Here is a 57,671-nt window from a genome sequence, read left to right on the forward strand (position 1 = left end):
CTCATCGGCACCCTGCCAGGCGTGCGCGCGTTCGCGCCAGGCACGCAGGCGCAGCGCCAGCGACTCGGGCAGTTCCATCTGCCGGCATTGCTGCCATAGCGGTTCGTCGCGCTGGGTGGCGTGATAGTGCAAGGTGACGAAGTCGCGCACGTGCTCCATTTCAGCGCGGCTGACGTCGTTGAACAGCTGCACCTGCGAGGGTGCAATACCTTCGGCCGGAAACAGCGCCAGCAGCCGCACCACTGCAGAGATGGTGAGATGGATGCTGGTGGATTCCAGTGGCTCGATAAAACCGCTGGCCAGACCGAGCGAGACCACATTCTTGTTCCAGGCCTTGAGTCGGCGGCCGGTGCGGAACGGCACCATCCAGGGATCCTTCACCGCAGGCGCGGCCACATCGCGCAGCAGCTTCGCATGTGCCTCGTCATCGGACAGGTGCTTGCTCGAAAACACCAGGCCGTTGCCGACGCGATGCTGCAACGGAATATGCCAGCGCCAGCCGGCTTCGTGCGCGATGGCGCGGGTATAGGGCACCGGTGGGCCGAGGGCTTGGGTCTGCACCGCCACCGCACGGTCGCACGGCAGCCAATGGCTCCAGTCTTCGTAGCCGGTGTGCAGGGTCTGCTCGATCAGCAGCCCGCGGAAGCCGCTGCAATCGATGAACAAATCGCCTTCGATCACTTGCCCGTCTTCCAGCACCAGGCTGGCGACATCGCCGCTGTGCGGCTGCACGGTCACCTGCTGAATCCTGCCTTCGATACGCGTGACGCCGCAGGCCTCGCTGCGCGCGCGCAGGAACTTGGCATACAGCGCCGCATCCAGGTGATAGGCGTAATTGACAGCCGGCTCGCCGTGCAGCGCAAAGCGGTCCACGCGCGAGGCCACCGTTTCCAGGCAGTAATCGCCGAAGTTGCCCGGCATGCCGCGGCGCTGGCTTTCCAGCCACAGGTGATGAAACGCGCACACCAGGGTGCTCTGCCCGGTGATGCCGAACGGATGGATGTAGCGCTCGCCCTGGCGGCGCCAATGCTCGAAGGAGATCGACAGCTTGAAGGTGCCTGCCACCGCACGCAGGAATTCCTGCTCGTCGATCTGCAGGAACCGGTGGAAGGTGCGGATGGGCGGCACCGTGGATTCGCCCACACCAACGGTGCCGATCTGCTCGGACTCGACCAGGGTGATGTCCAGCAAATTGCGGAATTGATGCGAAAGCGCACAGGCAGCGATCCAGCCGGCCGTTCCACCACCGGCGATCACCACCTTGCGAATCTGAGCCTGAGTCACTGCGCACTCCTGTGGAATGGGTTGAGGGCGGCGCTGCACATCAGCGGTTCAACTTGCCGATCAGCATGGCGCGCAGCTGCCGCGACAGCATGGGGTCGATCGGGCCGAGCGCATGCCGTGCCGGTTCGGGAAGATGTTCGCCGGCCTGCTCGGCAGGGCCGAACACGTAGTAATCGAACAATGCGCGCCAGGCCTGTTTTTCCGCTGCCGGACGGTCGCGAATGGCCCACAGCGCGTGATACAGCGCCGGCATCGCGGCAGGCAGATGCGCTGGCGCACTGCTCCACCAGTAATTGATCAGCACGTTGAACGGCTGCAGCGATTGGACGTGGTGCCACCACATGCTCGGAATGAACAACGCATCGCCCGGCTCCAGCACCACGCTGCGCGCATGCGGCAAGGCATCGGCAAAACGCGGAAAGCGTTGCAGGTCCGGATGGGCGAAATCGACCATGCTCACCACCTGCCCGCCCGGCGTGGGATCGAGCGGACCCGGATACAGATTGGCGACCTGCTCTGGCGGAAACAGCGTAAAGCGCCGTTGCCCGACCGCACAGCACGCCAGGTTATCCAGCGCATCGTAGTGGCATGAAGCGATCACCCGGTTGCCGATCCAGATGCTGGGCTGCACGTGGCCACCGTTGGCGGCGACATCCAGATCGTTGTGCGCGCGCAGCCCCGGCAGATTGGCGTCCACCGGCAACGAGGCCAGGTAATAAGTGGGCGGCTGCGGGTCGTCACGATGCGCCGCGATGGCATCCAGCAAGGTGCTTACGCTGCCGCGCTGCACCTGGAAGTTGAGCACGCTGCAATCGTCGCGATAGAACGGGCGGCTGCCGATCTCCGGGGCGCCATACGAATACTGCAGGGGGCGGCCGGTATCGTGCGCACGCAACAGCGCCATGGCTTCATCGGCGCTGCGCAGCCCGGCCTGCACCAGCGACCAGCTGCGCGCAACGCCGCGCAGCACCACCGGTTCGGCGGCCTCGCAAAGTGCGGACAGCGGCAATGCCTCAGGATCGCAGTCGCTGCGCTCGACGATGGCGACGCCCGCGGCGACGGACAGATCGGTGGCGCGTGCGGCCATACGCTCAGGCGTACGCAGCAACGGGGTCGCTGTGCGACTGCTGCAGGCGGCGCTGCTTTTCGGCCATCAGCCGGCGCACATTGTGCAGCGATGCCAGCATCAGGAAGGCACCTTCCAGATAGCCGGCCTGATGCAACTGCTGCAGCGCGTGCGCATCCAGGGCGGCAAGCCGCTCGCGGTCGATGGCGAACAAGCCCTGCAACTGCGTGGCATGGCTGGCATCCAGCGCAACCTCCAGGCGCACCGGTTGAATCAGCCCAAGCGCGTCGAAGGCGGCCGCCATCGCCTGCCCTGCGTCCACGCCATCGCGGATGCCGCGCAACACGCCGATGATATGTTCCAGATACGGGCTGTGCCCGCCCTGCGGCAGGAACACCGCTTCGCCCTCGCTGCGGCTGATGCGCGGATGTTCCAGGTCGACATGGATCACCGGCTCCTGTACCAAGGCCCCATCGACGTGTTGCTCCTGGAAACCGATCAGGAACGGTCCCTTGGCAACGATGCCCGGCAGGTAGCTGGCATTCCAGCGCCCGTCCTGCAGAAACAGGTTTTCATCCTGCGCAAAGCCCAGCAGCGCCACCGGCTGGTAACCACTTCCGGCCGGATCCTTGCGGAAGAACAGCGGATACTCGCGCTGCAGCTCGGCATATTCGGTGACGAAGGCCGGCACCACGCCGATTGCATCGCCAAATTCCGCACCAAAGCGCAGGATCACGCGCAGGTCGTGATGGGCCACGTTGTTGAGCACTGCGTATCGGGTCATCTAAAACTCCAGCAGCCGTCCGTCGCGGAGGGCTGCAGTCATGAAGAAACTCGGTCGCACGCATTCCCCGCGCGCTTATCGATGCTGAGCATTGCCAAAAATGCGTGCGCCGGCAAGCCGCAGGGCAGCAACACGCTGCGCCGCGACGAAGGCCAGCGCATGACGCATGCGTTCGCACTGCAAGCCGACGGCCTCTCCATAGACGGAGCGGGCACGGCGGCACTACACGGCTGTAGAACGCACGCGAGCAACGGCGCAACAACCGGTTGCGGCCGCCATCACACGATGGCGGCCGCAGGATTTACGACGAACAACGCGTGGTAATTCAGAACGCGTACCGCACGCCCAGCGTGTAACGCGGCTGCTGGTCGATCAGGCGGATGATCTGTTTGTCCGAGCGGCCGTGCCAACGCACGTCCTCACCGGTCAGGTTGATCGCCTCGAAGCCCACCGACAGCTGCTTGTTGAAGGCGTAGCTGACGCTCAGGTCGAACTGCTGATACGGCTCGACGTAGTACGGGTTGCGGTTGGCATTGTCCTGGTTGGCAGCGATCAGGTATTCGTCACGCCAGTTCCAGGCCAGGCGTGCGCTCCAGCCATACTTTTCGTACATCAGCATGACGTTGGCGGTGTCGCTCAGGCCGAGCAATGCAAACTGATCGCGATCGATGACGGTGTTATCGAACGCCACATCTCCTTCCACGATGGTGTAGTTGGCGTAGATGCCGAAACCGGTGCTGCCGAAGAAGTACTGGCCGCCGAGTTCCCAGCCGTGGATGTTGGCCTTGTTCTGGTTGATCGGCCGCGACACATCGAACTGATACAGCGGGTCGGAGGCGTTGCCGGCGATATCGTAGGCATTCTCCAGCGCAAGGCTCTGCGCCGAACTGCCGTTGTAGGCGCTCAGCCCGCCGGTGGCAGCCGCATTGCGCAGCAGCGCCATGGCCGCAAACAGCGAGGTGTCGTTGGCCGAACATGCGCCTGCGACATCGTTGCCGGCCGCACCCACCTGGGCGGCGCAGGCCCCGCTTTGCAGGAACGCCAGCGCAGCCTGAGCATCCGGCCCGGAGGTGGGGTCGGTCAGTCCGTACAGCGATTCACGCGTAACGGTATTGCCGATGAAATTGCTCACGCGCTTGTTCCAGAACGTCGCTGACACATAGCTGGCATCGGCGAAATACCACTCCAGTGCCAGATCGAGGTTGTCCGATTCCAACGGATCGAGCGTGGGCGTCTGCGAGTCGCCGCCGGCGCGGTTGGACGGGTTGATCAGGATCGAGCCGTTGGGCGTGTTGGGCGTGGGCCCGGCGATGAGATTGTTGTACGGTGCGCGTGCGATGGTCTGGCCAAACGAGGCGCGGCCTTTCAGCGAATCGGTGAAATCGATGCTGAAGTCCATGTTGGGCAGGATGTAGTTATAGCTGGTCTTCTCGCTGAAAGGCTGCTGGTCGGTGGAACGGATCAACTGGAAGTCGTTGTTGGACAGCCACAGCAGCGCGGTGGGCGTGGCCACCTGCGAGGTGGACTCCACATCGGTGCGCTCGTAGCGCAGCCCCAGGCGCGTATTGGTGGTCATCCCGGCGATGGCGCCGGCAATTTCCAACTGTACGTAGGCCGCGCGGGTCTTTTCCTCCACCCGGTTGTCGGCGGTGTATTGCGGGTTGTAGCGCGTGGTTGCGCCGTACTGGCTTCCGCCCCACAGCGCCAGCTGATCTGCATCGCCACGCCATGCACTGGAGGCCGCGCCGCTGGGATTGAAATCCTTGAACATGCCGGTGATGCTCACCGGCTGCAGCAATGCGACCATGCCCGGCTCGTTGCCCGCATTGGCCACGCCCCAATCGCCCAGCGTCGAATTGGTCTCGCTGACGAGCCGAGCTCGGCAGGGGTGAAAGCGGGATTGACCACGCCATTGGTGTTTGCCAGCGAATCGGCCGCAGTGGGGTACCAGGTGCGTGCGCCGATCGGCAAGGAATTGTTGAACCACAATTCCTGCCCCCATTGGCCACCGCAGTACGGCCCGTTGGTGCAGTTGTTGGTGCCGGCGAAACTGAAATAGGTCGCGCTGCCGCCGGTGGTCGGGTCGTTGGGCAAGCTCTGCGTCTTGGAATTGTGCGCATCGAAGCTCAACTGGAAGCGGTCGCTCACTTGCCAATCGGCATTGAAGCCCAGCGAGCCGAGCGTGTACTTCTGCTCGTTGCGCTGTTGTTCCATGCCGAAGTCCTTCGCGCCATTGGGAACATCGCGCAGATAGACCGGCGTGGCCACGGCCTGGCCGGTGTCGAAGGTCAGATCGGTAAAGCTGTTGGCGCGCTGCAGCCAGATGCCCTGTTCACCGCGCTCTTCGCGGATCTCGTTGGCCGAGTAGGTGTAATCCAGGGTCAGGCTGTCGGTCGGTGCGAACTGCATCACCGCCTGGCCATTCATGCGTTCGCGCTGGAAATCGGCGAACGCATAGCGCAGGTCGTTGGGCATGCCGTACAACTGGCCGATCGCCGGCGCGTTGGTCACCACCGCGTCCGGGCGCAGCGCCGGGTCGGTGCCGGTCCAGCGCTGGATATTCCAGGTATTTTCGGTGGCTTGGACAGAACCGCCATGGCGCTTCTGGTAGCTGGCACTCAGGCCGATACCGAAGGTCTTGTCCGGGTTGGTATAGCTGAAGATGCCCGACACTTCCGGGGTGAGCGAATCGCCGAAGGGCTCAGAGCGGTCGGACACCATCTTGGCGCCGGCATTGGCCACCACGCCATCGTGGTTGAACGGCTTGTCGGTCTGGATATTGATCGTCGCACCGATCCCGCCGCTGGGCGCCGTTGCGCGGCTGGTCTTGAACACTTCGATGCCGGTGATGGCTTCGGAAGCGAGCTGGGCGAAGTTGAACGCGCGCGTGCCGACATCCACGCCGCCGATCGGTGTCTGGCCGGGCGCGCCGAAGGCATCGGCACCGGGGATCAGGCGGCCGTTGAGGGTGACGGTGTTGAACTGCGGGCCGAAGCCGCGTGCGGTGACCTGCGCGCCTTCGCCATCGCGGCGTTCGATGGAAATACCGGTGATGCGTTGCAGTGATTCGGCCAGGTTGGTGTCCGGAAACTTGCCGATGTCTTCGGCGCTGATCGCATCCACCACGCCTGCGGCATCGCGCTTGATGCCCATCGATTGGTTGAGGCTGTTGCGGATACCGGTCACGTTGACGGCGTCCAAGGTGGTGGCGGAATCGCTGCTGGATTGCGGCGCCGGTGCAGGCGGCGGAGCGACATCCTGTGCAAAGGCGGGATTGATGACCAACAGGCCACCAACGAAGGTGAACATGGCCTTCGACTTGAAGCTGTTCAACGTACGACGCATCGATGTGTCCTCGGGAGTGGAGTCCAACCGCCAACGGCCGATATCGCGGCATGCGATACGGCGGAATCGTGGCCACTGCCCGACAGGTCGTGGCCAACGCTGCTGCAACTGCTGGAGCCACCAATCCAACGCCATGCATGGGTCTTGCAAGCGCAGCCGGCGCCTGGATCGGACATGCCCTGATGGCATTCCCCTCCTTTCACCGCGCCGCACGCGCCACGCAACAACCGCTTGACGTTGTGTCAGTTGCCCTCGATCTGTCCCCTAGCACGCAGGCTGACGATCGCCCCTTCGATCGTCGACCTGCGGTGTGCGCATGCACGTCTACCCGCCGCAGCAACGGCGCTGCTCTGCCAATGCTGCGTGTGTTGCAGGTTCTTTGCACGACGTGTCAGCCGGTGATAGCGCTAACATGCCGCGCAGCCTAGTCAGGGCATAAAGGGCTTGTCACCGTGCGTTGCAGCATAGTGATGGCTGTGCACTGTTACAGCCGATACCGCAGTCGCTTGAGCCCGCATACGGTTTTCAATGCCGGCGGGGCTGTAAGCGTTATCACGGCATTACGCAAAAACCGTCGGGTCGAATGGTGAAATTTGCATAATGAACGTGTCGCACTGGAGTCGGATGCGGCGACTGCGCAAACTTTGAATGACGACCAGCGCCGCGCGTCTAGATTGCGCATGTCGACGTCGGCGCTGCACCGGACACGGCAGCACGCTGCAGGCGCCTGCCGATTACACGTCGCCTGTGTATCAATGCAGCAACAAGCATCGCGCATGAACAAGACAATGCGCGCTTCGCAATCGATTGCGCTGATCTGGGCGACTGATATACGCCGTCAGTCGTCGTCGGGCGAACCATCGTCATCGCACGGGAAACGCGGCGTCTGTGTGCTACCGAACGATGCCACGCAACTGCTGCGCTCGTCGGGTTGTCAACGCAGGCGATTATGTCCGTTCCCGTCGGCGGTTGCCGCACGCAGCCACCGACGCGACCGCGCTGCGGCCACGTCGGCACCCACGCCTCGCGCAATGCTCAGCCGGTCACGTCCACGCGCGCGTCGCTGCGGTCGGCATCTGGCAGCACATGGTCGGGGTCCAAGGTGACGTGCAGCACCTTCTGGGTGGTCGGCAGCGTCAGCGTGGGCGTGGTGGTCTGCAGCCAGGTTTCCACCGGCACGCGCCGGTCCAGGTGGCTGCCATCGGCCAGGTCCGCTCGCACGGTTACCGGCATCACCAGCTTCTGCCGGCTGCGCAATGTGACGTGCACGCCCTTGGCAGGATCGTGGTCGACGTAATGCGCTTCGGTGATGCCCATGTCCAGCTGCCAGTTGTTGAGATACCAGCCGCGCCACCACCAGGACAGATCTTCGCCACTTTCGCTTTCCATCAGCCGAAAAAAGTCCGACGGCGTGGGATGCTTGTAAGCCCAGGTGGCGATGTATTTGCGAAACGCAGGATCGAAGCGTGCCGGACCCAGGATCTGCTCGCGCAACAGCACCAGCCCCAACGCGCCCTTGAAGTAGGTCAGCGGATGGCGATAGGTCTCGCTGGTGGAATCGGCGTTGTCCATCAGCGTGGGCGCATGGGTGTCGGCCAGTAGCGGCAGGATTTCGTCGACCGGGTTGCCGCCTTTGGGCGCGTATTCCGAATCGCGCTTGGGCGCATATTCCCCCTTGTTGAACGCATCCGATGCATACACGTCGATGAAGGTGTTGAAGCCTTCATCCATGAACGCATGCCGGCGCTCGTTGGAGCCGACAATCATCGGGAACCAGGTGTGGCCGATTTCGTGTGCGGTGATCCAGAACAAGTCCTTGCCGCCGTCTTCGAAACCATCGAAGACGATGCCGGGATATTCCATGCCGGCTCCATAACCACCCAGGTTGATCGCGGCTGGCCACGGGTACGGATACCACTGCGAAAAATGCTCGATGGCGCCTTTGACGTATTCGGTCGAGCGGTTCCACTTGTCTGCGCCCACACCTTCCACCGGGTACACCGACATCGCAAGCGCGTGCTTGCCGCCCGGCAGACTGATGCGCGCCGCGTCCCAGACGAACGCCGGCGATGCGGCAAATGCGACATCGCGGGTGTGGTCCATGTGGAAGCGCCAGGTCTGCGTGCCCTTGCCCGCCGGCTTGGCCGCACGTGCGGTTACCTCGGCAGGCGTGCGGATCAACACGGTGCGGTCGCTTCCGCTGGCTTGCTCCAGGCGTTGCTGTTCGGTGCGGCTGAGTACGTCCTGGGGATTGGTCAGCGCACCGGAGCCGGCGACCAGAAAGCCCTCCGGCACGGTCACTGCGTAGTCGAAATTGCCGTACTCCAGGTAGAACTCCGATCCCAGGTAGGGTTGCGTGTCCCAGCCACGCAGATCGTCGTACACCGCCATGCGCGGGTACCACTGCGCAATCTCGTAGATCTCGCCTTGCTTGCTGGCACTCACTGCGGTGCGCCCGCCCCAGGTGCCGGGGATCGTGTAGCGATAGCGAATATGCACGGTGAGCGCCTTGCCCTGCCCGGCCAGCGGTTGCGGCAGATCCACCCGCATGCGGGTGTCGTCGACGATGAAGTGCGCTGACTGGCGGCGCCCGCCTTGATCGATCTCGACGCTGGCGATCTGCATGCCATCGGTGAACTCTTTGCGCCTGAGCGGCCGGCTGGCGGCAGCGCGCGCGTCGGCGCGGTAGATGTTCTGGTCCAGTTGCAGCCACAGCACGTCCAGCGTGTCGGGGCTGTGGTTGGTGTAGGTGATGGCGGCCTCGCCGCTGAGGGAATGCGTTGCCGGGTCGATGCTGGCGCTGAGGTCGTAGTCGGCGCGGTTTTGCCAGAACGCCGGGCCAGGTACACCGCTGCCGCTGCGATAGGCATTGGGAGCGTCGGGCAATTGCAGGGGCGCGAACAAGGCCAGCGGATCGAACACGCTGGCCGGAGCAGGCGTGGCGGCCGTGGCGGCGCTGGCGGGCGCGGCAGCGGCAAGCGCCGGCGCAGTGACGCAGGCCAGAGACAATGCAACGGTGAGTGATCGGCGCACGGTGGGGGTCATGCGAAATCCTGCGGCGGAGGGGATTCCCATCCTACGGCGCAGAGTGTCGCGCGCGGCAATGCCATTGGTCCCGGTTGCGGCTGCCTGAGGTTTCGGAGGTGGCCGCCACTGGCTGCCTTGATGGAGCCGGCCACGCACCGCACGCGCAGATCGTCCGCGCTCCGCCGGCCCTCCCCTGCACGGCCCGGTGCGACGGGACGGCTGGCCAGGCGGACTTACTCCGCCCTCAGACCACCTAACCGCAACGCCCCCTCGCCACCGTGGCCCAGGGCATCGTCCGGATTGCTCAGGCGGCAGCGGCGCAGCGACAGGCAGCCGCAGCCGATGCAATCGGTGAGCTGATCGCGCAAGGCCTGTAGTTCGTCGATGCGCGCGTCCAGCTGGCCCCGCCAGCGCGCCGACATGCGCGCCCACTCCGCACGCGTGGGCGTGCGTTGATCCGGCAACACCGAGAAGGCATCGAGCACCTGCTGCAGCGGCACGCCCAGTCGCTGCGCCACGCGAATCACCGCGATGCGCCGCAATACATCGCGCGCATAACGACGCTGGTTGCCGGCGGTGCGCAGGCTGCTGATCAACCCCTTGCGCTCGTAGAAGTGCAGCGCCGACACCGCAACACCACTGCGCTTGGCGACCTCGCCCACGGACAACTCACGTTGCATTGCCTTGACCTCAACCTAGGTTGAGGCAGGATGCTGCGCGGCCTTCACCGGTGCAAGTACCGGTCACGCCTCTACACACGTTTCGTTCCTGGATGTTCGATGCCGACCGAAAGACCGATCACTGCCGCAGCGCTGTCCACCCAAACGCAGCCCATCTCCATCCTGGCCGCGCCCTACCGCGCGGCGACGCTGGGCATGGTGGCGCTGGTGTCGCTCAACGCGTTCGAGTCGTTGGCGGTTGCCGCCGCCATGCCGACGGTGGCGCGCGAGTTGAACGGCCTGCCGCTGTACGCGTTGGCATTCGGCGGCACGCTGGCCACCAGCGTGATCGGGATGACGGCGGCCGGGCGCTGGAGCGACCGCGCCGGCCCTGGCGGTGCATTGGCGGCCGGCCTGCTGTGCTTTGTGGTCGGCCTGCTGGTCGCCGGCCTGGCACCGAGCATGCCGATGTTGATCGCCGGTCGCTTGCTGCAGGGCTTGGGGGCCGGCGCCTATTCGGTGGCCTTGTACGTCATCGTGGGGCGGCTGTATCCGGAGGTCTTGCGCCCGCGCGTGTTTGCCGCGTTTTCGGCCGGCTGGGTGGTGCCGTCGTTGATCGGCCCGGGCATCAGCGGACTGATCGTGCAGCAGCTGGGCTGGCGCTGGGTATTTTTGTCGGTGCCGCTCCTGGCGATTCCGGCTGGGTCGATGCTGTGGCCGGCGCTGCGCGGGCAGAGCTGGACACGCGGCAGTTCCGACGCGCCCACCGCCTCGATGGGGTGGGCGATCGGCGCGGCGGTGGGCGTGCTTGGCGTGTATCTGGGCGGGCAACTGCACGGCAGGCTGGCGCCGGGCGCCATGCTGCCGGCCGTGTTGCTCACCGCGTATTGTGCGTGGCGCCTGCTGCCGGCTGGCACGCTGCGGCTGGCGCGCGGGTTGCCGAGCGTGATCGCGCTGCGCGGCATTGCGGCGGCCGCCTTCTTTGGCTTTGAGGCGTTTTTGCCGCTGCTGCTGTCGCGCGAACGCGGGCTTTCGCCGCTGCTGGCCGGCGTGGCACTGAGCGTGGGTGCGTTGGGCTGGTTTGGTGGTTCGTGGTACCAGGGCCACAGCCGCGTCGGTTGGTCGCGTGCCCGCCTGCTCAAGAGCGGCGCGCTATTGATGACGCTGGGCATTGCGATCAGCGCGGGCGCGGTGTGGCCGGCGATTCCCGTGCCGTTGGCCATTGCCGGGTGGGCGCTGACCGGCCTGGGCATGGGCCTGCTGTATCCCAGCCTGTCGGTGGTGCTGTTGTCGCTATCGCCACCGGCGCAGCAAGGCGCCAACAGCTCTGCCTTGCAACTGAGTGAAGCCATCGCGGTGGCGGCCATGCTGGCGCTCGCGGGTGCCTTGTTCGCTGCGCTGCTGACATCGGCCACGCGTGCCGCCTACCTGAGCGTGTTCGCGTTGGCGTGGTTGCTGGCGGTGGCGAGCTTTTTTGTAGCGCGACGGGTGTGATGCGTCCGCGGCAGCGACGCGGCATCGGCGTGAGGCCGCACCGCGATTGCCCGGGCAACGTGGCCGGTCGATGGCAGCACGCCAATGAGCTCTAAGGCTCAGCTGGTCGGAACGACCGACGTGATCACCAGGTTCACCACATGTCGAGGCGTCGCTCGATGCCGGCCTGGTACCACGGCGATGCCAGCGCGACCACTTTGCCGATCCTGCCGGGATCGCATGGACCCACACACGAAAAAAGTTCTCCGCAAACGGGTGGTCATTTTTTCGCCACCCATCTTGACAGCATTGCGGGCCGGGGCCTGCGCGCACTTGTCCACAGCCTTGTGCAACTTCCATCCACGGGGGGTGTGGAAAAGATGCGTCGCTTTGCATGCGCCTGAGGCCTTGCGCGGCGCTGGCGCATATGTCATGCGCGACCCGCGAGGCCAGCGTACTGCCGCTGTCGCCGCCGGCACCACCTGGGCATCGCTCCCCACACCCGTCTGCAGGTGCGCCGCAAAGGACGCCAGACGCCGATCGGCGGCACCGCCACTTCGCAATGGCGATGCACTCCTCCTACACCTCAATCAGTGATGACGTGCGGCACGAAGCGCGAGGTGTCGCGGGTGATCGGGCCATCGTCGTCGCGCATGCCCAGTCCGGCAGGGCGATCGGCGACGACCCAGCTGCCCACCAACGCATGCCGCCCGTCGAACACCGGCAGCGGGTGATGCGCCTGCAAAATCGCCGGGCCGTCCACGTACGGGCCATCGGTCTGCGCGGCCTCGCCTTGCGCCGTCACCAGCGCGATATTGGCGCCCTCGCGCGAGAGCAGCGGCTTGCGTACCCAGCCTACGGTTGGCGCCTCGCCGGCTTGCGCAAAGCGGGCAGGCAGCAGATTTGGGTGCCCCTGATGGCGGTCCCACAGCAACGGCAGGATGCCCTTGTTGCTCAACACCGATTTCCATGCCGGCTCGATCAGGCGCACCCGGTCGGCAATCAATGCCGGTCCGAAGCGCTCTTCCATCATGAATTCCAGCGGATAGAGCTTGAACAGCGTGTGGATCACCCGATCGTGTTCGTCGGTGAACCAGCCTTCGGCGCTCAGGCCGATATCTTCGATGGCCACTTCCTCGGTGCTGATGCCCACCTGATGCGCACAGTCGCGCAGGTAACGCACCGTAGCGCGATCTTCCAGCGAATCGCGCACCGCCGCAAAATGCATCTGCGCGCCGATCGCGCCATCCACCGCCAACGCGCCCAGGGTTTCGCACAGCAGGTCCTGGATCAGGTTGTACTGATCGGTGCCCTTGGGCAGTGCACCGCTGGCGATCTGCTGTTCCAGCCATAGCCATTGGAAATACGCCGATTCGTAGAGCGAGGTCGGCGTGTCGTAATTGAGTTCGTACAACTTGGCCGGGCCATCGCCCGAATACGCCAGGTCCATGCGCCCATACAGATGCGGGTCGCGCTCTTTCCAGGAGTTGGCGATCCAGTCCCAATAGAACGGCGGGATGGCCAGCCGGGTCAGCAGCGCTTCCGAGTTCACCACCTCGTCCACCAATTGCATCGCCATGTCGTGCAACGCTTGCGTCGGCGCTTCGATGTCGTCTTCGATCTGACGCAGCGAAAACGCGTAGTAGGCGCTTTCGTCCCAATACGGCTCGCCGTCGATGGTGTGGAAGTGGAAGCCCAGCGATTCGGCCTGCGCGCGCCAGTCCGCGCGTTCGGGGATCAGAATGCGTTGCATGTCAGCCGCCGAAGCCCGAGCTGCGCCCGCCGCTGCCGAACGAACTGCGCGCCGCCGCGCTGGAACCGAAGCCCGAACGCGACACGGTGATGGCGCGCGTGGGCATGTCGATGGCGCCGCTGCGCCCACGCACGGTGCCGATGCGGTTGCTGGCCAGATCGCCGTTGGGCTTGTAGTAACCGCCACTGCGGTAATCGCGGTACAGCGGAATCGAGCCGCCATAGCGATACCCGCCGCCGCTTATGTTGCCCAGCGCATACCCCAACAGAAACCCGCCCATCGGCGGGATCCAGCTCTGCTGCCCCTGCGGGTTGGTGATCGCCGTACAGCTGCCGAACTGTTCATCGCACTCGTAGCGCGTGGTGAAGCGCGGCGCGGCCTGCTGATGCTTGGCCACCGCCTCGTCGTAGGCCTTGAGGCATTGCTGGATATCGGACTGTTCCTGCTTGATCTGGTAACAGTCCGAAGCCGACTGCAGCACCACGCCGGTCTCCGGCTCCGAGCCGCAGCCGGTGACGAAGGCGGCCGGCAGCGCAGCCATCAAGGTGAGTTTGAGATTGCGTGATCGCTTCATGCCTGCGCTCCGTTACGGCGTGATCGCGGCGGCATTGATCAGCCCCACCGCGATCGACACGCCGGCCGAAAAAATACCGGCGGCGGTGATGTTGTCGGTGATCTGCCGCGAGATGCGCCCGGCCACCAGATTGGCCAGCAGATAGGCCACCACCTGGATGCCGCAGGCCACCAGGCCCCAGATCAGCGCGTCGACCAGGCTCACCGAATGGGTAATGGCCGAATGCAGCGGCAGCGCCACGCCGATCAGGTTGCCGGCCAGCGCGGTGGCCGCTGCCACATTGCCTTGCCGCAGCAAGGTGAAATCCTTGTGCGGAGTGACCAGGGTCACCAGCACCACCGAGACGACCAACACACCCAGGCCGGTACCGAAATAGGAAAGAAACGCGAGAAAACTCTGCAGGTTGATCGGATTCATGACAGGACCAAGGTGGGTGGAAGACGCGTGCGCGCTCAGGTGATATCCAGGTCGGCAACGGTGACATCGATACCGACCGCATAGGTGACGCAGAATTCGTTGGGGCCGGAATCTTCGCCGGTCACCAGCAGGAATTCTTCGCGCTGCAGCTCCGGCACATCGCGGCTGTAGAGCATGGCGTAATGGGTCAGATCGCCATCGCGGCGTGGCGGCTGGTAGCGGTACAACACTTCGTCGTAGGCGATCGGCGGAATCCGCGACGCGTCATCGGTGGACTGGGTGGCGCGCTGCCATTGTTTGCCGGCGTACTCGATCTGCGCCGCGCCCAGGTGCGGGTGCTGCATCACGAACTCCTGAAACGCCTGCTTGCTGGGCGGGTTCACCGTCTCGCAATACACGAAGGCCTTCATCGCTTCCAGATCGCCGCCCACGGTGGTGACCTGCAGGAACGCATCGTCGTCCAGGTAGAACCGGTGCAGCGCATAGCCATCGCCCAGATTGACATGACCGTAGCAGGGAATGCCCTGATGCCCGCCCGGCAACTCGGCGGTCATGGCCTCCGGTGCCATGCGGTACAGGGTGGTGTCGATCTCCACCTGGCCACCGACACGCAGCCCCAGGGGCAGCGTGTGACCGATCGCGCCACTTCCGGAAGCGGGCAGCGGCGGCGGTTGCGGTTGACCGAACAACTTGCTGAAAAAACTCATCGTCAGACACCTTGTGGCGATGGGGAAATGGGAGCCTCGCTGCGCATGGCCTGCCAGGCGATGGCGTGCGCCGGCACGCGCTGCTCGGCCAGGTAATACAGCATGGCACCGGCGGCGACAGCGGTGCGTGCTGGCGGGTTCAAGCGCAACGCGCCATCGGGCGCACGCAGGCCCAGCAGCAATGCGCCGCGCTCACCGAAATCGGCCGCAAGCCGGCTGTATTCCAGCGGTTGCACATTCGCAGGTACTGCAAGACTGAATTGGGTGGGGCCATCGTCGACCGACAGCAGCTCGGCGGTGATCGCCGCGCTGCCCGGATCCTGCGCCGCACGTGCCAGGATCTCGGCCGTCATCGGACGCGTGCACTCGATGGCGGGGTAATGGCAGTTGACCAAGCGCGCCGCGCTGGCCGAATCGAAGTGCGCCACGATATGCGCGGCCGGCGCATTCGCCATCAACGCGAACACCGCCGCCAGGGTCTGGTCGTCGGAGGGCGGGTTGACGATCACCCGCGCCGCGCCGGCAATGCCGGCACGCAGGTACACCTCGGTATGCGTGTACGACTCGGCAGCAATGAAGCGCATGTGGTCGGGCATCGGATTTTCCGCCACGCCCTCGGCGATCAGCACCACGCCTTCGTCATCGGTGGCGGTGTCGGACAGCAGCAATTCCAGCAGGCGCGTGGAGGCCGCGCCCTGCCAGCCGATCAGAATGGTGTGCCCGCGCAGGTCTGCATAGGCCATCTTGCCCATGTGGTGGCGCCTCCAGAAAGTGATGAGCACGCCGCTGGTCTTGGCCAGCACCGTGGCGAACAACGCCACCGCACCCGGCATCAACACGAACGCGGCGATATAGCGCCCGGCCACCGAACCCGGCGACAGGTCGCCGTAGCCGATGGTGGTGGCCGTGGTCATGTAGTAGTACGGAAATGCGTCCAGGCCGACGAGCTTGTGCTCGCCAGCCCACAGCAGCAGCAACCAGCTCAGCCCCATGTGCGCCAGCAGTGCCAGCGCCACTGTGCCCCAGCTGACGCGGCGCACGTGGCGCCGCAATACCTGCAACAGCCGTCCAACGATGATCATGGCGCATCCTGTGCCGTGCGATGGATCAGCTGTCGCTGCGCGGAACCTGCTGCACGTCGCGTACCTGGCCAATCAGCGGCGCGCTGCCGCCGGCATTCTCGTGACCCAGCTGCGCAGCTGGCTTCTTGAAGCGTGCCAGCACCGCAGCGGCGTTGGATTCGCCTTCCATCAGGCCAGCGGCAGCCAGGCGCCGATTGAGATCGCCATCGCCGCTGGACGCTTCGAGTTCTTCGGCCGATTCGATGCGCGCGGAGGTTTCGGCCTGGCGCGCCTTGATGCGCTCCAGCGATTCCAGCGCCGAGCCCATCTTGCTGCTGGCACCGGAATGACGCGCGGCGATGGCGGCCTGCGCCTTCTGCACCGCGTCGGTGGCCTTGACCGTATCGATCTGCTGGCGCATGCCACGCAGCTGGTTCTCGGTCTTCTGGATGGTGGCCTTGAGCGTCACCACCGACTGGTCCAGCGCAGCCTTGGAGGCCTTGTCGCCGGCATCCTCGCTTTCCAGCGCGGCCAGCTTGACCGCCACGTCGTGTGCCAGCGCTTCGTCGTTCTTGGCCAGCGCGCCTTCGATGTAGCGCGTGTATTCGGCCATCTTGCCGGCGCGTGCGTCGATCTTCTGCTGGGCCAGCTTGCTCTGCGCCATCAGCTTGGTGAGCTCTTCGCGCGAGCGCGTGAGCTGGGCGCCGGCATCGCGCATTTCCTGGTCCAGGATGCGCAGCGCATTGGCGTCGACGGCCTTCTGGCCGGTTTCGTGTGCGGTACCACGCAGCAGCGTGATCAGCTTGGAAAAGATACTCATGACAACACGCCTTTAGGAAAAGAACGGCTTGAGAGATTCGGCGGCATCCAACGTATTGGCCGCCAGGGTCTGGATTTCTTCGTCGATCTGGTCGAGCGTCGAGGAGGCCGACAGTTCGCCAAACACCACGTAACGGTCCTTGCCGTCGACCTGGACCAGGCCCAGGTTGGACAAGGGGTTGAGCGGATTCAGGCGCAGGCAGGCGTCGTTGAATGCGGCACGGTCGTTGACGTGCTCGGCATGGGCCAGCAGCGTGGACACGAAAACCTGCGAGCCGGAAGCGGCAACCTGGATCTGCATGTCGCCGTGGTCGGCCAGGGTGAGATTGATGGCCGGCTCCAGGCCGTCGATCAGTTCGACCTGGATTGGCTGGCCACGGTAGCGCTCGGCCAGCAGGCCGTGCAATTCGACGGTGGTATACTGCGTCATACGATGTCCTGTCCTTTGGTCATGCCGTGGTGGTGATGCAGCGAACGTCCTGCAGCGACCGGACATACTACAGACTGCCCATGACCGGCAGAAAGGGCCGAAAGTCAGCTGGTCAGGCGCGCGGCAGGCGCGCAAACCGCCCGTTCAGCTGGCTTGTCGCCCACGCCGGCCAGCTGCCTCACGGATACAGCATCCGCTTGCTCCAATGGCTGGCCGCGTCGGCCTCGTAGCGCCAGCGCTCGTGCAGGCGGAACTTGGCGCCGTACCAGAACTCGAACGCCTGCGGCACCACCCGGAATCCGCCCCAGCCATCCGGGCGCGGCACCTGGCGCCCTTCGAACGTCGCTTCGACCTTGGCAATGGCCGCATCGAACTCTTCGCGCGAACCCAGCGTCTGCGACTGCCGCGAGGCCCATGCGCCGATCTGGCTCATACGCGGGCGCGAGGCGAAGTAGGCATCGGATTCGTCCGCGCTCACCAGCTGCACGCCGCCTTCGATGCGCACCTGGATGCCGGCTTCGCGCAGGCTGCGCCACAGGAACAGCAGCGCCGCCTGCGGGTGGGTCTGCAGGTCGCGGCCCTTTGCGCTGTCCAGATGGGTGTAGAACACGAACCCGCGCGCATCGAAGGCCTTGAGCAACACGGTACGCGCGCTCGGCCGGCCATCCACGTTGGCGGTGGCCACGGTCATCGCGCTGGCTTCGGGTTCGGCGCTGTTCTGCGCCTCGGCATACAGCGCTGCGAAGGTGGCAAGGGCTTCTGCGTACAGATCGGTCATGACGGTGCGTGGCAGCCAGATGGACGCCTATTGTGGGCGCATCGCCCGCGCTTCGCCTATGCACCGCGATCGAATTGCCGAAACGGCGCGGAGTTGGTGTGGCTGTAGACAGCCAGTACACCGTGCCATCGGCCCGGCCCGATGGCGTGAATGCTAGGATCCCTGCGCATGAACCCCGCACCCAATCTCGTGATGGTCGGCCCGATGGGCGCCGGAAAAAGCTGCATCGGCCGCCGCCTGGCCGAGCGCTTCGGGCTGGAATTCGTCGATGTGGACCAGGCCATCGTCGAACAGGTGGGCAGCAGCATCCCGGCCATCTTCGAGCAGCATGGCGAAGCCAGGTTTCGACAGCACGAGACCGAGACCCTGCAGGCGCTGCTGGAACAGGACAACAAACTGATCTCCACCGGCGGCGGTGCGGTGCTGGATCCGCGTAACCGCGAGCGCATCTGCGCGCGTGGGTTCGTGGTGTACCTGCATGTCAGCGTGCCGGCGCAGCTGACGCGGCTGGCGCGCGACCGCAATCGCCCGCTGCTGCAACGCGCCGACCGCGAGCAGGTGCTGCACGCGATGGCCGCGCACCGCACGCCGCTCTACCGCCAGGTCGCCGATCTCAGCCTGGAAACCGATCATCTTTCCCCCGCCGAGGCCACCGCGCAGCTGGTGCTGCGCCTGGCCGCGCAATGGCGCATGTCGAGTGCCCCCGCATGACACTTCCCCGTTCCTCGCGCAGCGTCGATGTCGACGGCGCGCAGCCTTACACCATCACCATCGCCCCGGGCCTGCTGGCCGACGGTGCGCGCCTGGCCAGCCACGTGCGCGGCCGCCACGCGCTGCTGCTCAGCGACTCGCAGGTGGCTCCGCATTACGCGGCCGGCGTACGCGCCGCCTTGTTGAACGCGCGGCCGGACCTGCAGGTCGGCGAATTGGTCATTGCCGCCGGCGAAGCCTCCAAAACCTTGGAGACCTTTGGCTCTGCGATCACCGCACTGGCCGAACTCGGTGCCACCCGCGACGCCTGCGTGTTCGCGCTGGGCGGCGGCGTGGTCGGCGACCTGGCCGGCTTTGCGGCGGCGTGCTGGATGCGCGGCGTGGACTGCGTGCAGCTTCCTACCAGCCTGCTGGCGATGGTGGATTCGTCGGTCGGCGGCAAGACCGCGGTGGACATCCCGCAGGGCAAGAACCTGGTCGGCGCCTTCCATCCGCCGCGCGCGGTGATCGCCGACCTCGACACCTTGCGCACCCTGCCCGCACGCGAACTGCGCGCCGGCCTGGCCGAGGTGATCAAGTACGGCGCCATCCGAGACCCGCTGTTCTTCCAGTGGCTGCATGCCGAGCGTCACGCACTGCTGGACAGCGACCCGGCGGCATTGGCGCAGGCCATTGCCCGCAGTTGCGAGCACAAGGCCGAGATCGTGGCGCGCGACCCGCTGGAAAAAGGCGAGCGCGCGCTGCTCAATCTGGGCCACACCTTCGGTCACGCGATCGAAACCGAGCAAGGCTACGGTGCGCCCGGCAACGACAACCTCAACCATGGCGAGGCCGTCGCGGTGGGCATGGTGCTGGCGGCGCGCCTGTCGGCCGCGCTGGGCATGAGCGATCCACAGGACACCGAAGCCTTGCGCGCGCTGCTGCACGACTTCGATCTGCCCACCGAGATCCCGCAGGGCCTGTCCCCCCAGGCCCTGCTCGCGCGCATGCGCCTGGACAAGAAAAACATCGCCGGCCGCCTGCGCCTGGTGTTGTGGCGCGGCATCGGCAAGGCCGAGGTCGTTCCGGACGTGGAAGAGGCCGCAGTACTGGAGATCCTGGCGGGATAAGGCCAGCCGGCCGAAGGCACGGAACGCCGGACGCCCGCAACCAGCTGCCGTCGATCGCCACGACGCTCACTATTTGTAGGAGCGCCCCCCCGGGCGCGATGGGGCCTTGCCGATAATCCCTATCGCGCCCAGGTGCGCTCCTACGCACTGCCTGCCCCCGTCTGCACCGGCGGTCTGAACCTCGCTCGGGAGCGCTCCGGCAAGCGCGGACGCCCAACCAAGCGCCTTATCGCAACCAGAACCCCCGGACGCGCGACTGCTCTCAGCCTTCAGCAGCGCCCGGCTACAATCGGCCGCATGCGCATCCTTCTACAACACGATCCCGGCGGTAACGCGCCGCTCCGCTACGTCCAGCTGACCCTGCAACCGGATCTGTTCGGTGGCTGGGAACTGCTGCGCGAAACCGGCGAGATCGGCGGACGCACGCAGCTGCGACGCGGCCAGTACCTGCAACAGGATGAAGCGGACCGCGCCTTCGACAAGGCGCGCGACACCCAACTCAAACGCGGTTTCCAACTCATCACCGGCGGCGCCGACGACGCGCCGCGCTGAGGACACACTTTCCCATGCTCAAGAACGATCGCCTGCTGCGCGCGCTCAACCGTCAGCCCGTGGACCGCACCCCTGTGTGGTTGATGCGCCAGGCCGGCCGCTATTTGCCGGAATACCGCGCCACCCGCGCACGCGCCGGCAGCTTCCTCGGCATGGCCAAGAATCCGGACATCGCCTGCGAAGTGACCCTGCAGCCGCTGCAGCGCTTTCCGCTGGATGCGGCCATCCTGTTCTCCGACATCCTGACCATTCCCGATGCGATGGGCCTGGAGCTGTATTTCGTCGAAGGCGAAGGCCCCAAGTTCCGCCACCCGGTGCGCGATGCCGCGGCAATCCACCGCCTGGGCGTGCCGGACATGGAGACCGAGCTGCGCTACGTGATGGATGCGGTGCGGGTGATTCGCCGCGAACTGGATGGTTCCGTGCCCTTGATCGGCTTCTCCGGCAGCCCGTGGACGCTGGCCTGCTACATGATCGAAGGCGGCGGCAGCAAGGAATACGCGCGCATCAAGGCCATGGCCTTCAATGCGCCAGAGCTGCTGCATCACCTGCTCGGCACCGTCACCGACGCGGTGATCGCCTACTTGGCGGCACAACGCGCTGCAGGCGCACAGGCGCTGCAGGTGTTCGATACCTGGGGCGGTGTGCTCTCGCCGGCGATGTACCGCGAATTCTCGCTGCCCTACCTCACCCGCATCGCGCGTGAACTGGAACGCGGCACCGGGGCCGAGCGCACCCCGCTGGTGCTGTTCGGCAAGGGCAATGGCGCCTACGTGGCGGATCTGGCCGCCAGCGGCGCCGAAGCCGTGGGCGTGGACTGGACCATCTCGCTGGCTGACGCCGCCCAACGGGCGGGCGGCCGCGTTGCCCTGCAGGGCAATCTCGACCCGGCCACCCTGTACGGCTCGCCCGAAGCGATCCGGAGCGAAGTTGCCAAGACCCTGGACAGCTACGCGCAAGGCAACGGCGGCTCACGCGAAGGCCACGTCTTCAACCTCGGCCATGGCATGTCGCCGGATATGAATCCAGAGCATGTGGGCGTGTTGGTGGACGCGGTGCAGAGCCTGAGCAAGCGCTAAGCCGCCGCGTCGAGCGAGCCGGGTTACACAGACCCGGCCTGTGCTCGCGCCTGTGCCTGTGCCTGTGCGCACCTTGGCATTGCTGCGTCCTGTCCTGCGCCACTGAATCGATCCGCCGGATCTGCAGATTCACTTCGCCTCCCGGATTACCGGTGCTGGAGGCGCTGGGCCATGAAGCGCGTCGCGCGCTTCACACCTGCGCCCAACCAGCCAGTGCGATAACGCGACCTCGTTGAGCGCGCGCGGCGGGCCTGGCTTCATCACAGCGCTCGCCGGCAACACACGCATGCAGGGCGTCGCACACAGCGTTCCGCGCCGTGCACAGCAGGGAAGCGATAATGCAGCGTTCCCCCGGCCAAGCCCCCATGTCTCAGCCCGTCCCCGCCTTGCGCGCCTACGCCAGCATCAAGCCGCTGCTGTGGCTGGTGTCGCTGGCAATCTTCATGCAGATGCTGGATGCGACCATCGTCAACACGGCGTTGCCGTCGATGGCGCGCAGCCTGCGCGAAAGCCCGCTGCAGATGCAGTCGGTGGTCTTCAGTTATGCGCTGGCGGTGGCGATGTTCATCCCCGCCTCGGGCTGGATCGCGGACCGCTTCGGTACGCGGCGCACCTTCCTCGCCGCGATCATCGTGTTCACCTTGGGCTCGCTGCTGTGCGCAGCCGCGCAGCACCTGCCGCAGTTGGTGGCCGCACGCGTGGTGCAAGGCATCGGCGGCGCGATGCTGCTGCCGGTCGGGCGTCTGGCGGTGCTCAAGACGGTGGCGCGCGCAGACTTCCTGCGCGCGATGAGCTTCATCGCGATTCCTGCCTTGATCGGCCCGCTGATCGGCCCGACCCTGGGCGGCTGGCTGGTCGAAGTCGCCTCGTGGCACTGGGTGTTCCTGATCAACCTGCCGATCGGGGTACTCGGATTTATTGCCGCGCTGAAGATCATGCCCGACCACTATGGCGATGCACGCAAGCGCTTCGACCTGGTCGGCTACCTGATGCTGGCGTTCGGCATGGTGGCCTTGTCGCTGGCGCTGGATGGCATCTCGGAACTCGGCCTGCGCCATGCGTTCGTTATGTTGCTGGCCATCGGCGGACTGGCTGCACTGGCCGGCTACTGGCTGCATGCGGGCAACACCCCCAACGCGCTGTTTCCGCTGGCGCTGTTCAAGGTAGCGAGCTACCGCATCGGCATTCTGGGCAACCTGTTCGCACGCGTGGGCAGCGGCTCGATGCCGTTCTTGATTCCGTTGCTGTTGCAGGTGGGCCTGGGCATGAGCCCGATGAATGCCGGGCTGATGATGGTGCCGGTGGCACTGGCCGGCATGGCCGCCAAACGCGCGGCGGTCAAGCTGGTGGGACGCTTCGGCTATCGGCGCGTGCTGATGCTCAACACCGTGCTGGTCGGCGTGGCCATGGCCAGCTTTGCGCTCATCGATATCGGCCAGCCGCTGTGGCTGCGCCTGGTGCAACTGGCCTGCTTCGGCGCGGTGAACTCACTGCAGTTTACGGTCATGAACACCGTGACCCTGCGCGACCTGGACCGCGACCAGGCCAGCCCCGGCAACAGTCTGCTGTCGATGGTGATGATGCTGGCCACCGGTTTCGGCGCTGCGGCAGCGGGCAGTCTGTTGGCGGCATTCAATACCCATCTGGGCGATACGCATGGCGCTACCGCCGCCTTGCATGCCACCTTCCTGTGCGTGGGCGGCATCACCTTGTCGTCGACGTTGATCTTCTGGCAGCTAGCCGAGACGCGGCCGCACCCCAAGGAAGTGGAAGCGGTTGCCGAATAGGTGCTGCGCTGGCGCACGGTCGCTTCCGCCGCGGCTACGCCCCATCGCGCGCGCGAGCATGCCGCAACGCCTCGGCAATGGTGGTGGCCAACATCTCGCCGGTGAGCGGCTTGCGCAGGAAACGGTCGAAGCCCGCTTCCTGCGCGCTTGGTTCGGCGGCTTCATCGGAGCGTGCGGTCACCGCGATCAACGGCATCTCGTAGCCGAAGACGCGCAGTTGCCGCGCCAGCGCAAAACCATCCAGCCCGGGCAGGTCCAGATCCAGCAATGCCAGATCGAACGTGTTGTCGGCCGCTTCGGTCAGCGCCGCCAGGCCGTGCGGCGCATGCACCACCGAGTGCCCCTGTGCGCGCAACAGGCCGATGATGACCTCGGCGATGGTCGGGTCGTCTTCCACCAGCAGGATGCGCTGGGGTTCGACAGGGCTGGCGGCATGCGCGACCTCGCCGTCCAGCGTCGCGTTCGACGCCACCCAGCGCAGCGGCAGATCCACCACAAAGCGCGTCCCCGCACCGAGCCGGCTGATCACCTCGATATGCCCGCCCATCGCCATCGCCAGCTCCTGACAGATCGCCAGGCCAAGCCCACTGCCGCCATAGCGTGAAGTGGTCTTGGCGCCGTCGCCCTGCTCGAAGCGCTGGAACAATCGCGCCTTCTGTTCGGCATTGATGCCCGGGCCGGTGTCGGCCACTTCGAAGCGCAGGCCTTGATAGGAACCGAGCGTGGTGAGCTTCAGCGCGACCACGCCGCGCTCGGTGAATTTGATCGCGTTATTGAGCAAATTGAGCAGGATCTGCCGGATGCGGGTGGAATCGCCGCTGGCAGTGATGTCGCCGAGCAGCCCGATTTCCAGGCTGAAACGCAGCCCGCGCTCCTGCGCCAATGGCGCCATCAGCGCTTCGACTTCGGCCACGAGCTGACGCACCGAAAACGGCTGGAAATCCAGTTCAAGCCGGCCCGATTCGATGCGTGCCAGATCCAGCGCATCGTTGACCAGCCGCAACAGATGCGCACCCGCGCGGCGGATCGACTCGGTATAGCTGCGCTGCGTGGCGTCTTGCTCGGTCTTGAGCAGCAATTCGCTCATGCCCAACACGCCCGTCATCGGCGTACGCACTTCATGGCCCAGGGTTGCGAGAAAACGCGTCTTGGCCAAAGACGCCTGCTCGGCCAACTCCTGCTTATGCACGGCCAGCTGCCAGGCATTCAAACGCCGCAGCCGACGGCGGTACAACAAGATGGCCGCGGCGATCACGCACAGGCTCAGCACCGCCAACAGGCCCAGGCCCCACGGCGACAGCCACCACGGCGGCAACACCTGGAAACGGACGATCTGGCTGGCCGACCAGATGCCATCTGCAGTGCGCCCCTGCACTTCCAGCGTGTAATGCCCGGAAGGCAGGCGCGAAAACAAGCGCTCGCCGGTGGACCCCACGTCGATCCAGTCCGGGTCGTAGCCACTGAGGCGGAAGCGGTAACTGGTGGATTCGGGATTGGTAAACGTGGGCATCCGCGCCACGATATGCAGGTCGCGATCGCCGTCCTGCACCTGCAGCGGCGTCTTGCCGGTGACATCCAGTTCGCGCTCGCCGCGTCGCAGGCTGACACGTTCGATCAACAGCTGCGGTCGGCGCAGATTCGGACGCATCGTGGCCGGATCGAACACCACGATGCCATCGGACGTGCCGCCCAGGATCTGCCCCGTGCTTGCCTGCACCAGCGTGGCCACCTGCAGCGGCGAACTGGGAAGTCCGTCGTGCACGTCGTACACCCGCACCAGCTTGCTGCCGGGGTCGACCCGAATCAGTCCACGATGACTGGAGACCCAGGCCACGCCACCGGCATCGATCACCAGGCCGGTCGGCGAGACCATCGGAAATTCCTGTTCCTTTCCCACCGTATCCAGATGCGTGAGCTGCTTGCCGTCCCAGAGATAGCGCCGCAATTGTCCGGCCAATCCGATCCAGACGATGCCGCCATCTGCCTGGCGAAACACATAGGTCGGCAGGGACGGCGCGCCGCGGACCGCAACGAACTGGTCGGCATGCGGATCCCATCGCCACAGCCCGGCATTGTTGCTCAGCCAGATCTGCCCATCCGGCCCGATCCGCATGTCAAGGACAGTCAGCGCCTTCAGCCCGTGGCTTCCATAGTCGAGCGTCCTGAGCAGCTGGCCCTCGCTGCTCCACAGCTGCACCCCGTGCGTCAGCAGCGCCACCCAGATGCACCCCTGTGCATCTTCGGCCATCCTGCCAGGCCTGCCGACATCTTCCAGATCGGTTGCCGAATCCTGATGCCCGAGCAGTGGCCAACGCCTGGCCTCGCCTGTCTGCGGGTCGTACCGAACCAGCCTTTCCTGCACGCCAATCCAGACCATTCCCTGCCTGCTCTCGATGACGGTATCGGGAATGCGTTCTGGATCGACCGGGGCCAGGCGTGGCTCCACGCGACCGGTGACGGGATCGAAATGCTCAAGCGTTCCCCGTGTGCCGACCAGCCAGATGCCGCCCGTGATCGAAGGCGCCGTGGCAACGACCGAGGGGTTGGCGAGCGATTGCGGATCATCTGCGCGATGCGAAAACAGCGCGAAGGTATCCCAGCGCGGAGGCAGGTGCCACAGCCCGCCCTCCAGGCTGGCAAACCACAGGCCTCCTTCGCGGTCCTGGTAGGCGGTGATCCAGTTCCGGTTGACCAGGCCGTGCGCCGAGAAACTGTAGACCGGCACGCGTTCGACGCCACCATCGCGGGTACTCATGCCCAGGCCGGTGGCGGTATCCAGCCAGTAGCGCCCGAGCCGGTCGCGCAGCAGGACGCCCCTGACCTGCGCGGTGTCCTTTCCGCCTTGCCAGGTGCGGGCCATGGGCCGCCCGACCGTGTTGAACTGGACGGGGTTGCCGTCGAAATCGGCAACCCAGAGCGCCTTGCCGTCGGGCTCCTTGTACATTCTGTTGACCGACTGGGACGGGCCCGGAAGCGGCACGCGCTCCAGGCGTCGGCCATCCCAGTGCACAAGCCCGCCCCAGGTGCCGATCCACAGGCCGCCGTCGGGCGCAACTTCCAGACCAACCACGTTGTCGGACGGCAAGCTGCCGGCATCGCCTGCCTTGGCAGAAAAGTGCTGCATGCGCCCGTCGGGCCGGTAACGATACAGGCCCTGCTTGGCGGTGCCGATCCAGATGTCGCCGTCCGGCGTTTGTGCCAGCGACCACAAGGTGGCGTCGCGCAATTCGGGGAACTGCGGATCTTCCAACCGTTTGAACGTGCGCGTGTTCGCCTCCAGATAGCCGACACCGCCGTCCTCGAAGCCCATCCACACCCGGTCGTTGGCATCGACACAGATGGTCCAGACCACGTTGCTGGTCAGGCCATCTTCCATCCGCCAGATCCGATAGTTGCGGCCATCGAACCTGGCCAGGCCGTCATCGCTGGCAAGCCACAGATATCCCTGTTTGTCCTCGGCCAACTGATTGATCGTGTCCGACGGCAGCCCGTCGGCGATCGTCAGCTGGATGGGTACCGGTGTTGCGGGCGTCCGCGCCTGCACCGGAAGCACTGCCAGACACAGGCATACCCAGAGCACAGCGAGCAGCCGATGGGGCAAGCGGGTTAGAAAGCGCACCGGATCAACTTCACGACAAGTCGGCGCATAGTGCGGGCCACGCGCGGTGCGGGCAAGCGCGTTCTGCGCGTTCTGCGCGTTCTGCGCGTTCTGCGCATGCGCTCAGGCTACAAGACGCATGCGCGACAGGGGCATTGGCAAGTCCACTCCACGTTGCAAGGTTCGCAAGAGCGGACCCAACAATTCGTTCCCACAAAGCCTGCTTGCGACGCAACCGCTCGCTGCGACCCGGTTGGCAGGCACCTGCAGCGCGCTTTCGCCTGCCCAGACCATCGCGACCCGCATCGCTGTTCGAGCAGCCCAACAGCGGACCGACGCGCCGCATGACACCTGAGTGCCTGCTCCGGTGACAGGGCATGCGCATGGCGTGTTAGCGCTTGCTGCGTAACGCGTCGGCAATGGTGGCGGCCAGCATGTCGCCAGTGAGCGGCTTGCGCAGGAAGGTATCGAAGCCCGCTTCCTGCGCGCTTGGTTCGGCGACCTCGTCGGCGCGTGCCGTCACGGCGATCAACGGCATGTCGTAACCGAAGACGCGCAGTTGCCGCGCCAGCGCGAAGCCATCCAGCCCAGGCAGATCCAGATCCAGTAACGCCAGGTCGAACGTATTGTCGGCCGCTTCGGTCAACGCCGCCAAGCCATGCGGAGCATGCACCACCGAATGCCCCTGCGCTTGCAGCAGCCCGACGATGACCTCGGCGATGGTCGGGTCGTCTTCCACCAGCAGGATGCGCTGCGGTTCGACCGCAGTATCGGCATGTCCGGGTTCGCCACCGATTGCGGCGTTGGAGGCCACCCAGCGCAGCGGCAAATCCACCACAAAACGCGTCCCGGCACCGAGCCGGCTGATCACCTCGATCTGCCCGCCCATGGCGATGGCCAGCTCCTGGCAGATCGCCAAGCCCAGACCACTGCCGCCGTAGCGCGAGGTGGTTCTGGCGCCATCGCCCTGCTCGAAGCGTTGGAACAGCCGCGCTTTCTGCTCGGCGTTGATGCCGGGCCCGGTGTCGGCCACTTCAAAGCGCAGGCCCTGATAGGAACCGAGCGTGGTCAACTTCAAACCAACTACGCCACGCTCGGTGAACTTGATCGCGTTATTGAGCAGATTGAGCAGGATCTGCCGGATGCGGGTGCAATCGCCACTGGCAGTGATATCGCCGAGCAGCCCGATTTCCAGGCTGAAGCGCAGGCCCCGCTCCTGCGCCAGTGGCGCCATCAACGCCTCGACCTCGGCCACCAGCTGACGCACCGAAAACGGCTCCAGCTCCAGCTCCAGCCGTCCGGATTCGATGCGCGCAAGATCCAGCGCATCGTTGACCAGCCGCAACAAATGCGCGCCGGCGCGGCGGATCGACTCGGTGTAACTGCGCTGTTTGAGATCCAGCGAAGTCTTGAGCAGCAGCTCACTCATGCCCAGGGCACCCGTCATCGGCGTACGCACTTCATGGCCCAGCGTCGCCAGAAAACGCGTCTTGGCCAAAGACGCCTGCTCGGCCACTTCCTGTTTGTGCACCGCAAGCTGCCAGGCATTCAAGCGACGCAACCGACGGCGGTACAACAAGATAGCTGCAGCAATCACGCATAACGTCAGCAAGGCAAGCAGGCTTAAACCCCACGGCGACAGCCACCATGGCGGCAACACCTGAAAACGTAATGTCTGGCTCGCCGACCAGATTCCGTCTGCAGTACGCCCCTGCACTTCCAGCGTGTAACGGCCAGAAGGCAGACGCGAAAACAGGCGCTCGCCACTGGGCCCGACATCGATCCAGTCCGGGTCGTAGCCGCTCAGACGGAAGCGGTAGCTGTTGGATTCGGAGTCGGCGAAGCTGAGCAGGCGCGCGACGATATGCAAGTCACGGTCGCCGTCCTGCATGACCAAAGAAGTGACATGACTCAGATCCAGCCCGCTCTCGCCGCGACGTAGACCCACACGTTCGATCACCAACGGCACCCGATGATCATTCGGCTTGAGTTCGGCAGGATCGAAGATGACCAGGCCGTCCGGCGTCGCGCCGACGATCATGCCCTTGGACGACTGCACCAAAGACCGCGCAACGAATTGCGGATTGGGCAGGCCGTCATGAACCCCGAACACGCGCACGCCCCGCGTGGCAGGGTCCACGCGAATCAGGCCACGCATACTGGACAACCAGGCAACACCGTCGTGGTCGACCACCAGTCCCTGTGGCGCAAGCGCAGGGGAAGTTCTGCTCGGGCCCCACTGTATCTAGATGTTGAAGGGCGCCGTTCTTCCATAAATAGCGATGCAGCTTCCCTAGCCCGGCAAACCAGGCGATCTCATTGTCGCTGAAGCGAAACGCGAAAATCGATTCGTCGGGCGCGCCGGCGATGCGCTCGAAGCGCGCAACCGACGCGTTCCAGCGCTGCAGACCACGATTACTCGCCAGCCAAAGCGTTCCGTCCGGCCCAGCCTGCAGGTCGTACACCACCAGATCTGCTGCAAGGCCATGCGTTCCGCGCAGCATGGTGCGCAGCAAGCGACCTTGTTCGTCCCGCTCTTGTAGCCCCAGCGTGGCATGGACCCAGATGTGACCATCGGCGGTCTGCTGGAGCGATTCCAGGGAAGCGTCCAATGTCGCGTCCTGTGCAGCGGCGCCCGAGCCGCTTGCGGCAGCCTTCCAGCGCTGCACCTGGCCAGTGGCGGAATCAAAGCGCACCAGCTCGGCAAACTGACCGATCCAGACGTTCCCCTTGCGATCCTCCAGCACGCTATTGGACCAGCTAGCGGACCCCAGGGTGGGCAATACACGCTCGATCTTGCCAGTGGCAGGATCTACGCGTTCGAGCACGCCGGAGGTCCCCACCAACCACATCCGGCCATCGTACGATTTTGCGGTGCCCTGGATCGCCAGGTTGCCACCTTGGCCGCCGTCGTCCATGTAGTTGAAAACTACCGCGAAACGACGCCAGTTCGAGGGGAGATGCCAGAGCCCGCCGTTGGGGCTGGCAAACCATACACCGCCCTCGCGATCCTGATATGCCGATTCCCAGTTGGGACGAATGCGCCCGTGCGCAGACAGACTGTACAGGGGGACGTTGCGCACCTCCGCACCAGTCGTATGACCTAGGCCGGCCAGGGTATCCAGCCAATAGCTGCCATCCTGGTCGCGCAACAACACGCCCAACACCGGATATTCTGCAGGCGCCTGCCAACGGTGCGGACTGAGATGACCAGTTGGATCGCGTCGAAACAGCTTGTCGTCGCTGGTGCCGATCCAGATGCTGCCATCGGCATCGGCAGTTAGCCGGGTGATGATCTGTGCGGTGCCATCCGGAAATGCCTGTCGCTCGAAATCCTTGCCCGTCCAATGCGCAGCACCATCGGCGGTACCGATCCAGAGTGTGCCGCGGGTATCGACATCGAGCCGATAGATCGCATTGTCGGGCAGGCTGCGCGGGTCGTCGTTCCGATGTACGAAATGGTCCAGCGAACCATCCGAGCGCAGCCGGTATAGCCCACTCATTTCAGTGCCGAACCATATGCTGCCGTCGTCGGTGGACTTGATATTCCAGATCGCAGCGCCGCGAAGTTCCGGATAGCGCGCACCATCATAGAAGGTGAACTGATGGCGTGCGGGGTCCAGCATCGCAAGGCCTGCCATGCCGGTTCCGATCCAGACCCGGTTGCGCTTGTCGACGTGAACCGCCCAGATCTGGTTGTCGCGCAAACCGTCTTCGATGCGCCAGATACGGAAGTTTCGCCCGTCGTAACGCGCTAACCCATCGCTGCTGGCCAGCCACAAATACCCATTGGCATCCTCATCGAAGCCATACACCACGTTGGATGGCAGTCCGTCGGCCACGGTCAGCTGCCGCGGCTGCGGCAAGACCGGCACGCCGGCCAGCGCAAGGCTCGGCCAGCCTGACACGACGGCCAGGCAAAGCAGGAATAGAGCCCGCGTAACCAAGGCTTGCAGCGGCATGCGACGACTGGGGTGTTGTGGTGATAGCAGCATGCACTCGATGTCCTTTGCACGCATAGTGCGGACCTCGCCTGATGCTGGCAACACACATAGGCGCGCCAATGGTGATCGGTTGCAGCAGCTGGGCGGATACGGGGTCTTTAAATGATTCGATGCGAACGAGCATCGGGATCGTCAACACATCGGACCCTTACATGCAGGCTAGGCCGTCGCCTGCATGCCGGCGCCCGCGCGCGCAGCCGTCATCGCTTCCACCAGCAGATCGGCAGTGACCGGTTTGCGCATAAAGCCGTCGAAGCCTGCGGCCTTCGCCTGGGTCTGCGCGGCGCTGTCGGCCCGTGCCGTGACTGCCAGCAGCGGGAAGCGGTGGCCAAGCTGGCGCAGCTGCGATGCCAGGGCAAAGCCGTCCAGCCCGGGAAGATCCAGATCCAGCAGCGCGATGTCGAACCCGCCATCCACCGTTTCCGACAATGCAGCCAGCCCATGTGCGGCATGCACGACGCGGTGGCCTCGGTTGGTCAGCAAGCCGCTGATCACCTCTGCCACGGTGGGGTCGTCTTCCACCAGCAGGATGCGCAGCGGCTCGCCTGCAAGCGGCTGGACCTGACCGGCAGCGATGCGCGTGCCGGAGCGGTCGAGCGGCAAGGGCAGATCCACGGTGAACTGTGTGCCGACGCCAAGCCGGCTGCGCACTCGGATTCGGCCCTTCATCGCCACGGTGAGTTCCTGGCAGATCGCCAGCCCGAGCCCGCTGCCGCCGTAGCGCGAACTGGTGCGCGCACCCTCGCCCTGTTCGAAGCGCTGGAACAATCGCTTCTGCTGTTCCGACCCGATGCCAGGACCCGTATCGCGCACTTTGAAGCGCAGGGCGTCGCCGTGCTGGCTAACGGTGAGCGACACCTCGCCGCGTTCGGCAAACTTGATCGCATTGCCCAGCAGGTTGATCAGGATCTGACGCACTCGCGTCGCATCGCCCACGACCATCACATGCGTGGAAAGCCGATTGCGGTACTTAAGGAAGGTCTGAACAACGCGATCGGAGGATGTGGTAAGCCATATCGGTCGCGGTGACCGCGCTCAGATCCTCGGTTTTTCGCCGTTTTTGGCGCTTTTTCGGGGTATCGTCCCGATTACGGGCGCACCTACCCCGCGGCGGTAATGAACTCTTTGCGCTTCAGCCACAGATTCGACAGCGCAAACAGCATCAGCATCTGTGCGGTGTTCTTCGCCAAACCGCGATAGCGCACCTTGACGTAGCCAAACTGGCGCTTGATCACCCGAAACGGGTGTTCCACCTTTGCACGCAGGCTGGCTTTTGTGTGCTCCCAGCGCTTGGCCAACTTCAGTTCGCGCTTGTTCTTAATCTGCTTCAGCTTCGAGGGCTTCTCCGCGATCAGGTAGCGCAGTTTGCGCTTGCGCTTCATCTCCTCGCGTTTCTCAAGCCCGGTGTAGCCGCTGTCCGCGCACAGCGTGTCCTCCTTGCCGTGCAGCAGCTTGTGCGCTTGTGTGATATCGGCCACGTTGGCCGCCGTGCACTCCACGTGGTGCACCAGCCCGGAGTCATCGTCCACCCCGATGTGCGCCTTCATCCCGAAGTAGTACTGGTTGCCCTTCTTGGTTTGGTGCATCTCCGGATCGCGCTCGCCATCCTTGTTCTTGGTCGAGCTGGGCGCAGCGATGATCGTGGCGTCCACGATCGTCCCGCCGCGCAAGCTCTGCCCCTTGCGCGACAGGTGCGCGTTGACCCGATTGAACAGCTTGCGCGCCAAATCGTGCTGCTCCAACAGATGGCGGAAGTTGAGAATCGTCGTCTCGTCCGGCACCTCATCCAGCCCGCCGATCTTGGCGAAACGGCGCATCGACACCGTGTCGTACAGCGCTTCTTCCGCCGATGGATCGCTCAGTGCATACCACTGCTGCAAAAAGTGGATGCGCAGCATGGTCTCCAGCCGATACGGCTGTCGCCCCGGCTGCCCCGACTTCGGGTAGTGCGGCTCGATCAGCGCCAGCAGGTCCTTCCACGGCACGACCTGGTCCATCTCGGCCAAGAACACCTCACGCCGCGTCCGCTTGCGCTTGCCGTTGTACTCCGCGTCGCCGAAGGTCAGCTGCATCGAAATCGTCTACTCGGGTCGTTGATCGATTGTGGCAGATCACGATGGATTGTTCAGAGTTTCCTTAAAGCACAGGCCGCGTGCCTCAGCGATGGGATGCATGAAATCAGCCAGTTCCTGGGCGAGCTGCGCGGGATCGAAGGGCTGCTGTACCAGCTCCAGTTTGCCGGCCTCGATGCGTGCCAGATCCAGTGCATCGTTGACCAAGCGCAGCAGATGCGTGCCGGCCTTGCGGATCGCATCGACATATCTGCGCTGCGTGGCATTGAGCGACGTGGCCAGCAGCAACTCGCTCATGCCCAGCACGCCGGTCATGGGTGTACGCACTTCGTGGCCAAGCGTGGACAGGAAATGCGATTTGGCGATCGATGCCTGCTCGGCGAGCTGTTGCCGTTGCTGTGCCAGCACCCACGCCTGCTGCCGCCGCACGCGCTTTCGCCAGGCCCACATACCCAGGTACAGCAGCAGCATGCAGAGCGCTGCCGCCACCAATTGCGCGGCCGTGCTCAACCACCACGGCGGCCGTACCTTCAGTTGCAACACCGGTGCGGTGACCCAGTCGCCATCGCCGGCGCGCGCCTGGACCTCGATGCGGTAGTCGCCAGGCGGCAATCGCGAGATCACGCGCTCGCCGCTGGCACCCTGCTCCACCCAACGTTCGTCGTAGCCATTGACACGGTAGCGGTAGTGCGCGGAGGTCGGATCGACAAACGACAACAGCCGTGCACTGATACGCAGATCGCGATCGCGCGCTTGCAAGATCACCGGCGCGTTGTGGGCAACCGTCTGCGGGCGCTCGGCATCGTTGCGCCGCACCTGCACCGATTCGATCACCAGGCGGGCCAGCGGCGCAGGCGCAAAAGGCCGTGACGGATCGAACAACACGATGCCGCTGGTCGTCAGCGCCAGCACCTGCCTGTTGGGGCCAATGGCCGGCGGACGCATCGAGAACTCGCTGTCTGGCAAGCCGTCGCGTGGACCGAACCGACGTACCTGCGGCTGGCCGCGCTTGTAGGCGAACAGACCTCGCGAGGTGGTGGCCCAGACCGTGTCGTCGCCGCCCAGCGCCAGGCCGCGTATCTCGGTAGAAGGCAGGCCGTGTTCGTGCCCGACCCGCTCCAGCAGGCGCGCCTGCTGCCCGTTCCAGCCGTAGCGCTCCAGCGCACCGGAACGCCCTACCCAGAACTCGCGCGACGAAACGAAGGCCAGCGCGTAGGCTTCATGATTGGCGTCCTTGACCACTGCGCGAAATCGTTCGCCCTGCCAGACCCACACACCGTCACCGGCTGCGACCCAGGCCGTGCCATCCGGGCGCACCGTCAGTTGCTGCACCATGCCACCGACCTCACTGAGATCGGTGCCGAAGCGGAACGTGCCCAGCAGCCGCCCATCGGCGGCACGTCGTTGCACGCCACCTTCCACGATCGACACCCAGAACTCGCCATCGATGCCGGGTGTCATCAGTTCCACCCGATGCGTTGCGGAAACACCGATCTGCATCGCGAGCTTCTGTTGCTGGCCGGTCGCCGGGTCATAGCGCGTCACGCCATCGCGCAGCGCGATCCACAAACTGCCGCCCCCGGCCGGCAGCACCGACTGCACGGTGCCGCCGCCCAAGGCATCGCTGTGCAGGACCGGCACCAGTTCACCGTCATTGCCGAGCCGGTAGACGCCTTCGCCGGTCGTCAACAGAAAGCTGTCGCCATCGGCCGCAGCGTTGACCAGATACAAGCTCTCCAGCGGCTTGCCCTGGGTCTGGAAAATGGTGGAAAACCGCCGCCAATCCGGCGGCAAATACGCCACGCCCTGCGAAATCAGTCCGAGCCATAGCCCGCCCTGGCGATCCTGCATCGCATCGAGTACACCGCTATGCGCGGTGAGGAAGCCGCTGCCGCGATCGCCTTCCATCAGGCGCAGCGTGGTGTCTCCCGGCGCCACCCGGAAAAATCCGTCGGCTGCACCAACCCAGTAGCCGCCGTGCACATCGTGTACCACGGTAGCGGCACGTAGGGCATCGGCCCCGCTCCAGGGCGCGCGTTCCAGCGCACCGGCAGGCGTCACCCTGCACACGCCCTTGCTGGTCCCGACCCACATCGTACCGTCGGCATCCTTGCTGAGCTTGAAAACCGTCGCGCTTAGTCGGTCTGGCGCGATGCGCACGAAGCGCTCGCCGTCGCGCATCACCAACCCGCTATCGGTGCCGATCCATAGCCGGCCGCGCGCATCGGTCACCAGGCTCATGATGGTGTTGCTGGGCAGTCCGTCCGCCGCATCCGGCGTGGCACGGAACGCCGTCACCCGACCATTCTCTTCGCGCCGGCAGAGCCCGGCGCTGCTGGTTCCTATCCAGATCGCATCCTGGGCCTGGGCCAGCGCCCAGACCTGCCCATCGCATGCGGTGCCAACGTCGGGAAATGGCGTAAATGCCGAGCGCGCCGCATCCAGCATGCTCGGTGGCGAGCCGTTGATGCCAACCCATATCCGGTCGCGATCATCGACCAACAGCGTTTCCACTTCGTTGCCCGGAATCGAACTGGCGACATGCGGATCGTGCTGCCATACCTGCAAACCGATGCCGTCGTAGCGCGCCAGGCCATCGCTAGTCGCCGCCCAGACATAGCCTTGCCGATCCTGGGCCAAGGCCAGCACCATGCGCGAAGGCAGGCCTTCGGCACCACCGAAGCGGCGCATGCGCGGAGTCTCGATCTGATTCACCGCCGCCGCATCCACGCTGCTCAACAGCAAGAGCACGGCCAGCATCGACAACAGCACGTCCTTCATCGTCATCCCTGTCCCCATCGCCGCGTGTGCACCCAGGCGCTCCTTGCTGGGACTGCACTTTACCCGCTACGCGGCAGTGATTGGTTGCGCCAAGTGTCTCGCCCCTTGGCAAAGTTGCCGGTCTGCTGATCGCTACGACCGGGCCGGCATGCGACCACTGCCCGGCCGGCCAATGCGGCAGCTACCTGCGTGCACGCCACTGATTGCGGCGTACGCAGTGCCGGTTTGCCGTCTGCCATGTGGAACCAAGACAGCGCCAGCGCCAGGCTGCTGTCGCGTCCTCGCCGGGCTTGCCCCTGGACCTACGCGTCGCCGGCCTCGCGATCGCGCTGGCCATCATCGGCATCGGCAAGCACCCGCGCCAATGCCTGTGCCAGCAAGTCGCCCGTGACCGGTTTGCGCAGGAAGCCATTGCAGCCGGCGGCCATCGCCTGCGGTTCGGCATCGGTGTCGGCACGTGCGGTCACCGCCACGATCGGGAAGCGCACGCCGCGCGCGCGCAACTGCGCTACCAGCGCCGCGCCGTCGAGGCCGGGCAGATCCAGATCGCACAATCCTGCATCGAAATTGCGCGTACTTACCTCTGCCAGCGCGGCAAGACCATGCAGTACATGCGTAACGTGATGCCCGCGCGTCTGCAGCAGGCCCACGATCACCTGCGCCACGGTCGCATCGTCCTCGACCAGCAGCAACTGCAACGGCGCTTGCTCACGCAGCGACGGGGCGCGCACCGCAGGCGCCATGACCGCAGGTAACGTGGACACCCAGTGCAACGGCAGCTCGACCACAAAACACGCGCCCTGACCCAGCGCACTGGTGACCGTCACCGCGCCGCCCATCGCCGCCGCAAGTTCGCGGCAGATCGCCAGCCCCAGCCCACTGCCACCGTGCCGTGCCAGCGTGACCGCGCCTTCGGCCTGTTCAAAGCGCTGAAATAGGCGTCCGCGCTGCTCGGCGCTCATGCCTGGCCCGGTGTCGCGCACTTCCACGCGCAGACCCTGCCCGGTATGCAGCGGCAACGTGGTGACGCGCAGGTGCACGCTCCCGCGCTCGGTGAACTTCACCGCATTGAACAGCAGATTCAACAGGATCTGCTGTACGCGGCTGGCATCGCCATGCAATGCCGGCGGCAATGCATCGTCGAGCTCGCAATGGAAAGCCAGCTGCTTCTGCTCGGCACTCGGGCGTACCAGTTCCACCACCTGCCCGACCAACTGACGCAAGTCGAAATCGCGATAATCCAGCGGCAATTTGCCCGCTTCGATCCGGGCCAGATCCAATGCATCGTTGACCAGACGCAGCAAGTGCTTGCCGGCCAGCTGGATTGCGCTTGCATAGCCTTGCTGGCGACCATCCAATGGGGTCTGCAGCAGCAACTCGCTCATGCCCAGCACACCGGTCATCGGCGTGCGTACCTCGTGACCCAACGTTGCCAGAAAGCGCGTCTTGGCCAGCAATGCCTGCTCGGCCAACTCACGCTTGTGCTGCGCCAGCTGCCACTGCGCACGCATGCGGATACGTCGGCGATATGCAGCGGCCAGCAAGGCGCTCAACAGCAATCCGGAAAAACCTATCAGCGCAATCCCGATCTCGCTACGCCACCAGGGCGGCCTCACCGAAAATTGCAGCGAACGCACCTGCGAGCGATTGCCCAGCGGGTCGATGCCCTGCAGCGCAAGCTCATAATTGCCGGCAGGCAGGCTGGCGAATTCGCGGATGCCGGTGTTGCCTATCGTCTGCCAGTCCGTATCGAAGCCTTTCAGGAAGCTGCGATACCGATTGGACAGCGGGTCGCTGTACGACAGCAGGCGGCTGACGATCTGCAGCTGGCGGTCCTCGGGGCCCAGCTGGAACGGGCGGTCCATGGGCAAGGCGATGCGTGCGCCATTGCGCAGCACGCTGACATGTTCCAGCTGCAGTGCCGGCACGAACGGTGCAACATCCGGCATCGCGGTATCCAGCAGCACGGTTGAGCCATCGCTGGTTGCACCGATCAAGGTGTCGCCCGACGTCAACAGGCAATGCTGGATGAACTCCTGACTGGTGAGGCCATCGCGCGTGCCGATATTGCGTACCCGCGCCGGATGCACCGAGGGATCGATCCGCCAAAGCCCGCGCAGACTGGAAATCCAGACACGGCCACGCGGGTCGATCTGCATGGCAGAGGCATCGAACCCGCTCAGTCCATCCGCTTCGCCGACCTGACGGACGCGCTTCCAGCCGGCTGCGCGCTTTTGCCACTGCTCTGCACCGGAGGCGCGATACACCCAAAGCGTGTCCGCAGACTGGCTGGCAAATGCCTGGATCGGCGTCCCCTCGAGCCCTGCCACCGGCACGAAGCGGCCTGTCGCCTCGTCCCATGCGAACATGCCGCCCTCGCCGGCCACCCAGACGCGCCCGTCGGGTCCCTGGTCCAGCTGTTGGATGTCGATCGCGCGTAGGCCATGCAGGTCTTGTTGGGTCATCCGCTGCAAGACCTTGCCGGTGCGCAGGTCGCGCTGCTGCACCATGTCGATGAAGGCCATCCAGACGGTGTCGCCATGCTCCATGATCCATTCCGGCGCCGACAACGCCGATGACGGTTCGGGCCCATCGGACGGCCAGTGCACGAAGTCACCGGTACGCAGGTCCATCCGCGAAAGGCCAAAGGTCAGATTCCCCAGCCACACCCGTTGCAGGCGATCTTCCAATGCCGACACCAACTCCATCCCTTTGAGCTGCGGCGACTGCAGGCCTGTCTGGAACGAATCGCCGGTGCTCGGATCCACGCGCAACAGACGCCCCTGCGCATCGACCTGCCACAAGCCGCCTGAGCGCTTGGCAGGCGCCAGGTTGCAATAAATCGCATCGCCCATCGGCACCGCGGGCTTGAGCACGGCACTGCGCTTCCAGTCGGCCGGCAGATACCCAAGCCCGGTGCCATGCATGGGCACCCACAGGCCGCCATCGGCCGCCCCCATCAAGCCGATCACGTTACGCCGCGACAACGGCCCCTCCCCGCTCAAGGCGGGCACCGGTGGACGCTCTCCGCGCGTGCGCCACAACCCACGCCCGCTGCCCAGCCAGAATTCGCCATCCGGCGTTGCGACTGCGCCCCAGAATTCATTGCCATTGCCGAACATCGTTGACCAGGCAAGCGGCTGCCAGCGACCGTCGGCGCGCAGCACATGCAATCCCGATTCGCTTCCCAGCCACAAACGGTCCCCGGTCCACTGCAAACCGAAGACGGCCGCTTCCCGGTTCGGCTCGTCCGCGATGTACTGGCGGTGCAGTTGCTTGCCGTCGTAATAGGCCAGGCCATTGCTGGTGCCGATCCACAGGCGGTGCTGGTTGTCCACCGCCAGGTTCATGACCATGGCGTGATCCAGCGCGCCTTCGATCCCGCCCAGATTCACCGACGACATCCCTCCGCTGGCATCGATGCGCACCAGCGCACCGGTGGTGGTGCCGGCCCAGATGCCGCCATCGAACGCGGCGATGCTGAAGATCTCGCCGTCCTTCAACAATGGATAGTCTGCAGCGCGATAGTGAACAAAGCGCCTACGGCCGGCATCCAGCACGCTCAGCGTCTTGCCGCACCCCACCCAGACCCGGTCCAGCGCATCGATATGCAATGCCTGCACCGCGTTGCAGGGCAACGAGCCAGGGTCGGCCGGATCGTGACGCCAGGTCCTGAAGCCGGCGCCGTCGTAACGCACCAGACCGTCGAGCGTTCCAAGCCATAAATAGCCGGCGCGATCCTGGCTGATGGCGACCACCATCGTCGAAGGCAATCCTTCGCTGGGTCCCACGATCCGAAAGCGTGGCACTTCCGGAATCTTTGCCGCGCACGGCCAGATGGCCAACAACACGGCCAGCACCACGATGAGTACACGCATGGGGGAATCCTTTCCTCGTCCAGCCGGCATGCTCGCAACGGATCGTTGCGAGCGCAAGCCAAGCGCGCGTTGCCGGGATATGTCTAGAATCCGCCCATGACAATCCTCGCCCGCTTAGTGGTGTCCTCTGCCCTGGTCGCAACCAGTCTCGCCGCCACCGCTGCGCCAGCGCGGTATGCGCTGGATCCGGTGCATACCCGGGTGCTGTTCGCGGTGGAACATGCCGGCTTTTCCAAGGCATTGGGCACCGTTTCCGGAAGTAGCGGCACCCTGGTCTTCGACCCGGACGACTGGGCGGCCGCCCGTCTGGATGTCACCGTGCCGCTGCACCGCGCCGACCTGGGCGATGCCAAGTGGAACCAGGCCACCCTGGCACGCAACCTACTCGACGCCGAGCGCTTTCCCGACGCGCATTTCGTCTCCACGCACGTCGAGGCCAGCGGCGAAAACCATGCCAAGGTCACCGGTAACCTGACCCTGCACGGGGTCACCCGCCCGGTCACCCTGGACGTCACCCTCAACGCGCTCAAGCGTCACCCGCTGCCGCCGTTCCGCCGCACCGCCGGTTTCTCCGCCACCGCCACGCTGAGCCGTTCCGAGTTCGGGATTGATGCGTGGAAATCGATGATCGGCGACAGCGTGGAGTTGCGTATCGAAGCCGAAGCCGTGCGCGAAGGGCGCGCCGACGACGAGACGCCCGAGCCGCAGGCCGCACCCATCACGCCGGACACCGCCGCCAACCAGGAATCGGGAACATGAGCCTGAAGAACGTCGAACGCTGGGGCGGCGTCAGTCAGACCCTGCACTGGGTGATCGCCCTGCTGATCCTGGTGTTGGGCGTCGTCGGCCTGACCATGGGCGAACTGCCCAAGACCCCGAAATACTTCTGGGTATACACCGCACACAAGTCGGTGGGGCTGACTGTCCTGGCCTTGGTGATCGTGCGGCTGGGCTGGCGCATCTACGCCGGTGCACCGCCGCCGGTGGCCGGTACGCCGCGCTGGCAGGAGCGCATTGCCGGGTTCACCCACTGGCTGTTGTACGCCATGATCTTCGCCATGCCGCTGTCGGGCTGGCTGTACGACTCCACCAGCGGCCTGCGGCCGTTCCGCTGGTTCGGCCTGTTCAATGTGCCCAAGCTCAGCCCCCCGGACGAACAATTGCGCGCCATTGCGCACTTCATCCACGAATGGGGTTTCTGGCTGCTGATTGCCGTGGTACTGGCGCATGCCGGCGCTGCGTTTTACCACCACCTGTTCCAGCGCGACGCCACCCTGGCGCGGATGTTGCCGCGTGGCTGGCTCCCAAACCATAAGGATTTCCCATGTCGTCCAAGTTGTTTGTCTCTCCGATGCTGGTCGCCGCCTCGCTGGTTGCCACGTTCGCCGCCGCACCGGTGCTGGCCGCCGACTACGTGCAGGCGCCGGGCTCCAGCCTGGTTTTTGCCAGCAAGTACGACGGCGAAGTGTTCACCGGCAAGTTCCCCGGCTTCGACACCACGCTGAGTTTCGATCCGGCCAACCTGGCCGGGGCCAAACTCGACGTGCGCATCCCGCTGGCCAGCGCGGTCAGCGGCAACAACGACCGCGATTCCACCCTGCAGGGCCCGGATTTCTTCAATGTCGCCAAGTTCGCCACCGCGCGCTACCGCGCCGACAAGTTCCGCGCCCTGGGCGGCAACCAATACGCCGCCGATGGCATCCTGGAACTACGCGGCGTCAGCAAGCCGGTCACGCTGACCTTTACCTGGACACCCGGCGCGCAGCCGGTGCTGGCGGGCAAGGCCGTCGTCAAGCGGCTGGACTTTGGCGTGGGCGGTGGCGACTGGGCCGACACCAAGACCATTCCCAACGAAACCGCGATCAGCACCAAGGTCGTGTTGAAGGCGAAGTAACGCCACAGGCCGCACCGGACGCAGCCACTGAGCGGCGGACTACTCGTCGGGTCCGCCGCTTTTTTATGCCCGCACGGGGTGGGACAGCCAGCCGATGCTCACCGGCTGCGACACGGATTGCGGCCTCGGCACGTTGTCGCGCCGCGACTATCTCTCGGCGCCATTTTCGTCCAGCCATGCGCGCAAGCGCACGCGATCGAACGGCCAATCCAGCTCGCGTCCACGCGCATCGCGCAGCACCGGCACACGCGCGCCATAAACGGCCTCAAGCGTCACGTCGTCGTCGATGAAAACGCTCTCGAAATCGCCTGCACGCGCCCGCGCCAGCACTTCCACGGCCTGGTCGCACAGATGGCAATCGTCGCGCTGGTACAGGGTCAGGGGCATCGGCCGGGCTCTCATGCTGCGCTGCAGCCGTGCCGCAAGCGCCGAACGACTAGAATAGCCGCCTTTACGCTCACCTCTCCGGCACGCATGGCTGTCAGCACGTTCGACCTGTTCAAGATCGGTATCGGTCCCAGTTCTTCCCACACCGTGGGGCCGATGCGCGCCGCCGAGCGCTTTGTGCATCGCTGGCTGCTCGATGCCGGGCGCCTGCAGGACGTGGTGCGCATCCGCGCCGAAGTGTTCGGTTCGCTCGCCCTGACCGGCCGCGGCCATGGCACCGACAAGGCGGTGTTGCTGGGGCTGGAGGGCCATCGCCCGAACCTGATCGACCCGGACATCATCCCCGCCACGCTGGAGCGCATTCGCACCAGCAAGCGCATCACCTTGATGGGCCAGCACGCCATCGTCTTCGACGAAAAGCGCGACTTGCCGATGAACAAGCGGCAGAAGCTGCCCTACCACACCAACGGCATGCGCTTTACGGCCTACGACGCCGACGAAGCCGTCATCGCCACACGCGACTACTATTCGGTCGGCGGTGGCTTTGTCGTCAACCAGGACGACGCTGCCGACGATCGCATCGTGGCCGACGAAACGCCGCTGCCCTACCCGTTCCTCAGTGGAGACGAACTGCTGGCGCAATGCGCGCGCAGTGGTTTGAGCATTGCCGCGCTGATGTTCGAAAACGAGAAGAGCTGGCGCAGCGAAGACGAGATCCGTGCTGGCCTGCGCGAACTGTGGAATGCGATGCAGTCCTGCGTAACGCGCGGCATCCGCGAAGAAGGCACGTTACCGGGCGGCCTGAATGTCTCGCGCCGCGCGCCAGCGCTGTACCGCGAATTGTCCTCCAAGCCGGAAGCGGCCATGCGCGACCCGTTGACCACGCTGGACTGGGTCAACCTGTATGCGCTGGCAGTCAACGAAGAAAACGCCGCCGGCGGCCGCGTGGTCACCGCGCCCACCAACGGCGCGGCCGGCATCATTCCGGCGGTGCTGCATTATTTCGACCGGTTCTGCGCGGGTGCCTGCGAACAACGCATCTTCGACTTCCTGCTCACCGCAGCGGCCATCGGCATTCTCTACAAGGAAAACGCCTCGATTTCCGGTGCAGAAGTCGGCTGCCAGGGCGAAGTGGGGGTGGCCTGCTCGATGGCCGCCGGCGGCCTGGTCGCCGCGCTTGGCGGCAACCCGGGGCAGATCGAAAACGCCGCGGAAATCGGCATGGAACACAACCTGGGCCTGACCTGCGATCCGATCGGCGGGCTGGTGCAGATTCCGTGCATCGAACGCAACGCCATGGGCGCGGTGAAGGCCATCAACGCCAGCCGCATGGCGATGCGCGGCGACGGCAAGCACAAGGTGTCGCTGGACAAGGTCATCAAGACCATGCGCGACACCGGCCGCGACATGCAGGACAAGTACAAGGAAACCAGCCGCGGCGGGCTGGCGGTGAACGTCATCGAATGCTGAGCAGCGTGCAGGGCGCCACGCACGCCCCGGCGGCACTGACCACGGCGTCGGCAGTCTCGCGGCCGCGTAACGACGACACCTGCTGAACACCTGCCGCCATGGCGATCTGTGACGTGTCTCGGCATTCTCGCCAGGTAGAACCAAACGCCCGCATGCACCGGAAGGAAGGTTCGCAAATCGGCAAATGACCGCGCAAATCGCGCCACTGCACGCTTGCCTGTCCAACGACGATCCAGGTTGGCACTTCGTTAACAACGACACGCCGGCCATCAGCCAGTTCCGAAATCGCGACACACAATCGGGGGATTCACCATGAAAGTGAACTGCGCTGTATCGGGGGCGTTGTCGTGCTGCCTCACCGTTCTGTCCGTCGTGCTGCCGGGTCATGCGATGGCATTGCCCAACCCCCCGTCCGCCGATGCGACCAATACGTCAACCGACACCCGCCACCGGCCACGTGCCGTCGACAAGCGCGTGATCGGCTACTTCACCCAGTGGGGCATCTACGGCCGCAATTATGTCGTCAAGGACATCCAGGCCAGTGGCGCGGCCGGCTATCTGACCCACATCAACTACGCCTTCGGCAACGTGCGCAACAATCGCTGCGAGGTCGGCGTCATCGCCCCGTCCGACCCGAATACCGGAGCCAGCGGCGACGCGTATGCGGACTACACCAAGGCGTTTTCCGCCGAACAAAGCGTAGACGGCGTGGCCGACACCTGGAACCAGCCCTTGCGTGGCAACTGGAACCAGTTGAAGAAGCTCAAGGCCGCCAATCCCAGGCTCAAGGTCCTGATCTCGCTGGGCGGCTGGAGCTGGTCGGGCGGCTTTTCCAGTGCTGCCCGCCCCGAGAACCGCAAGGCATTCGTCGCCTCCTGCATCGACGCCTACCTGAGCGGGAATCTGCCAGTCACCGACGGCGCCGGCGGCACCGCCGCGGCGGCCGGCGTATTCGATGGCATCGACATCGACTGGGAATATCCGGTGGCCTGCGGGCTGACCTGCGGCAGCCCGGAGGACCGGGAGAACTTCACCGCGTTGCTGGCCGAGTTCCGCCGTCAGCTCGACCAAGTGCGTCCCGGGCTGCTGCTGACCGTGGCCGTCGGCGCCAGCATCGACAAGATCCGCGTCACCGACCCCGGCCAGTACGCCCGTTTCGTGGACTACATCAACGTGATGACCTACGACTTCCACGGCGCCTGGGAGTCGCGCACCAATCACCATTCTGCGCTGTTTGGTTCGCCCGCAGATCCGTCTACCGGCGACCAGCGCCGCTACAACAGCAACGACGCTATGCAGGCCCTGCTCGATCGTGGCGTACCTGCCGCCAAGCTCAATCTCGGACTAGGCTTCTACGGCCGCGGCTGGACCAAGGTCGGCAACGCCAACGGCGGGCTGTACCAGAGCGGCAGCCCTGCGCCGGGAACGTACGAGAACGGCGTGGAGGACTACAAGGTGCTGCGCGGCCTGCCCGGCACCCACGCTGTCGATCCCTTGGCGCGTGCGCACTGGCTCTACGACGGTGCCACCTTCTGGAGCTACGACACCCCGGCACTGGTGGGCGAGAAGATGCGCTACGTCAAGGAACGCGGCCTTGGCGGCGCCTTCTTCTGGGAGTTCAGCGGCGACTACCAGGGCGAGTTGCTGCGGACCATCGGCAAGGGTCTGAAGTAACGCAATCGCCGCTGGCCCGAACCGCCCCCGCGAGCATCACGATGCCGGCCATGCGCCGGCATCGACTTCACTGCACGCACTGCAGCCTGTCAATCGCTAGCCCATGTCGCAACCGTGAAGGTGGCGCCACCGCGCCGTCATCAGCCGGCCACAATCCGCAGCACGTCATCCAGCAACGCGGCCGCGGTCACCTCGGCGCCTGCACCCGGTCCCTGGATCAACAGCGGCTGCGCGCGATAGCGGTCACTGCTGATCGCCACCCGGTTATCGGTCCCGGCACCGCCTGCCAACGGGTGATCCAGCGCCAGTTCGCGCAAACCCACGCTCGCTCCATGCGCGTCCACGCGACCGACAAAGCGCAGGCAACGCCCTGCAGCACGCGCCTGTTGCCAGCGCGCCACAACCACCGCATCCAGCGCGCCCAGCTGCGCATCCAAGGCGTCAAGCGGCAACCGTGCAATGCCTGCTGGCACCAGCGATTCCACATGTACCTGCTCGGCCTCCAGCTGCCACCCGGCGGCACGCGCCAGGATCAGCAGCTTGCGCCGCACATCCTCGCCGGACAGATCGATGCGTGGATCCGGCTCGGTATAGCCAGCCGCCACTGCTTCGCGCACGCAGGCGGAAAACGCGCCGCTGCCGTCGTAGCGATGAAACAGCCAGGCCAACGATCCGGACAACACGCCTTCGATCGAATGAATCTGGTCGCCGCCGGCCACCAGCGCGCGCACGCTGCTCAACACCGGTAGCCCGGCGCCCACAGTGGCGCTGTCGCCATAAGACGCGCCGCTGGCATGACGGGCCGCGTGCAGCGCCTGCGCACGCGACAACGCGGTGCCCTGGCCCAGTTTGTTGGCGGTGACCACATGCACACCGCGCTGCAACCATTCGGCATGCCAATCGGCCACGATATCGCTGGCAGTGGCATCCACCAGTACATCGCCGGCACGCAGTGCGGTGGTTTCTGCCCACGGCTGCAAGACCGCCTGCCCGCGCGGCGCCGCATTGGCGTGCTGCAGGGCCTGCTCGGCGCTGACGCCACAATCCTGCGCAACACGCGAATTGGCCAGCCAATCGAAGCGCGGCAAGCGCAGTTGGCGCTGCTGCAGCGCGGTGTAGCGCGTCACGAAAGCGCGCCCCACGGTGCCGGTCCCCAGCAACGCCAGCCGCGGCGTGGGCGTCACTGCAGCGACCTGCGCGCGGCGCGAAACGGGCAGGACATTGCTCACGCGTCGACCTGTTTGCGGCTGGCGGTGGTCAGGGTCGCTTCGGCACGGGCCAGACCGGCGCGCAGATCGATCAGCAGATCGTCGGCCGACTCGATTCCGATCGACAAGCGCAGCAAGCCATCGGAAATGCCGGCTGCCGCACGCGCTTCGGCGGTCATTGCCGCGTGCGTCATCGAGGCCGGATGCGCGATCAGGCTTTCCACACCGCCCAGCGACTCGGCCAGGGTGAAGTAACGCAAGCCATCGACGAACGCACGCACGGCCGCTTCGCCGCCTTCCAGTTCGAAACTCATCATCGCCCCGAAGCCCTTCTGCTGGCGCGCGGCCAGCGCATGGCCCGGATGCGCCGCCAGCCCCGGGAAATACACCCGATTCACCACCGCATGCCCGTCCAGCAGCGCGGCGATGGCATCGGCGTTTTCCTGATGCACGCGCAGCCGCGCATCCAGCGTGCGCAGACCGCGCAAAGTGAGGAAAGCATCGAATGGCGAGCCGGTCAGGCCCAATGCATTGGCCCACCACACCAATTGCTGATGCAGCTGGGCATCACGCGCCACCACTGCACCGCCCACCACATCGCTATGGCCGTTGATGTACTTGGTGGTGGAATGCAGCACCAGATCGGCGCCGAAATCCAGCGGCTTCTGCAGCGCCGGCGACAGGAAGGTGTTGTCCACCACGGTCAATGCACCGACCTTCTTTGCCGCTTCGATGACGAAGCGCAGGTCGGTGATGCGCAGCAGCGGATTGGACGGGGTTTCGATCAACACCAGCTTGGGCGACTGCGCCAAGGCATCGGCCAGCGAACGCGGATCGATCAGATCAGCGGTGATCAGCGCGAAATGGCCCTTCTTGGCCAACGCATTGAACAGGCGCCAGCTGCCGCCGTACGCATCGTGCGGCACCACCAGCGTATCGCCGGGTTGCAGCACCGCGTTGAGCACCAGATTGATCGCGCCCATGCCGGTGGAGGTGATCACCCCGCCCGCGCCGCCTTCCAGTTCGGCCAGCGCTTCGCCCAACAGGTCGCGGGTCGGATTGCCGCTGCGGGTGTAGTCGTACTGGCGCTTGTTGCCGAAACCATCGAACGAGAAATTCGACGACAGCACGATCGGCGGGGTCACTGCGCCGTAGGCGGTGTCGCGATCGATACCGGCACGCACGGCGGCGGTGGCGGCAGTACAGGGGGCGTCGGTGGGGTCACGAAAGCTCATGCGGTTTCTCCGGTGCTGCGAAGGGCGGTAGTGAGGATGGCGTCGATGCGATCGATTTCTTTCAGGAAGGCGTCGTGCCCGTACGGCGAGCGCAACACGCGCAGGCTGCCGCGCGGGCCAAGGCCTTCGACCAGGCTGACCATGTCGGCCAGCGGCACCAGGCGGTCGCCCTCCACCGCCACCACGACGGTAGGCACGCGCACATGCGCGGGGTCGATGCGATGCAGGTCGATGGATTCGGACAGGCGCAGATACGCATTTACCGGCGTGCGCGCCACGTACTGCGCCCCGGCGGCGTCCAGATAGTCCTCGGCCGCCACCCGCACGCGGCCATTGATCACTTCCGGCGGCGCATCGAAGCGCTCGCTGAATTCTTCCGGCGTGCGGTAGCTGAGCATGGCGAACTGCCGCGCCAACGCCAGGCCATGCTGCTCTGCGCACTGCAGCTGGCCCAGCGCCACCGCGCGGCGTTGCAGGGCGCGCCAGGCCGCGGCGTATGGGTGCGCGCGGTGCGCGCCGCTCACCGCGACCAGGGCGCCTACTCGGGCCGCGTGGCGAATTGCGAACTGCAAGCCCACCAGCGCACCGTAGGAATAGCCGACAAAGCCGTGCAAGCGCCCGATGCCCAGCGCGTCCAGCAAGGCGGCAATCGCATCGGCCTGGTCGGCGGTATCGATGGGCGCGTCCAGATTGCCGTCGGCACCGAGAAAATCGAATGCCAGCAGGCGGCGCGCGGCAGGATCCAGCGCGCGGCCACTGCCGACCAGCCCATCCACCCAGCCCTTTTCGGGGAACAGGTTGCTGGCGGCCAGATGGCGGTGTGCGGAGATGCCACCGGCCACGAACACCACCGGCGCAGTGGCCGCGCCGATCAGCTCATAGCGCAGCTGCAGCTCGCGCATGCCGGCATGGCGCATCGGCAGGGCGATGACGAGTTCGCCGCGCACGGCAGTGAAGCCGTCGTCGCTGCTGGCGGGGGTTTCGACGAAATCGTTGGTAGACGGCGATGCTGTATTCACGAGGCTCATGGCGGTATCCAGGGTGGATCGGCCATCGAGCTTCGCGGAGCTCGCGTTCGACGTGCGCAAGGCACGATTCGAACCATCTTTCGGCGGACGCGGAGGTCCCCGCAGGATTTGGCACCAAACGCGGACGCTTAACGCGTTCCGCTGGCTGCCCCGGCATCAAAGGGCCTGTCCCTCCGCCGGTCTCGATGGTGAGGCTAAGATGCCACCGGCTTTTTACGATGTCAATCTCTTCATGCGGATGGAAAGATATATTTTCATCCGATACCACTCCTCTCGACGCTGGGCCGCATACTTGCGCCCCCTTGCTCGAGTCGATGGCGTGCCCTATCACGTGTCTCGCACTGCTCTGCCCGCCTTGATCGCGGCATGCGTCTTGCTGCCGGCATGGGCACCCGCGGCATACGCACAACCGCCTTGGCATTGGCCCGGCGCTGCGCAGCACTCGCCCCAGGCACGCAACGCACAACCCGCGACTGCGGCCACAGGCACTGGCGCCTCGCTACAGCTGGAATGGCAGGCGCCGGTGTATCTGGCCTGGGTCGCCAATCCGCTGGCCGGCCCTGCGCAACTGCGCCTGAGCGCACCGCCCAGCGAGGATTACCGCGCCGTGCTGCAATTACCGCTGACGCTCAAGTTGGCCGCACACGAGCGCCGCCTTGTCGCCCGGCTGTATCCGGCCAGCAACCAGCGCACCCTGGGCGGCTTCGGGCTCACGCTCGAGGTGGTGCCGGGCGATCCAAGCGCCGCCCCGCAGCCAGTGCGTTATCAATTGCCCTTCCACAACGTGCCGGTGCAGGTGGCGCAGGGCTTTGGCGGGCAATTCAGCCACGCCGATCCGCCCAACTGGTATGCGGTGGACTTCGCCATGCCGCAGGGCACGCCGGTGCTGGCAGCGCGCGAGGGCGTGGTCATGGAAGTGCAGCGCGATGTCCTCGACAGCGCCCCGAACGACCCCGCCGCTGGCGGCGGCAACTTGGTGCGCGTCCTGCATGCCGACGGCAGCATGGCCCTGTACGCCCACTTGGCGCCCGACGGCGTGGCCGTGCGACCTGGCCAGGCGGTGCGCACCGGCGAGCGGCTTGGCGCCTCAGGCAATACCGGCTTCAGCACCGCGCCGCACCTGCATTTTGCGATCCAGCGCAATGCCGACATGCAGTTGCTCTCGCTGCCGTTCCGCATGCTCGGCCCGCAGGGCGAGCTGCAGTTTCCATCGCCGGCGCCCTGACCGCCGCCGGCCCGACCGAGGTCCGGCGCCCAGATCGCCGAGCCCCGCCCCTGCCGCAAAAGCGTGCCGCAGCGAAGCCGCTATAATCGTCGGCTTCCTCAGTTTCCGCAGGCGTCCAACCGGGCGCGCGCCCGCCCATGTCCGAAGTCTCCAACGAAGCCGCGCGCCGCCGCACCTTCGCCATCATTTCCCACCCCGACGCCGGCAAGACCACGCTGACCGAAAAGCTGTTGCTGTTCGGTGGCGCGATCCAGATGGCCGGCTCGGTGAAGGGCCGCAAGGCCGCTCGCCATGCCACCTCGGACTGGATGGCTCTGGAAAAAGAGCGCGGCATCTCGGTGACCTCCTCGGTGATGCAGTTCCCGTACGAGGGCAAGATCGTCAACCTGCTGGACACGCCCGGCCACGCCGACTTCGGCGAGGACACCTATCGCGTGCTCACCGCGGTGGACTCGGCACTGATGGTCATCGACGTGGCCAAGGGCGTGGAGGAACGCACCATCAAGCTGATGGAAGTCTGCCGGCTGCGCGACACGCCCATCATGACCTTCATCAACAAGCTCGATCGCGAAGGCAAGAACCCGATCGATCTGCTGGATGAAGTGGAAACCGTGCTCGGCATCCAGTGCGCACCAGTCACCTGGCCGATCGGCATGGGGCAGCGCCTCAAGGGTGTGGTGCACCTGATCTCCGGCGAAGTGCATCTGTACGAACAGGGACGCAATTTCACCCGTCAGGATTCCACCATCTTCCCCTCGCTGGAGGCGCCCGGCCTGGTCGAAAAGATCGGCGAGCAAATGCTGGCCGAGCTGCGCGAGGAGCTGGAACTGGTGCAAGGCGCAAGCAACCCGTTCGATCTTGACGCCTACCGCGCCGGCCAGCAGACCCCGGTGTTCTTTGGCTCGGGCGTCAACAATTTCGGCGTGCAACCGTTGCTGGATTTCTTCGTCGAACACGCACCGCCGCCGCAGACGCGCGAGACAACCGGCCGCCGCGTGGAGCCGACCGAAGCCAAGCTGAGCGGCTTCGTGTTCAAGATCCAGGCCAACATGGATCCGCAGCATCGCGACCGCGTGGCCTTCATGCGCGTGTGCTCTGGCAAGTTCACTGCCGGCATGAAGACGCTGCATGTGCGCAGCGGCAAGGACGTCAAATTGGCCAACGCGCTGACCTTCATGGCGTCCGATCGCGAGATCGCCGCCGAAGCGTGGCCGGGCGATGTGATCGGCATCCATAACCACGGCACCATTTCCATCGGCGATACCTTCACCGAGGGCGAATCGCTGTCGTTTACTGGCATTCCCAACTTCGCCCCGGAACTGTTCCGCCGCGCACGCCTGCGCGATCCGCTCAAGCTCAAGCAATTGCAGAAGGGCCTGGCGCAGCTGTCCGAAGAAGGCGCCACGCAATTCTTCCGCCCGTTGATGAGCAACGACCTGATCCTGGGCGCGGTCGGCGTACTGCAGTTCGACGTGGTCGCGTACCGGCTCAAGGACGAATACGGCGTGGATGCGATCTTCGAGCCGGTGAGCGTCACCACGGCACGCTGGGTGCACTGCGACAATCCCAAGAAGCTGGAGGAATTTCGCGAGAAAAATGCCGGCAACCTGGGCATCGACGCGGCCGGCGAACTGGTTTACCTGGCACCGACCCGCGTGAATCTGCAGCTGGCACAAGAACGCGCGCCGGATGTGCGCTTCTCGGCCACCCGCGAACATGCGCATGCCAGGGCGATCGATTGACCTGCGCATGACCTGGAGCAAGCGTGCGGTACCGCTGGCGATGCGAATTGCTCGCAATTGCGGTACCTTTTTGCCATGAACGCAGACGCCTCCCCCTCGACCGACCTGCGCGACGAAATCGCCAGTGCCGTCACACACGGCCTGGGTGCGATTGCCGCACTGGCCGGTGGTTCGGTGCTGATTACGCTGGCCGCCATCTATGGCGATGGCTGGCAACTGGCCACCGCCATCGTGTTCAGTGCCACGCTGGTATTGCTCTACGTCGCCTCCACGCTGTTCCATGCCATTCCGCATCCGGGCGCCAAGGCGCGCCTGCAGGTGCTCGATCATTGCGCGATCTATCTGCTGATCGCCGGCACCTACACACCGTTTACGTTGATCAATCTGCGCGGCCCCTGGGGCTGGGGATTGTTCGCCGCCATCTGGACGATTGCCGCCGCCGGGGTGATTTTCAAACTGTTCTTTACCGGTCGCTTTCGATTGCTCTCGACGGTGCTGTATCTGGTGATGGGCTGGCTGATCATCGTGGCCATCGAGCCGCTGCTGCGCTCTGTCGACACCTGGTCGCTGTGCTGGCTGTTGGCTGGCGGGCTCTTCTACACCTTGGGCACGTATTTCTATCAACGCGACACCCAGCGTTACTTCCACGCCATCTGGCATCTGTTCGTGCTCGCCGGTAGCGCTTGCCACTTCGTTGCGGTGATTGCGCAGGTGATGTGATCTGTGACCCACAGCGCGTTCGCGCGCCGTGCACGAGCCATCGCCAACCATTGCGCACGTGAACAACGTGCCCTCCTCGCCCGCTCATTCGCCCGCCCGCCTATCGCGACGTCGCCGTTGGTGGATGTGGCTCGGCATCGTTGCTGTCCTCGTGGCGATCTTCGTCCTGCTGTTCGACTGGAACTGGTTACGCGGGCCGGTCGAACGCGCGGTCAGTGCGAAGACCGGGCGCGCATTTCATCTGGGTCATCTGGATGTCGATCTGGGCCGCATTACCACCGTACGCGGCGAGCGATTGAGCCTGGGCAATGCCGCGTGGTCCAAGCGCGGCGCCATGGCAGAAATGAACGCGGCCGAGATCGATGTCGAATTCTGGCCATTGCTGCGCGGCAGCCTGCGGTTGCCGGAGATCCGGCTTGAGCACCCCACCCTGTTGCTGGAAGCTGGCAACGACAGCCATCCGGGTAACTGGGTCTTCGACCAGAGTGATGGCGACGGCAGCATGCCGCGCTTGGGGCGCCTGTTGGTGAATGATGGGCGGCTGCAATATATCGACGATGCCAGCCGCTCGGACGTGGATGTGGCGATCAACAGCCTGGCACCGCCCAGCAGCGACCAGCGCGCTGCGCCGATCGGAATCGACGGCAAGGGTCGCTGGAAAGGCTACCCGTTCTCGCTCAAGGGTAATACCGCCTCGCCGCTGGAATTGAGCCAAAGCGAACACCCCTTTCGCATCGATCTGCGCGGCAGCGCCGGCGCCACGCGGACGCATGTGCGTGGCACCTTGACCAATCCGTTTCAGTTCCGGGTGTTCGACCTGCAGATGGCGCTGAGCGGCCAGGATATGGAAGACCTGTACCCGCTGATCGGTGTCGCGATGCCCTCCACGCCGCCTTACACGCTGGACGGCCGCCTGCGCCGTGATGGCGATGTCTGGCGCTATGAAAAGTTCGCCGGCACTGCCGGCGACAGCGATCTTTCCGGTACTGCAGAGATCGATCTGCGCAACAAGCGGCCGTTCCTGCGCGCAGACCTGGCTTCCAAACGGCTGGATTTCGACGACCTGGCCGGCTTCGTCGGCGCGCCGCCCAAAACCGGAGCCAACGAATCGGCAAACGCCGAGCAGAAGAAACAGGCCGCGCAGCTCGCCGCCAGCGCACGCGTTCTGCCGACCACGCCGTACGACCTATCCAAGTTGCGTGCAATGGACGCGCAGGTACGTTGGCGCGCACAGCGCATCAATGCACCATCGTGGCCCCTGGACGATATGGACGCCTCGCTGACGTTGAAGGACGGCCTGCTGCGGCTGGATCCATTGAACTTCGGCGTCGCCGGCGGCGACATCCGCTCCACCATCGGCATGGATGCGCGCAGTGCAGTCATCACCACCCAACTGAAGGCCAGCATTCGCGGCATTCGTCTGGATCAGCTGTTCCCCGATGCCGCGCTCGCGAAGCAGGCCTCGGGTGCGATCGGCGGCGAGCTGGATCTGCGTGGCCGCGGCAACTCCATCGCCACAATGCTCGGCAGCGCCGATGGCAGCATCAGCGTCGGCATGGGCCGCGGCCATGTCGGCAACCTGATCATGGAGCTGGCCGGCCTGGACATCGCCGAATCGCTGAAATACCTGCTCACCAAGGACCGGCAGATTCCCGTGCGCTGCATTTTCGGCGATTTCGGCGTGCAGGATGGGTTGATGCAGTCGCGGGCACTGGCCTTCGATAGCACCGACACCATCATCGTCGGCGAAGGCAACATCAGCCTCAAGAACGAAACGCTCGATCTGCTGCTGCGCCCGCGCCCGAAAGATCGCAGCATCCTCAGCCTGCGCTCGCCGCTGCGGATCGGCGGCACCTTCAAGGACCCAAGCTTCCGCCCCGACTTCAAGGCACTCGGCGTGCGCGGCGCGATCGCGGTTGCGCTCGGCAGCATCGCACCGCCGGCCGCCCTGCTTGCGACCTTCGAACCAGGCCCGGGCAAGGACAGCGATTGCGGCGGCAAGTACGCGCAGTAAGTCAGCGCAGCGTCAACTGGCGATGTAGCGTTGCAGCTGATCGATATCCTGCCGCTGCGCTTCGATCACCGCCTTGACCAGGTCGCCGATCGAAATCACGCCTTGCACGCGGCCGTTTTCGACCACCGGCAGATGGCGAAAGCGTCCGTCGGTCATCAGTTGCATGCAGCGCTCCACCGTGTCCGATGGCGACACTGTCACCACCTCCGCGCTCATGATCTCGGCGACACTGGTCGTGGAAGACGAGCGATCGCGTAGTACCACCTTGCGCGCGTAATCGCGCTCGGAAACGATGCCGACCAAGCGCGACCCGTCCATCACCAGGACCGCGCCGATGGCCTTCTCGGCCATCAGGCGAATCGCCTCGATCACCGCGGCATCGGCGGCAACCGCAAATACCTCAACCTGCTTGGTCCCCAACAGCTGTCGTACGGTCTGCATGGCCCGCTCCGCGCTTGGTCTGGTGATCGCAGCCTACTCCCACCGCGCCGCGCCGGGTATCAACCAGATACAGCGGGCGCTGCTTGGCCTCGTCGTACAAGCGACCCAGGTATTCGCCAATCAGGCCCAGGGCAATCAGCTGAACGCCCCCCAGAAACAGGATCACCGACATCAGCGTCGGCCACCCGGCCACCGGGTCGCCCATCAGCGCGGCCTTGATGACGACCCAGGCGCCGAACAGGAACGCCAGCACCGCAGTCAGCAGGCCCAGATACGTGGCCGCACGCAGCGGCACCGTGGAAAAACTGGTGATGCCATCGATTGCGAAATTCCACAGCCGCCATACCGTGAACTTGCTATGCCCGGAAAGCCGCGGCTCACGCCGATACGGCAGCGCCACCTGGCGAAACCCGACCCAGCCGAAGAGCCCCTTCATGAAACGGTGGCGCTCGCGCAGCTGCTGCAAGGCCTGCACCACGCGTGGCGACAACAAGCGGAAATCGCCGGTATCGGCAGGAATCGGGGTGCGCGACAAGCGCCGGATCACCCGATAAAACGCGTGCGCAGCGCTACGCTTGAGCCAACTCTCGCCCTCGCGAATGACCCGCGTACCGAAAATGTTGTCGTAGCCACCCCGCCACATCGCAACGAATTCCGGGATCAGCTCCGGTGGATCCTGGCCATCGGCATCGAGCAACACCACCGCACCCGGCAGCACGTGGTCCAGTCCGGCAGAAATCGCCACTTCCTTGCCGAAATTGCGCGACAACCGCACCGCACTCACCTGCGCATCGGCTTCGGTCAGCGCATGCAGCACCTCCCAGGTGCCATCGGTGCTGCCGTCGTCGACATACAGCACGTGCGTCTGCAGGCCGGGCAATTGCGCCAACACCGCGCACAGGCGCGGATGCAGCAAGGGGATACTGGTTTCTTCATTGAAGGCCGCGATGAGTACCGTCAGGCGTTCGAGTGCGGACGGCGGTTGGGCAGTCTCGATCGTGTTCACCGCGATGGCGCCTGCAGATAGGCAGGGCCGCCCAACTGGCGCGTCTGCCGCTGGATCCACGTCGCACGCCGCTGCACGAATGCACCCGGACGACGCGCGTCATAGCGCCGTGGCGATGGCAACACCGCTGCCAGGCGTGCCGATTCAGTTGGCGACAGGCCTGCCGCATCCTTGCTCCAGAACTGCTGCGCAGCCGCTTGCGCGCCGTACACCCCGTCGCCGAACTCGGCCACGTTGAGATACATCTCCAGGATGCGTTGCTTCGGCCAGAACAGCTCGATCAACACCGTGTACCAGGCTTCCAGACCCTTGCGCACCCAGCTGCGGCCCTGCCACAGGAACACATTCTTGGCGACCTGCTGACTGATGGTGCTGGCGCCGCGCACGCGTCCACCGCGGGCATTGTGATCGCGCGCCTTCTCGATCGCCTGCAAATCAAAACCGTGGTGCATCGGAAACTGCTGATCTTCGGCAGCCACTACCGAAATCGGCAGGCTTGCGGCGATCTTGTCGTAATCACGCCACTGCTGATGCAGCGAAAAACGCCAGTCGCCTCCGCCCCATGCTTCCAGGCAACGCCCCACCATCATGCTGCTGATCGGCGGATCGACCACCCGCAAGACCAGCACCTGCAGCACGCTCGCCGCTGCAAACAGGAGCGGGGCCGCCATCAGCCAGCGCACCCACCGCCGCGCGCGCCGCGGTGGCGCCGCCTGCTTGCCATCCCATGCATCCGTCCCCATTGTTCGATACGACCTTCAATCCCGATGCCTGCCGCATTATCCGGCAACCAGCGTCCCTTACGCCCGATGTTTCCATGACCGATCACGATCAGCTTTCCCGTTTCCTGCTGCCCGCCGCTGGCGTGCGCGGCGTCCATGTGCGCCTGACCAAGGCCTGGCACGACATCCAGGGTGCCGCCGAGTACCCGCCCGCCGCGCGCCAACTGCTCGGCGAAGCTGCGGTGGCCGCTGCATTGTTCACCGGCCACACCAAGGTCGACGGGCGCCTGTCGGTGCAACTGCGCGGCAACGACACCTTGCGCACCCTGTTTGCCGAATGCACCGCCGCCGGCACCTTGCGCGGCATCGTGCAGCTGGCCGAGGGTGCGGATGCGCCGACCGACCTGCGCGAACTGGGCGAGGCCGCGCTGCTGGCGATCACCATCGAGAACCCCGGCCTGGACCCGCGCGAGCCGCAGCGCTACCAGAGCCTGGTCGGCATGCAGGCACCGGATCTGGCCGAAGCTTTCGAAACCTATTTCCAGCAGTCCGAACAGTTGCCGACGCGCTTGCTGCTGGCCTCTGGCCCGGATCAGGCCGCTGGCCTGCTGCTGCAGAAGCTACCCGGCGATGAAGGCGATAACGATGGCTGGACCCGGATCGGGGCCCTGTTCGACACCCTGGGCGCACCGGAGCTGCTCTCGATCGCCGGCCAGGACCTGCTGCACCGCCTGTTCCACGAAGAAGAGCCGCAGTTGCTCGGCAGCAAGCCACTCAGCTTCGGCTGCTCGTGTTCGCGCGAGCGGGTCGCCTCGATGCTGCAATCGCTGGGCGAAGAGGAGGCACGCGCGGCCGCCGAGGCGATTGGCGAAGTCGAGGTGCGCTGCGAATTCTGCGGTCGTGAGTATCACTTTCCGTTGACCGCGCTGGACGTACTTTTCAACGCAGCGCAGCCCTCGCAGGAAGCGCCGGAAAGGTTGCAATAGATAGGATGATGGTTGCGTTCTGGGGGCATGCAACCACTTGTTAAATAATCATAAACACCCTAGCATCCTACTTGCCCGCTCTCGGGAACTTAACAACTGCCCCTGGGTCTGACCTCTGGTATGCGATACCTACTGCGCCTCCCGCTAGCTTTGATGGTTGCCCTCGCGGCA

Annotated in this window: 41 protein-coding genes, 5 pseudogenes and 1 riboswitch (2 of these 47 running past the window's edge); of the genes and pseudogenes, 18 read left to right on the forward strand and 28 right to left on the reverse strand. The window is 65.2% G+C overall.

Annotated features, from left to right (window positions below; translation table 11 throughout):
• The 3 genes in view from ACCQ03_RS15245 to ACCQ03_RS15255 are tightly spaced (at most 40 nt apart) and all read right to left on the reverse strand, a layout consistent with a single transcriptional unit that may run on beyond the window.
• Positions 1–1,284, reverse strand: the 5' portion of a protein-coding gene (locus ACCQ03_RS15245; RefSeq protein WP_057678739.1) for a tryptophan halogenase family protein. It extends 234 nt beyond the left edge of the window; only the first 1,284 of its 1,518 coding nucleotides appear in the window; it begins with the start codon at positions 1,282–1,284; its stop codon lies off the left edge, out of view.
• Positions 1,285–1,324: 40 nt separating this feature from the next.
• The gene (locus tag ACCQ03_RS15250) at positions 1,325–2,371 is read right to left on the reverse strand and encodes a cupin-like domain-containing protein (protein WP_057678738.1); all 1,047 of its coding nucleotides are present in this window, start codon (positions 2,369–2,371) and stop codon (positions 1,325–1,327) included.
• A gap of 4 nt (positions 2,372–2,375) precedes the next feature.
• Positions 2,376–3,134: a SapC family protein gene (locus tag ACCQ03_RS15255; RefSeq protein ID WP_057664084.1), complete on the reverse strand. Its 759-nt coding sequence runs from the start codon at positions 3,132–3,134 to the stop codon at positions 2,376–2,378.
• Positions 3,135–3,215: 81 nt separating this feature from the next.
• On the opposite strand from ACCQ03_RS15255, the gene ACCQ03_RS15260 reads away from it, so the two are divergent.
• Positions 3,216–3,458, forward strand: a complete 243-nt coding sequence (locus tag ACCQ03_RS15260; protein WP_057664081.1) for a hypothetical protein — start codon at positions 3,216–3,218, stop codon at positions 3,456–3,458.
• Between the two features lies 1 nt (position 3,459).
• Here the strand turns inward: ACCQ03_RS15260 and ACCQ03_RS15265 are convergent.
• From ACCQ03_RS15265 to soxR, 3 genes and pseudogenes are all read right to left on the reverse strand, one after another.
• A pseudogene (locus tag ACCQ03_RS15265) lies at positions 3,460–6,479 on the reverse strand (TonB-dependent receptor).
• Positions 6,480–7,514: 1,035 nt separating this feature from the next.
• Positions 7,515–9,524 carry a M1 family metallopeptidase gene (locus ACCQ03_RS15270; RefSeq protein WP_209225894.1) on the reverse strand — a complete coding sequence of 670 codons (2,010 nt, stop codon included), beginning with the start codon at positions 9,522–9,524 and terminating at the stop codon, positions 7,515–7,517.
• A gap of 215 nt (positions 9,525–9,739) precedes the next feature.
• On the reverse strand, positions 9,740–10,186 hold the full coding sequence (gene soxR, locus ACCQ03_RS15275; protein WP_057678736.1) for a redox-sensitive transcriptional activator SoxR: 447 nt from the start codon (positions 10,184–10,186) through the stop codon (positions 9,740–9,742).
• 99 nt (positions 10,187–10,285) lie between these two features.
• Here soxR and ACCQ03_RS15280 point away from each other — a divergent pair, with 99 nt between their 5' ends.
• Entirely contained in the window at positions 10,286–11,659 is a 1,374-nt protein-coding gene (locus tag ACCQ03_RS15280) for an MFS transporter (protein ID WP_057678735.1), read from the forward strand.
• 565 nt (positions 11,660–12,224) lie between these two features.
• Here ACCQ03_RS15280 and ACCQ03_RS15285 read toward each other — a convergent pair.
• From ACCQ03_RS15285 to pdxH, 8 genes are all read right to left on the reverse strand, one after another.
• Entirely contained in the window at positions 12,225–13,391 is a 1,167-nt protein-coding gene (locus ACCQ03_RS15285; protein WP_209225892.1) for a glutathionylspermidine synthase family protein, read from the reverse strand.
• Position 13,392: 1 nt separating this feature from the next.
• On the reverse strand, positions 13,393–13,965 hold the full coding sequence (locus ACCQ03_RS15290; RefSeq protein WP_057678733.1) for a DUF1190 domain-containing protein: 573 nt from the start codon (positions 13,963–13,965) through the stop codon (positions 13,393–13,395).
• A 12-nt stretch (positions 13,966–13,977) separates the two neighbouring features.
• Positions 13,978–14,382, reverse strand: coding sequence for a DUF350 domain-containing protein (locus ACCQ03_RS15295; protein ID WP_057678732.1), 405 nt, complete (start codon positions 14,380–14,382; stop codon positions 13,978–13,980).
• A gap of 35 nt (positions 14,383–14,417) precedes the next feature.
• Positions 14,418–15,095 (reverse strand): YjfK family protein, encoded by a 678-nt coding sequence (locus tag ACCQ03_RS15300; protein ID WP_039572232.1) that lies wholly within the window; start codon positions 15,093–15,095, stop codon positions 14,418–14,420.
• Positions 15,092–16,171: a potassium channel family protein gene (locus ACCQ03_RS15305; protein ID WP_057678730.1), complete on the reverse strand. Its 1,080-nt coding sequence runs from the start codon at positions 16,169–16,171 to the stop codon at positions 15,092–15,094. The genes ACCQ03_RS15300 and ACCQ03_RS15305 overlap by 4 nt, the downstream gene beginning before the upstream one ends.
• 25 nt (positions 16,172–16,196) lie before the next feature.
• The gene (locus tag ACCQ03_RS15310) at positions 16,197–16,970 is read right to left on the reverse strand and encodes a PspA/IM30 family protein (RefSeq protein WP_017158982.1); all 774 of its coding nucleotides are present in this window, start codon (positions 16,968–16,970) and stop codon (positions 16,197–16,199) included.
• Between the two features lie 12 nt (positions 16,971–16,982).
• Positions 16,983–17,399, reverse strand: coding sequence for a YjfI family protein (locus ACCQ03_RS15315; protein WP_007965635.1), 417 nt, complete (start codon positions 17,397–17,399; stop codon positions 16,983–16,985).
• A 178-nt stretch (positions 17,400–17,577) separates the two neighbouring features.
• On the reverse strand, positions 17,578–18,177 hold the full coding sequence (pdxH, locus tag ACCQ03_RS15320) for a pyridoxamine 5'-phosphate oxidase (protein ID WP_017157840.1): 600 nt from the start codon (positions 18,175–18,177) through the stop codon (positions 17,578–17,580).
• Between the two features lie 168 nt (positions 18,178–18,345).
• On the opposite strand from pdxH, the gene ACCQ03_RS15325 reads away from it, so the two are divergent.
• From ACCQ03_RS15325 to mdtD, 5 genes are all read left to right on the forward strand, one after another.
• Positions 18,346–18,888, forward strand: a complete 543-nt coding sequence (locus tag ACCQ03_RS15325; RefSeq protein ID WP_057686964.1) for a shikimate kinase — start codon at positions 18,346–18,348, stop codon at positions 18,886–18,888.
• The gene (gene aroB / locus ACCQ03_RS15330; RefSeq protein WP_209225889.1) at positions 18,885–19,997 is read left to right on the forward strand and encodes a 3-dehydroquinate synthase; all 1,113 of its coding nucleotides are present in this window, start codon (positions 18,885–18,887) and stop codon (positions 19,995–19,997) included. Before ACCQ03_RS15325 ends, aroB begins: the two co-directional genes overlap by 4 nt.
• Positions 19,998–20,294: 297 nt before the next feature.
• On the forward strand, positions 20,295–20,549 hold the full coding sequence (locus tag ACCQ03_RS15335) for a WGR domain-containing protein (protein WP_209225887.1): 255 nt from the start codon (positions 20,295–20,297) through the stop codon (positions 20,547–20,549).
• A 14-nt stretch (positions 20,550–20,563) separates the two neighbouring features.
• Positions 20,564–21,628 carry a uroporphyrinogen decarboxylase gene (hemE, locus tag ACCQ03_RS15340; protein WP_017157843.1) on the forward strand — a complete coding sequence of 355 codons (1,065 nt, stop codon included), beginning with the start codon at positions 20,564–20,566 and terminating at the stop codon, positions 21,626–21,628.
• A gap of 365 nt (positions 21,629–21,993) precedes the next feature.
• Positions 21,994–23,415 (forward strand): multidrug transporter subunit MdtD, encoded by a 1,422-nt coding sequence (gene mdtD, locus ACCQ03_RS15345; protein WP_039583691.1) that lies wholly within the window; start codon positions 21,994–21,996, stop codon positions 23,413–23,415.
• A 34-nt stretch (positions 23,416–23,449) separates the two neighbouring features.
• On the opposite strand, the gene ACCQ03_RS15350 is transcribed toward mdtD, so the two are convergent.
• From ACCQ03_RS15350 to ACCQ03_RS15380, 7 genes and pseudogenes are all read right to left on the reverse strand, one after another.
• Entirely contained in the window at positions 23,450–26,995 is a 3,546-nt protein-coding gene (locus ACCQ03_RS15350; protein ID WP_150146686.1) for a hybrid sensor histidine kinase/response regulator, read from the reverse strand.
• Between the two features lie 409 nt (positions 26,996–27,404).
• Positions 27,405–30,975, reverse strand: a pseudogene (locus ACCQ03_RS15355) (hybrid sensor histidine kinase/response regulator).
• Positions 30,976–31,176: 201 nt separating this feature from the next.
• Positions 31,177–31,989: pseudogene (locus tag ACCQ03_RS15360) on the reverse strand (ATP-binding protein); the annotation flags it as partial.
• A 128-nt stretch (positions 31,990–32,117) separates the two neighbouring features.
• A complete protein-coding gene (locus ACCQ03_RS15365; RefSeq protein ID WP_150147813.1) occupies positions 32,118–33,089 on the reverse strand; it encodes an IS5 family transposase in 972 nt (323 codons plus the stop codon).
• Between the two features lie 63 nt (positions 33,090–33,152).
• A pseudogene (locus tag ACCQ03_RS15370) lies at positions 33,153–35,870 on the reverse strand (ligand-binding sensor domain-containing protein); the annotation flags it as partial.
• 59 nt (positions 35,871–35,929) lie between these two features.
• On the reverse strand, positions 35,930–36,109 hold the full coding sequence (locus ACCQ03_RS15375; protein ID WP_057679376.1) for a hypothetical protein: 180 nt from the start codon (positions 36,107–36,109) through the stop codon (positions 35,930–35,932).
• 63 nt (positions 36,110–36,172) lie between these two features.
• Positions 36,173–39,748, reverse strand: a complete 3,576-nt coding sequence (locus tag ACCQ03_RS15380) for a hybrid sensor histidine kinase/response regulator (protein ID WP_209225474.1) — start codon at positions 39,746–39,748, stop codon at positions 36,173–36,175.
• A 96-nt stretch (positions 39,749–39,844) separates the two neighbouring features.
• On the opposite strand from ACCQ03_RS15380, the gene ACCQ03_RS15385 reads away from it, so the two are divergent.
• The 3 genes and pseudogenes from ACCQ03_RS15385 (at position 39,845) to ACCQ03_RS15395 (ending at position 41,642) form a co-directional block, all read left to right on the forward strand.
• Positions 39,845–40,507 carry a YceI family protein gene (locus ACCQ03_RS15385; RefSeq protein ID WP_057679378.1) on the forward strand — a complete coding sequence of 221 codons (663 nt, stop codon included), beginning with the start codon at positions 39,845–39,847 and terminating at the stop codon, positions 40,505–40,507.
• Positions 40,504–41,052, forward strand: a pseudogene (locus ACCQ03_RS15390) (cytochrome b); the annotation flags it as partial. The gene ACCQ03_RS15385 and the pseudogene ACCQ03_RS15390, both read left to right, overlap by 4 nt.
• A gap of 20 nt (positions 41,053–41,072) precedes the next feature.
• Positions 41,073–41,642, forward strand: a complete 570-nt coding sequence (locus ACCQ03_RS15395; RefSeq protein WP_209225477.1) for a YceI family protein — start codon at positions 41,073–41,075, stop codon at positions 41,640–41,642.
• 147 nt (positions 41,643–41,789) lie between these two features.
• Here ACCQ03_RS15395 and ACCQ03_RS15400 read toward each other — a convergent pair whose 3' ends face one another.
• On the reverse strand, positions 41,790–42,029 hold the full coding sequence (locus tag ACCQ03_RS15400; RefSeq protein ID WP_209225480.1) for a glutaredoxin family protein: 240 nt from the start codon (positions 42,027–42,029) through the stop codon (positions 41,790–41,792).
• Positions 42,030–42,116: 87 nt separating this feature from the next.
• Between ACCQ03_RS15400 and ACCQ03_RS15405 the strand changes: the two genes are divergently transcribed.
• Entirely contained in the window at positions 42,117–43,499 is a 1,383-nt protein-coding gene (locus tag ACCQ03_RS15405) for an L-serine ammonia-lyase (protein ID WP_017157853.1), read from the forward strand.
• A 390-nt stretch (positions 43,500–43,889) separates the two neighbouring features.
• Complete coding sequence (locus ACCQ03_RS15410; RefSeq protein ID WP_150146693.1) at positions 43,890–45,173, forward strand: glycoside hydrolase family 18 protein; 1,284 nt, start codon at positions 43,890–43,892, stop codon at positions 45,171–45,173.
• 140 nt (positions 45,174–45,313) lie between these two features.
• Here ACCQ03_RS15410 and ACCQ03_RS15415 read toward each other — a convergent pair whose 3' ends face one another.
• The 3 genes from ACCQ03_RS15415 to metX are packed head-to-tail and all read right to left on the reverse strand — an operon-like array spanning position 45,314 to position 48,644.
• Positions 45,314–46,402, reverse strand: coding sequence for a homoserine dehydrogenase family protein (locus ACCQ03_RS15415; RefSeq protein WP_057686963.1), 1,089 nt, complete (start codon positions 46,400–46,402; stop codon positions 45,314–45,316).
• Positions 46,399–47,616: an O-succinylhomoserine (thiol)-lyase gene (locus ACCQ03_RS15420; RefSeq protein WP_057679812.1), complete on the reverse strand. Its 1,218-nt coding sequence runs from the start codon at positions 47,614–47,616 to the stop codon at positions 46,399–46,401. The genes ACCQ03_RS15415 and ACCQ03_RS15420 overlap by 4 nt, the downstream gene beginning before the upstream one ends.
• A complete protein-coding gene (metX, locus tag ACCQ03_RS15425) occupies positions 47,613–48,644 on the reverse strand; it encodes a homoserine O-succinyltransferase MetX (protein WP_057679811.1) in 1,032 nt (343 codons plus the stop codon). Before metX ends, ACCQ03_RS15420 begins: the two co-directional genes overlap by 4 nt.
• Positions 48,645–48,714: 70 nt before the next feature.
• Positions 48,715–48,836, reverse strand: a riboswitch (SAM riboswitch).
• A gap of 127 nt (positions 48,837–48,963) precedes the next feature.
• Between metX and ACCQ03_RS15430 the strand changes: the two genes are divergently transcribed.
• From ACCQ03_RS15430 to ACCQ03_RS15445, 4 genes are all read left to right on the forward strand, one after another.
• Positions 48,964–49,869, forward strand: coding sequence for a M23 family metallopeptidase (locus ACCQ03_RS15430; protein WP_057679810.1), 906 nt, complete (start codon positions 48,964–48,966; stop codon positions 49,867–49,869).
• 137 nt (positions 49,870–50,006) lie between these two features.
• On the forward strand, positions 50,007–51,611 hold the full coding sequence (locus tag ACCQ03_RS15435) for a peptide chain release factor 3 (protein WP_057679809.1): 1,605 nt from the start codon (positions 50,007–50,009) through the stop codon (positions 51,609–51,611).
• 75 nt (positions 51,612–51,686) lie between these two features.
• Positions 51,687–52,331 (forward strand): PAQR family membrane homeostasis protein TrhA, encoded by a 645-nt coding sequence (gene trhA / locus ACCQ03_RS15440; RefSeq protein ID WP_057679808.1) that lies wholly within the window; start codon positions 51,687–51,689, stop codon positions 52,329–52,331.
• Between the two features lie 58 nt (positions 52,332–52,389).
• Positions 52,390–54,345, forward strand: coding sequence for an AsmA family protein (locus ACCQ03_RS15445; protein ID WP_209225483.1), 1,956 nt, complete (start codon positions 52,390–52,392; stop codon positions 54,343–54,345).
• A 12-nt stretch (positions 54,346–54,357) separates the two neighbouring features.
• Here the strand turns inward: ACCQ03_RS15445 and ACCQ03_RS15450 are convergent, their stop codons facing one another.
• Genes ACCQ03_RS15450 through mtgA form a run of 3 tightly spaced genes read right to left on the reverse strand, consistent with a single transcriptional unit; the run spans position 54,358 to position 56,535 of the window.
• Positions 54,358–54,786 (reverse strand): CBS domain-containing protein, encoded by a 429-nt coding sequence (locus tag ACCQ03_RS15450; RefSeq protein WP_057679806.1) that lies wholly within the window; start codon positions 54,784–54,786, stop codon positions 54,358–54,360.
• A complete protein-coding gene (locus ACCQ03_RS15455) occupies positions 54,746–55,792 on the reverse strand; it encodes a glycosyltransferase family 2 protein (protein WP_209225485.1) in 1,047 nt (348 codons plus the stop codon). The genes ACCQ03_RS15450 and ACCQ03_RS15455 overlap by 41 nt, the downstream gene beginning before the upstream one ends.
• Positions 55,789–56,535, reverse strand: coding sequence for a monofunctional biosynthetic peptidoglycan transglycosylase (mtgA, locus tag ACCQ03_RS15460; RefSeq protein WP_209225488.1), 747 nt, complete (start codon positions 56,533–56,535; stop codon positions 55,789–55,791). The genes ACCQ03_RS15455 and mtgA overlap by 4 nt, the downstream gene beginning before the upstream one ends.
• A gap of 74 nt (positions 56,536–56,609) precedes the next feature.
• Between mtgA and hslO the strand changes: the two genes are divergently transcribed.
• On the forward strand, positions 56,610–57,500 hold the full coding sequence (gene hslO, locus ACCQ03_RS15465) for an Hsp33 family molecular chaperone HslO (RefSeq protein ID WP_209225490.1): 891 nt from the start codon (positions 56,610–56,612) through the stop codon (positions 57,498–57,500).
• Between the two features lie 153 nt (positions 57,501–57,653).
• Positions 57,654–57,671 carry the 5' portion of an XOO1806 family protein gene (locus ACCQ03_RS15470; protein ID WP_209225493.1) on the forward strand. It continues 816 nt past the right edge of the window, so the window shows 18 of its 834 coding nt (coding positions 1–18); it begins with the start codon at positions 57,654–57,656; its stop codon lies beyond the right edge, outside the window.

Source organism: Xanthomonas sp. NCPPB 3569 (assembly GCF_041475645.2).
Classification (GTDB): Bacteria; Pseudomonadota; Gammaproteobacteria; order Xanthomonadales; family Xanthomonadaceae; genus Xanthomonas; species Xanthomonas phaseoli.

Bases quoted from the DNA above. Each gene is read 5' to 3' on its own strand.
- ACCQ03_RS15375 (WP_057679376.1), bottom strand. From the start codon at position 36,109: ATGGCAGACGGCAAACCGGCACTGCGTACGCCGCAATCAGTGGCGTGC.
- ACCQ03_RS15310 (WP_017158982.1), bottom strand. From the start codon at position 16,970: ATGAGTATCTTTTCCAAGCTGATCACGCTGCTGCGTGGTACCGCACAC.
- hemE (WP_017157843.1), top strand. From the start codon at position 20,564: ATGCTCAAGAACGATCGCCTGCTGCGCGCGCTCAACCGTCAGCCCGTG.
- ACCQ03_RS15315 (WP_007965635.1), bottom strand. From the start codon at position 17,399: ATGACGCAGTATACCACCGTCGAATTGCACGGCCTGCTGGCCGAGCGC.
- ACCQ03_RS15435 (WP_057679809.1), top strand. From the start codon at position 50,007: ATGTCCGAAGTCTCCAACGAAGCCGCGCGCCGCCGCACCTTCGCCATC.
- metX (WP_057679811.1), bottom strand. From the start codon at position 48,644: ATGAGCCTCGTGAATACAGCATCGCCGTCTACCAACGATTTCGTCGAA.
- ACCQ03_RS15250 (WP_057678738.1), bottom strand. From the start codon at position 2,371: ATGGCCGCACGCGCCACCGATCTGTCCGTCGCCGCGGGCGTCGCCATC.
- ACCQ03_RS15410 (WP_150146693.1), top strand. From the start codon at position 43,890: ATGGCATTGCCCAACCCCCCGTCCGCCGATGCGACCAATACGTCAACC.
- ACCQ03_RS15380 (WP_209225474.1), bottom strand. From the start codon at position 39,748: ATGCGTGTACTCATCGTGGTGCTGGCCGTGTTGTTGGCCATCTGGCCG.
- ACCQ03_RS15325 (WP_057686964.1), top strand. From the start codon at position 18,346: ATGAACCCCGCACCCAATCTCGTGATGGTCGGCCCGATGGGCGCCGGA.
- ACCQ03_RS15255 (WP_057664084.1), bottom strand. From the start codon at position 3,134: ATGACCCGATACGCAGTGCTCAACAACGTGGCCCATCACGACCTGCGC.
- ACCQ03_RS15365 (WP_150147813.1), bottom strand. From the start codon at position 33,089: ATGCAGCTGACCTTCGGCGACGCGGAGTACAACGGCAAGCGCAAGCGG.
- ACCQ03_RS15400 (WP_209225480.1), bottom strand. From the start codon at position 42,029: ATGCCCCTGACCCTGTACCAGCGCGACGATTGCCATCTGTGCGACCAG.
- hslO (WP_209225490.1), top strand. From the start codon at position 56,610: ATGACCGATCACGATCAGCTTTCCCGTTTCCTGCTGCCCGCCGCTGGC.
- ACCQ03_RS15335 (WP_209225887.1), top strand. From the start codon at position 20,295: ATGCGCATCCTTCTACAACACGATCCCGGCGGTAACGCGCCGCTCCGC.
- ACCQ03_RS15405 (WP_017157853.1), top strand. From the start codon at position 42,117: ATGGCTGTCAGCACGTTCGACCTGTTCAAGATCGGTATCGGTCCCAGT.
- ACCQ03_RS15295 (WP_057678732.1), bottom strand. From the start codon at position 14,382: ATGAATCCGATCAACCTGCAGAGTTTTCTCGCGTTTCTTTCCTATTTC.
- ACCQ03_RS15290 (WP_057678733.1), bottom strand. From the start codon at position 13,965: ATGAAGCGATCACGCAATCTCAAACTCACCTTGATGGCTGCGCTGCCG.
- ACCQ03_RS15280 (WP_057678735.1), top strand. From the start codon at position 10,286: ATGCCGACCGAAAGACCGATCACTGCCGCAGCGCTGTCCACCCAAACG.
- ACCQ03_RS15285 (WP_209225892.1), bottom strand. From the start codon at position 13,391: ATGCAACGCATTCTGATCCCCGAACGCGCGGACTGGCGCGCGCAGGCC.
- pdxH (WP_017157840.1), bottom strand. From the start codon at position 18,177: ATGACCGATCTGTACGCAGAAGCCCTTGCCACCTTCGCAGCGCTGTAT.
- ACCQ03_RS15395 (WP_209225477.1), top strand. From the start codon at position 41,073: ATGTCGTCCAAGTTGTTTGTCTCTCCGATGCTGGTCGCCGCCTCGCTG.
- mtgA (WP_209225488.1), bottom strand. From the start codon at position 56,535: ATGGGGACGGATGCATGGGATGGCAAGCAGGCGGCGCCACCGCGGCGC.
- ACCQ03_RS15385 (WP_057679378.1), top strand. From the start codon at position 39,845: ATGACAATCCTCGCCCGCTTAGTGGTGTCCTCTGCCCTGGTCGCAACC.
- ACCQ03_RS15450 (WP_057679806.1), bottom strand. From the start codon at position 54,786: ATGCAGACCGTACGACAGCTGTTGGGGACCAAGCAGGTTGAGGTATTT.
- trhA (WP_057679808.1), top strand. From the start codon at position 51,687: ATGAACGCAGACGCCTCCCCCTCGACCGACCTGCGCGACGAAATCGCC.
- soxR (WP_057678736.1), bottom strand. From the start codon at position 10,186: ATGCAACGTGAGTTGTCCGTGGGCGAGGTCGCCAAGCGCAGTGGTGTT.
- ACCQ03_RS15420 (WP_057679812.1), bottom strand. From the start codon at position 47,616: ATGAGCTTTCGTGACCCCACCGACGCCCCCTGTACTGCCGCCACCGCC.
- aroB (WP_209225889.1), top strand. From the start codon at position 18,885: ATGACACTTCCCCGTTCCTCGCGCAGCGTCGATGTCGACGGCGCGCAG.
- ACCQ03_RS15260 (WP_057664081.1), top strand. From the start codon at position 3,216: ATGCTGAGCATTGCCAAAAATGCGTGCGCCGGCAAGCCGCAGGGCAGC.
- ACCQ03_RS15270 (WP_209225894.1), bottom strand. From the start codon at position 9,524: ATGACCCCCACCGTGCGCCGATCACTCACCGTTGCATTGTCTCTGGCC.
- mdtD (WP_039583691.1), top strand. From the start codon at position 21,994: ATGTCTCAGCCCGTCCCCGCCTTGCGCGCCTACGCCAGCATCAAGCCG.
- ACCQ03_RS15305 (WP_057678730.1), bottom strand. From the start codon at position 16,171: ATGATCATCGTTGGACGGCTGTTGCAGGTATTGCGGCGCCACGTGCGC.